We start from the raw sequence: 43,361 nt of genomic DNA on the forward strand, positions 1-43,361 counted from the left end.
GCTAGCTTAGTCTTTTGCTTACACAAAAGACTAATAACTATCAGCTAAAGAATATAATTATTAGTGGAGTTGTGTATGGCAATTAAAGGACTTAGTTTAAAGGAAAGCATGAATAAGTTTGTCCAAGCAATCATGCCGTTGGATGATGAAAAGTTACGTTTTGAAAAATACTTAACTGAGTATTTGAATCATCTTAAAAATAATAAAACCGAAAGCGAAGAGTATCAGAAAAACTTGCTTAAACATTTTTTGGAGCAAGTTTTACCTTATAATTTTATAAATACTTCTAGTCGTATTGATTTGGCTATTTACAATGGGAAGACATCAGATTCAACATTGGGTGTTATTTTTGAGTGTAAAAGTTTAACTAATAAATCAGAAATGATGACTAAGGAAAGATTAAATACTAAGGCTTTTCAAGAGATTGTAGCTTACTATTTGTCTGAACGTTTATTTTCAAAAAATCTTGAAATAAAAAAATGTATTATAACTAATGGCTTATCTTGGTTTGTGATAGAAGCTAAAGAGTTTGAAAAATATTTTTTTAAGAATAAGTGTTTGATTGAGCTTGTGACAAAATTTAGTAAAAATCAGCTTTCAAGTAATAGAACAGATTTTCTGTACTCTGAAGTAATTGCGCCTGAAATTGATAAAGCGATTGAAAAAGGTATTGTTGTTGCCCACTTTGATTTGAGTCAAGCTTTAGTTAAATCAAGTAAGTCTATTGAAATAAAGAAAAGTAACTTAACACAACTTTACCGATTTTTCACAGCAGAAAACTTATTAAATAAAGAAATCTTTACAGATTCCAATAAGCTTAATAAGAATTTTTATGATGAACTGTTGTATTTGATGGGGTTAGAAGAAACTAAACAGGGAACAAGTAAAATAATTTCTCGTCTTAAACCTGCCAAGCGACAACGTTATTCGTTTGTTGAAAATATTATTGATAAGCTTGAGATGAAAGATGTCCCTAGGGAGAAGCAAGAAGAAATTGCCATTCAGCTAACAGTAGTTTGGATGAATCGTATTTTATTCTTGAAACTCCTTGAATCCCAGTTGATTCAATTTAATCAAAGTGAGGATTTCAGATTTTTAACATTTGAAAAATTAGATAGTTTTGAAGAAATTTACAGTCTTTTCTTTGCGGTGCTTGCTAAAAAAGAAGAGGATAGGAATCAGCGTGTACAAGAAAAATTTGGCTATGTTCCTTATCTCAACTCATCACTATTTGAAGAGACTGAACTAGAAACCTCAAGAGATGGTATAGGGATTGACCGCTTGCCTGAAGGTAACATTGATATTTTTTCAAAAACGGCACTTAAAGGGGCTGATAAAAAACGTAAATCAGGTAAAATAAACTTCATTGCTTATCTTTTTGACTTTTTAGATTCTTATGATTTTTCTACTACTATTTCACATCATAAAAAATCTAAAAATGACCTTATTAATGCTTCTGTGCTAGGATTAATTTTTGAAAAAATCAATGGTTATAAAGATGGTTCGTTCTTTACTCCAGGTCACATTACAATGTATATGTCTAGGAAAGCAATTCGAACAGCAGTTGTAGATAAGGTAAATGAATTTCTGAATTGGCAATGTGAGACAATCGAAGAGGTTAAATTTCTTATTCAAAATATCAAAATTGCAAAAAAAGTAAATTCGGCTATTAATGACCTTAAAATTTGTGACCCTGCGGTTGGTTCAGGGCACTTCCTTGTTTCTATTTTAAATGAAATAATTGCTCTAAAGAGTGAACTAAATGTACTATTTGATGATGAAGGAAACCATATCGGCAACCTTATCCAATGTTATGTTATTAATGATGAGCTTGTAATTCAGGATATGGCAGGGAATAACTTCCTTTATCAAGTAAATAATCGCCAGTCTGAGAAAATTCAGAAAGCAATATTTAATCAGAAACGTTATATTCTTGAAAATTGCCTTTTCGCAGTAGATATAAATCCAAGCTCAGTAAATATTTGTCGTTTGCGTCTCTGGATAGAGTTATTAAAATCATCCTATTACTACCAAAATAAAATGGGGCCTAAGACCTTAACAACCTTGCCAAATATTGATATCAATATCAAAGTTGGTGATAGTCTTCTACATAAGTTTGATTTGGACTATGAGTTCGATATGAGACGGACAGATTTTAAAGAGTATTTGTCTTTAGTAAGGGAATATAAAGAAACAAATAATAAGCGAACTAAAGCTAAAATCTGGGATAAAATTTCTAATTTAAAGCGGTCATTTGATGATACAGCTTCAAGTCCTGAACTGAAACGGTTAAAGAAGTTGGAAGTAGAGTTAGGGAAAGCAGGTATTATTGACTTATTTGGAGATGAGACTGCTGAAACTAGAAGATACGAACAAGTTAAAAAACAAGTATCTGAAGCTAAAAAAGTTTTAGAAGCTCGTTTAAAGAATCCGTTATATGCTGGTGGTATGGAATGGCGAATGGAGTTTCCCGAAATTTTGGGAGAAGACGGTCGCTTTGTCGGCTTCGACCTTGTTATTGGTAATCCTCCTTATATTTTTGCTCAAAATAATACCTTTTCAGTTGAAATGAAAAGCTACTATTCAAGGAGTTACCCTTTGAATAACTATCAAGCAAATACATTTGGTTTATTTTTAGAATTGGCTTTTTCTCTAATTCGAGATGGTGGCGGAATTTCATATATTATTCCCAACTCTTTTTTAACAATTAATCAATATAAGACACTACGCCATCATATTCTTAAAAGCTATGATGAAGTAACTTTTATAAATTCTAAAGATAAAATTTTTGATGAAGCTTCAATCGATGTTTGTATAGTAGAGATGTTTACAAAACGCCCCTCAAAAGTTACTTTAGGTGTGATTTCAGGCGGTGAGATAAAAATAGTAGCTGACACCAAGGCTGAAAGTTTACTTAATCAGGATGTAATTACAATTTCGTCTATTAGTGGGAGAGTTTCATCATTGCTATTGAAAATTGAGAAGAATTCTAAAGTAATAGAAAAAAATTACGGTACAGTCAAAGATGGATTGAAAGCGTATGAACGAGGTAAAGGAAGTCCTAAACAACCTGAGGATAAGGATGAATTTAAAGAGTTCAAAGCCAGTAAACCGTTCTTTTCTAATCAAAAAAAAGATGATTCCTATCGGATGTTTCTATCGGGTAGTGATTTACAAAGATACCATTTAAAATGGTCAGGAAAGTTTTTATCTTATGGGAATCACCTAGCTGCACCTAGAGACAGTAAACTTTTTGAAGGAGAGAGACTTTTAATTGCTAGAATTCCAGTGAAATCTATCTATACTTTTAGAGCAACTTATACAAAAGAAAATTTTGTACATGAACAGAGTATTGAAAGTATTACCAATCTGAAAGTTTCCCCTTTATATTTAATTGGTGTATTGAATTCAAAAATACTTTCTTTTTATGCTATTGAAAAGTTTGACTTTTTACAAAGAAATACATTTCCACAGATGAGGCTGACACAAATCAAGCAGTTCCCTATTCCTAATTCAAATGATGACCAACAGAATGAAATTGCTGACTTAGTTGTGCAAATAATGGAAGAAATGACAAAAGAAAAAGTTAATCAAGACTTGGTTGATTCTTTAAATACTGAGATTGATGAACTCGTCATGGATTTGTTCGGATTGACTGAAGAAGAAAAGCAAATTATACGAGATTTTGAAGTCTAGAAAGTAGGGATATAAATGGCAAAAAGTTTACAAAGTCAAATTAAAGGTATTGAGAGAGATATGGTCAGAGAAATGAACAAAATGGTAAAGAGGGCAAACAAGAAAATCAATCCTGTAATACTTCCAACACAACTGGATTCCACTAGTTCAGCACTAAATTTTAACGAATATCATCAAGATAATAGCACACATGTTTCAGTCGGTGGGGATATGATGAACTCACAGATTGGTGGTCGAAATAATTCGATAACGGTTATCTATACTGATACCGATATTGAGAAAATATTAGAGAATATCAAAGAGTATTCACGAACATTGAAGGATGAAGAACAGACAGAGCTAGTGACAATGTTACATGAGATACAAATGAGCGGAAAGGTTGAAAATCATATGATTTTCTTTGATAAACATCCGATATTAGCAATGGCTTTTAGTGCTATTGTAACATGGGGAATTGACAATGGGATGGATAGTTTAGTTAACATTATTTCAAGAGTATTTGAGTAAGTGAAAAGGTTTCGTTGTGAATAAAACGAAACCTTTTTTATATTAATCAAAAAGTATACCTCTATCAGTTTCGTCAAACCAGAAAGTAAATTTCTGTTCCTCGGGGGCATCCTTTATCGCTTCTTGGTATGTTGTAATAAGCTCATCGATAGTGGTTACTCCAGTTTGGTATTTTTCTAGATTTTGAATTACCAAATCAACACTATCAATATAAGTTACTAAACAGTCAGGTATTTTTTCTAATGATGAGTCTTTATGATGTTGGATTTTGATTAGTGTCTTACAGTAACTTGTTGTAGCACTAAGAAGTTCCTCATCTATTTCTGATATGTCATCACCTAATAATTTAGAATGTAAATATTGTATATCATCCTTATAGATAGTGTATATCCGATAGCCAAGTGAATTTTCTTGTGCTTTATGTTCAACAAGAAAATCCAATAAATAGTTTTTTAAGAAGTCAACCAATCGAGTCTGCATATTATTGAAAGTAAGACTATGACCATTAACAGAAATAAAATCAAAAAATTTTTGACTTAGGCTAAGTTTATCTTTTACATGCAATACATAAAAACGATAAATAGCCTGAGATATAATTTTCTTTCTGTCATCCAAATTCGGACTTTCGGAGTAAATATCATAAATAGAAACTGTGTTTTCTCTAGTTATTTCTAGATTCTCATATGCTTGATAAAGCGCATACTCAGGAGAGTCAATCAAAATAGTATTTACTAAGTCACAATAACTGTCAGAATTTAACAAATCCTTCATTAATACATAAAAGAAAATCCCTTCGTTTAGAGCAAGTTCCTCAGGCGTTCCCCAGTAGACTTCATTAATATCCTCATATACCATTTCAGTTGTGTCTATATCCCTATGTTCTAGAAAATCAACGAATTCATCAGTTGGACGACAATAGTCAAGGATTTCTTTAGCAAGTGAATAAGGAAGATAACTTGGATTTCTTTTGGTAATGTTTTTCTTCCTAACTTGGGTAAGTTGTTTTCTATTATCAATTGCGATTTGATTATTTGAAATCATTCTCAGCTTTGTTGGATACTGGCTTTGAAATTCATCAATTGCACTATTGATTTTAGAAATTTTATTTTCAAGACGTTCTGAAGCTTGATAGTAAAAATAATTTGCGGTGTGTAAGAATTTAAGCATATAACTTCTTCTTTCTAAATACTCTTATAGTTATATTATACCGAACTTTTTCTATTAGTTATGGGTTAAAAATCAGAAATAAAAAGTTCAAAAGCACCCCGTACTAAAGTTCGAAGTTCGTAATAAAATAGTTATATGCTAAGGCACAGCTATAACAGATTTGTTCGGTATTATTAAATGACATGTTCTCAATTGGAGAATATTAAAGGTTGTAGGGGTTAAAAATAAAAGTTAGAGATATCTAAAAAGCCCCTTAGCAGGAATTTCTAGTCATTATATAATGAGATTGTGCTTGGGCATAGAGTGTTAACACGAGAGTATTGCCAGTTGTCGGCTAGGTTAAGACAACAAGAAAATTTAGGTGACTAAAATGGAAAAAATTAGTTTAAATAGTACAAAATTGGGAGAACTCCGCTTCTCAGTTAGTGAAGTTGATGCCCCTCAGGTTGCAATTATTACACAAGCAAGACAAGTTGCAAAACGAAACGACAATGGCGATGTTATTGAAAATTCGGTTGCAAAATTGAATTTATCAGGAATTGATATTAAATTATACCAATTAATGAAACAACAAGGTCTTGATATTTCAAGTGTTGTTCCAATTACAATTGAAGTCGTAACAGACGAAGCGACTTTAAAACGTTATAAAGTCGATGAGTTAATTGGAGAAATCGTTGATTTGCGTAGTGCAAAAGTCGCTCTAAAATGGGTGTCACGAGGAAATTCTGGTGGTTGGGGTGGCTTAAAGCTCATTCTTGAAAATATTCAGATTGTCCAACCCAAGGCAACAAACTAAATAATTAAGTGATATACGGGATAGGGGATGTAGCAATTGCTACGTGGGTATTAATAAAAAATAAAGGTGGTCAAATATGACTCCAATACGAACAATAAAAGAATGGGTTAGCCCCCTTAGTATAAATGAACGAAAGGTTACTTATATTAAAGTAACCAAGACTAAAACTCAACGCAGAAAACAGATGTTATTGATTTTAGCTATTTTGTTCATTAGTCAAATAACATTGGCTTTTGTAATATCAATGCTGAGATATTTTTCTCAAGAAAATGCTGATTTCGTACCAGTTTCAATAGCGGTATGTCTTATTAGCATAGAAGTTCTAACAATCCTGACGTGGATTATTTTGCACTCACTATATTCACCGATTGAAAAATGGAGAGTATCAACCTTACTAAAGGGATTTGCAGAAGAAAACGATATACTTCGTAAACATAAATCTGATATTGACAGTACTCAGTCCATTCGTTGGGAGTATTACCTAGATTCGGGAATGATATTTATAAAACTATTTCAAGGTGGTCACGTTTCAAAAGCTAGTTCTGAGGAAATTCCAAATGCACTCTTGTCATACTTTATTAAAGAAACAAGGGAATCGTGGTTTTTGGAGCAATATCTTATCGGAGATGGTTTCGTTAAAATGGTCTTCTCTCACAAGCCAGATAAGTCACTATATATAAAAGGTTATGAAGATTTTATTGAATCTAAAGATTTAAATATCAAATTGACTAAGCGATTAAGTTGGACACTGAAGCAACCGATGGGGCTAATAGTAGGCCCCACCTCATCAGGAAAAACGAGTTTACTAAAATATTTGATATTGGCTTATCTAATCAATAATCCGAAAAATACAGTATATACGATTGATGGTAAAGGAGCATACTTGAGTCAATCTATGCAAATTATTGGTGATGTTGCCACAAATGGTGAAGATTCATTCAAGATGATTTCCTATCTTGAGGATTTGATGGAAGCTAGGTATGCTGAATTAAATGCGGATATTTCTGCTGATGAGGATATTACACATAATGAAAAATTTAGACATGGACAAGTCCTACTTGTGATTGATGAATATCTCGCATTAGCTACCACAATGCAAGCTGAAGATAAACTTCGGAAACCAGCCGACCGACTATTTCCACAGTTTTATGCAAAGTTGATGAAATTGATTGTCAAAGGACGTCAAGCCTCAATCTTTGTTATTATTTCAGGACAGATGATTCCAACCTCTATTTTACCGAGTGAAGCTAGAGATTCTCTTGGATTGAGGATAGCTTTGGGGAGGATTAGTCAATCACAGGCAACTGAAATTTTTAATATGAGCAAGTTAGCTCTTCCAAGTGCAGATAGCTCACTCTATGAAGGAGTAATATATCTTGATGGAATCGGGCTTGAAAATCCTATAGTTTTTAGAACCCCTTATTATGATGATAAGAAACTGCCATTCAAAGGCGCACTACGTGTTTTAAAATCTGAGCGGAGCTTGCTCCGCTCAGACAACTAAAACATATAAAGAGGGGATGATTAGCTGTCTACTTGACAGACAGCTAAGATAAGCTGACGGAGTAAGAAATAGTAAGAAAGGCGGGTCAGAATGACTTGTCAGATGAATATAATGCAAAAATAGTCGGTTTTCCTGACCATATAGAGGTTATAAAGTATGGTAAGACGAGAAGGAAACCGGGACGACAAATAATACGGGCAACAGAGCCTAAAATACGTGATGAAGATGAGCAAGAGTTGTATGACTATCAACAGGCTCAGAAAATTAGACGAAAAATAAAATACTACTGTCAATCAAATGATTTTGATTTATTCTGGACGTTGACATTTGATGATAATAAAGTTGATGCTAGGGATTATCCTTATGCCAAAAAGAGGCTTAGAGCTTGGTTAAAATATCAACGAGAAAAATACGGAAAATTTCAATATATTTTTGTAGCAGAATTACATAAAAGCGGACGAATACATTTTCACGGTTTGACGGCTGGATTTTCCCCACCATTGACCGAAGCGAGAAGTCCAAAAACAAATCGACTCATTAAGAAAAAAGGGCTTCAAATCTATAATGCTGAAACATGGAAAAATGGATTTAGCACAGTATCAAAGATACAAGATAGAGAAAAAACCGCAAACTATATTTCTAAATATATTACTAAAGAGTTGATGGCTATACCATCTGGATACCATCAACCACGCTATTTCGTGAGCCGTGGGTTAAACCAACCAGATATTGAATATAAAACCATCGCGGACAAGGAATTAGCGAACTTTATTCCTACATTTGTTGCTGGTGAGCTAGATATGAACACACTCGAATTTGAAAAAACTGTATCAATATATAATTTAAAAGAGAATGACAAGAAAGAGTTGATACAGGATAGCACACCAGATACAGTTATAAAAAGTAGAATGAAAACTAAGAGAGATAAGAATGATAGCAATGAAAAAGAAACAGACAGTTAACCATAAAGATTTGATGGAACTAGGATTTCCAGAACATACAGCAAGGGATATTATTAAGCAAGCAAAAACTATTGCAGTACAGTTATTTGAAGAAAGTAGAGAATCTTCAGGTAATGTGATAAAATTAAGTCGTTCGCCCTTTGAAAATTCAAGATTAAACCTTGCTCCTACATACATTGTAGAGGAATTACTCGGCTTTGAGTTGCTTTCTGAACAGAAAGGGGCTTAAAGATGGCTACTAAAAAATATCGTGGTGTTTCAAGAGATAAAAATGGAAAAATTTTCTATCAAACTGAATTTGGAGTAGACCCTGAAACGGGTAAACGTCGTCGGAAAAAAAGTTATAAAGATAAGGACGGTAATCCGTTCAAATCTGAAAAACAAGCATTTGATGAGCTTTGTCGCATAAGAGTAGAATTTGCTCAGCAGAATAATTCAAAAGTTTGTACTCTAACATTTTCTGAATATATGGATGATATATTTTTACCATATTATGTAAAAACTGTTCAAAGTTCTACATATAGAACGGCTCAGCCACATTTCGATTTGTTCAAATCAGAATTTGGAAAAATGAAGCTAATTGATATCACCGTGAAAGATTGTGAGTTGTTCCGATTAAAATTAATGGATGGTGAAAATTATTCTGCTAATTATGCCAAAAATTTGTGGATTCGATTCAAAAAAACTTTCACTTATGCTGAACGTCTAGAATTAATTGAAGTGAATCCATGTGATAAACTAGACAATATTGCTGGTGAACGCACGACAACAAAGTTTTGGACGTTTGAAGACTTCCAGAAAGTTGTCTCATCATTTGATGTATCAAGCTATGATGGTCGTTATAAATACACCATGATTTGGCTCTATTTTATGACAGGGATTAGGGTGTCTGAAGGTCTTAGCTTAATTTGGTCTGATATTAATTTTAAGAAGAACTTACTTCATGTTCAATCTACACTAGAAGATTTAGGACACGGAGAATATGCCAGAAAAAATAGCACTAAGACCAACGCTGGTAATCGATATGTAGAATTGGATGAATTAACCGTTCAAGTATTAAAGGAGTGGAAATTGGTTCAAATTAACAATTCTGAAACTGATTATATTCTTGCTAGAGAAGATGTTCCACTGCATAAAACAACATTAACACGAATTTTACAAAGGCAAGCTCGGAAGGTTGGAGTCCCAGAAATCACTGGTAAAGGGCTAAGACATTCGCATGATTCATTTATGATAAATGAGCTTGGCAAAGATGTATTATTTGTATCTGCTCGCTCAGGACGAGTCGATAAGGCAACAACCTTGAATACTTACTCACATTTGTATGACAGTAAAAAAGCAGATGGTGGAGCAGAAATTACTAAACGCTTGATAAGTGCAGGGTTCACACCCCACCAAAACCCCACCAAGAAAGAAACAACTGCTTGAAAAGGTTGATAATAAAGGACTTATGATAAAGTGCAACTGTTACTCTTAAATAAGAAGCACATAGCAATTTGAGAGTGAAATCCCGATTTACCAGTCTTTGATTGCGATAATCAAATGAAAAAACAAGTGAAATCATTTGATTCCCTGCCAAAAATCCCTGTCAAACAAATTTTGCCAGGGATTTTTGTTTTTTAAAGAATTATTTATCTCAAGCGAGAACTGTTTTCATAATTCTCGCTTTTTTGCGTTTAAGGAGGAAGCATGCAGAAGGAAATACAATCGTCATGTTACATCGTGATTTCCTATCTAGTCCGACAAATGGGGATACCAAGTTTATAAGGAACTCAAAGAACATTACGAGGAAGTGACTGGGGGACTCTTCTCGAAGAGAGAAATCACTAGTCAACTAGAAATTGCCCTCCAAGAGCAACATGGAGTGGACTTTGAATACCCTGAAAAAGAAGATTATCTGGAATTGGTTCAAAAATTAGAAGAGTTTGATTCCAAGGACGCAGTCTTTTATCGTAGCATGGTAGAGTAGTAGGAGGGTTATGACAGATTTTCTGATTCTTCCTCTTATCCTCATGGTGGTGGGCATGATTGCCTTGATTCTCTGGAAGCTCTTAATCCTAGACAGTGGTGTGTTTTTTATAGGACTGGCTTGTGCTATTCTTTTTACAGAGGTTTATGGATTCTATCTTCTCTTTACAGAACCTGAACTTTATACAGCAGACCTGACACAAAATGGATTTCTGAGTTTTACTTGAATCATTATTTTAATAGATGTATAATGTATTTAGAGAAAAACAAAGAACTTCCTAAGAGATCGGAAACTATAACCAATCAATGCAATATTTGCAGTTAATAGATTAGAAATGATAATATGGAGAGGAGTGCTAGCCTCTCTATTTTTCCAGGAGGACATTATGAATAAAATTTTTCACTATCTGGATAAGAAAACGAAATTTTATACTGTCATCGGGGCACTGGCAAATGGAGGATTGGCTCTTGCTCAACCTTTAGTAGTATCTCGAGCTTTGTCCTTAAACCAAGGAGAACTAACCTATTTTAAGATAGTGCAATTTGCTCTTTTTGGTTTTACAGTCTACTTTGTCTTGTATAGCTTGATGCTCTTTTGCAATCACACGCATAACGTATTTCGACGTGAGATTCAGATGAATATGAGAGCAGATTTATTTGGTAAGTTAATGACAAATAAGGATTATAGTGAAGATGAAAAAATCACCATGCTCACACAGGATATGGAGTATTTGGGGGATAATTATTTAGAAAAGTACATTAACATAATTTGCTGGGGATTTGTTGCTTTACTAACAGCAATTTATATTATTACGCAAAATCTGTTACTGGGGAGTATTTTTGTCTTCTTTACTATCTTACGCCCTATTCCTCAATATTTAATGAACAAAAGGCTCAAACATACTGGTGACGATATGGCTCAAGGCAGAGTGGAGGTTCATAATCAGGTATCTGACAGCATCCGAGGGGCGCAGACTCTGCTCATGAATCAAGCGATTCTGGAAAATAGACAAAAATTATGGAATGTGAATTGGAAATATCAACGAGCTATCCAAAACTTTTGCTTCACCCATAATATCGTCTTCTTTTGTAATGGCTTTATGGTATTTCTGAGTCAGGTTTTACCGCTTGTGTTAGGTTTCTTCTTTGCCATGAATGGTCATAGGGTATCTGTCGCTAGTCTTGTCGCCATGTATATCGCAGCTGGTCAGTTGGTGAGTCCTATCCAGACAATCATGTATGATACAGTAGATATCCAAGGGGCAAAAACGACTGCGGACAAGATTTATGGAGTATTAGACAGTAAAGATGATAAACAACTGGCGAAAGATGATATGCAAGAACTTCGTGCCCTGCACATCCAAAATTTAAGTAAATCTTATGGTAGCAGACAGCTTTTTACCCATCTGAATTTGGACATCCAAACTGGTCAGAAAGTTTTAATCAAGGGACCGAGTGGCTGTGGGAAATCGACCTTGTTTCGGATAATTATTGGTGAGGAGCAGGCTGATGAAGGTCAGATTACTGGTGTGACAACAACTAATAACTATACATCTCATTTTGTATCTAGTGTTGGTATTATTAGCCAGCATCCATTCCTTTTTAATGACACAGTTCGATATAATTTGACTTTGGGACAAGTCTTTTCTGATGAAGATTTGTGGTTTGTTTTAAAACAAGTCAAGCTCGACAATGAATTAACAGAAGGGTTGGACTTTATTGTCAGTAACAATGGTGACAATATTTCGGGTGGTCAGAGGGTTCGGATAGAACTGGCAAGATTTCTCCTGCGTAAAAAGGATGTTTTACTAGTAGATGAGGTAACCGCTGCTTTGGACGAGGAAAACAGCCAGATGGTGCGTGAGCTACTGTTTTCTCTACCTGTTATGATGCTAGAAATTGCTCACCATATTGAGGATGAAAGTAGATATAATCAAATTTTAGACTTAGGAAAATATTGAGCTATTTTTGATAGCTCTTTTTCTTGTGATAGAAGCTCCAAGCTATATTTGATATGCTTGAACTAGTTTATAGAAAGTATAGGAAAACTCCCCTTATAGTTTTAGTGAATTTTTGTTTTTTCGTTGTCCGCTATAAGGGGAGTATATCACATCACGGCGTGGGTGGGGTTTTTGTTTTCTTGAGAATTCCTTTTATTCATGATAGAATAAATATGATAATGCTAGTATTTGGAGAGAAAATGAACTATTATAATGTTGGAAAAATTGTAAATACGCAAGGTTTGCAAGGCGAAATGCGTGTTATGTCCGTAACGGATTTTGCAGAGGAGCGTTTTAAAAAAGGAAGTATTTTAGCTCTTTTTGATAAAAAGGAACATTTTGTCATGAATGTGGAAATTGCCAGTCATCGTAAGATGAAAAATTTTGATATTGTCAAGTTCAAAGGAATGTACCATATCAATGACATTGAAAAATATCGTGATTTTACCTTGAAAGTGGCTGAGCAAGACTTATCGGATTTGGATGAGGGCGAATTTTATTATCATGAAATTATTGGCTTGAATGTTTATGAACAGGACATTTTGATTGGAACAATTAAAGAAATTTTGCAGCCCGGTGCCAATGATGTCTGGGTGGTAAAGCGCAAAGGCAAGCGTGATTTACTGTTGCCTTATATTCCACCTGTTGTATTGAATATTGATTTTGAAAATAGTCGAGTAGACGTGGAAATTCCGGAAGGACTGGACGATGAAGATTGATATTTTGACCCTATTTCCGGAGATGTTTGCCCCTTTAGAGCATTCAATAGTTGGCAAGGCGCGCGAAAAAGGATTACTAGAGATTCACTATCATAATTTTCGAGAAAATGCAGAGAAATCGAGACACGTTGATGACGAGCCTTATGGGGGCGGTCAGGGAATGCTGCTCAGAGCACAACCAATTTTTGATGCTTATGATGCGATTGAAAAAAATCAGCCACGAGTCGTTTTGTTGGATCCTGCTGGTCGAACATTTAATCAAGCTTATGCGGAAGAACTTTCTCAAGAAGAAGAATTAATCTTTATCTGCGGGCATTATGAAGGTTATGATGAGCGGATTAAGAGTTTGGTGACAGACGAGGTCTCTCTTGGAGATTATGTTTTGACCGGTGGAGAGTTGGCTGCTATGACAATGATTGATGCGACGGTACGACTGATTCCTGAAGTTCTTGGTAAGGAAGTTAGTCATACTGATGACAGTTTTTCATCAGGCCTTTTAGAATATCCTCAATATACGCGCCCGTATGATTTTCGTGGAATGGTTGTGCCAGATATTTTGATGAGCGGTCATCATGAAAATATTCGAAAATGGCGTCTGTATGAGAGTCTGAAAAAGACTTATGAACGTCGTCCAGATTTGCTAGAAAAATATGAGTTCACAGCAGAAGAAGCTGAAATGCTGGAAGAGATTCGTAAAGAAAAAAGCGATTGGTAAGAGTAAAAGTTTTCTAATGCTATTTAGAAAGCTTTTTTATTATTGTTAAAAAAACAGATAAAAAATTCTTGACAGCTAATTTCTATCATGGTATCATATTAACCAGTTAATAAACTGGTTAAACACTAGTTAAGGAGTGATATATGAAATTAAGGAAATATTTATTTTCTATTTTTGTGGCAGGACTGGTTTTGATTTTGACGGCGTGCGGTGCAGGTAGCAAAAAGCAGAGCAAGGGAATGAAAATTGTAACAAGTTTTTACCCGATTTATGCCATGGTTAAAGAAGTGTCTGGGGATTTGAATGATGTTCGGATGATTCAGTCAAGCACGGGAATTCATTCTTTTGAGCCATCGGCGAATGATGTAGCTGCTATCTATGATGCGGATGTCTTTGTTTACCATTCTCATACACTAGAGTCATGGGCAGGGAAATTGGATCCAAACCTGAAAAAATCCAAAGTAAAAGTTCTTGAAGCATCAGAAGGGATGAAGCTGGAGCGTGTACCGGGATTAGAAGATGTTGCTGCTGGTGAGGGAGTGGATGAAAAAACTCTATACGATCCGCATACTTGGTTAGATCCAGAAAAAGTGGCAGAAGAAGCGCAAATCATCGCGGATAAACTTTCGAAGATTGATAGTAAAAATAAAGAAACCTATCAAAAAAATGTGAAAGAGCTGGTAGCTAAGGCAAAAGAGTTGACTAAAAAATATCAACCGATTTTCAAAGCGGCGAAACAAAAAACATTTGTGACGCAGCATACGGCCTTTTCTTACTTAGCGAAACGATTTGGTTTAACTCAGTTGGGAATTGCTGGGATTTCACCAGAGCAAGAGCCTAGTCCACGTCAGCTGACGGAAATTGAAGAGTTTGTGAAACAATACAAGGTCAAGACAATTTTTGTGGAAAGCAATGCTTCTTCAAAAGTTGCTAAAACCTTGGTCAAATCTACAGGAGTGAAATTAAAAGAATTGAATCCTTTGGAGGCTGACCCACAAAATAATAAAACTTATCTTGAAAATCTAGACGCCAATCTAGCGGTATTGGCAAAAGAATTAAAAAAATGAGGAGAAATATGAAGAAAAAATATATCATTGGTTCTATTGCAGTTCTTGCATTGAGTATTTGTGCGTATGAGCTAGGGCGTTATCAGAGTGTTTCTAGCAAAGCAGACAATCGTGTGGCTTATGTTGATAGTAAGTCCAAAGAAAAAGGGAAAAAGGCTGAGAATTTAACTCCAGATGAAATAAGTGCCAAAGAAGGAATCAATGCAGAGCAGATTGTCGTTAAGATTACAGACCAAGGCTATGTAACTTCTCACGGGGATCATTATCACTATTACAATGGGAAAGTTCCTTACGATGCCATTATCAGTGAAGAACTGATCATGCGCGATCCAAACTACACTTTGCAGCAGTCTGATATTGTCAACGAAGTAAAAGACGGCTACATTATCAAGGTGAATGGCAAGTATTATCTTTATCTGAAAGATCCAAATCATACCAGCAATGTTCGGACAAAAGAAGAAATTGCTCGTCAAAGGGAAGAATACAGTGGGAAAGGTCATAAGGGCGCAAAAGGAACTGTAACAACAGCTGTCAAAGAAGCTCGTGCGCAAGGTCGTTATACGACAGACGATGGCTATGTCTTCAATCCAACTGATGTCATTGAGGATACAGGTGATGCTTTTATCGTTCCGCATGGCAATCATTTCCACTACATTCCAAAGAGCGATTTGTCTCCTAGCGAGTTAGCAGCGGCTCAAAACTATTGGGACAATAAAACAGGCAAAAGTCGTCCACAATATCCGTCCAATTCAGGTCAAATTCCTCAGTCAAACAGAGGAATGAACCATCCATCGTTGGACTATCGTCCTGCTAATCCGGGAACGTCTAATCATACAGGAAATCAGCAAACTCAGCCTTCTCAACCAGCTCCAAAACAAACTGAACCGAAGCGCGGAAATAAAGCTGAAATCATTAAATTGCTGCGGCAATTATATGCGACTCCTTTGAGTCAACGGCATGTAGAATCAGACGGTCTGGTATTTGACCCAGCACAGATTACAAGTCAAACTCCTAATGGAGTTGCCGTTCCGCATGGCAATCATTATCATTTTATTTACTACAATAAAATGTCTGACTTGGAACGAAAGATTGCGCAGATGATAACGCCAGGTGAGGATTATTCTGAAGCTAAGCAGTCGAATCAAGCGCAACAAGATCATCAAGCAACACCAGATAAAAATCAGCAAGATACTGGCAAAACTTCTGATAAAAACGAGAAGAAAAAAGAATCTGCTGAAACGGAAATTAGCGATGAGCAAATCAAAACTTTCCTTGCTAAAGCAGAAGCTTTGTTAGAGAAGGTTTCAGATGCACGTCAAAAAGCAAACTTTGAAGAGCAAATAAATGGTCTCAACTCAAATCTGTTATTAGGTATAGAAGAGAAAGAGAGCCTGCTTGCGAAAGCAAAAGCTTTGTTAGCTGAAATGGTGAAAGCAACTGGTTCAGATAATGATTCTGCTGGTCAAAACACAGAATTTGCAAAGAAAGCGAAAGTTGTGTTGATGTCTATCCGAAAGCACTGGAAGAAAAAGGAAATGCAAGTGATAAACTGGCTCAAGTGAATGATTTGCTCCAAAAAGTGGCAGACAAGAATGCGGATAAATTGGCTTTGCTAGACCAAGTCTTGAAACTCTCCGCCGAAGTGCACCATGACCGCGCAGGCAAAGCAAATTCGCAAATTGCTTATACGGCTGATGAAGTTGCGCTAGCTAAAGCTGCAGGTCGTTATGCGACATCAGACGGTTATATCTTTGATCCGCATGATGTGACAGAGGAGCAGGGAGATGGCTACACTGCGCCACACATGACACATAGCCATTATATTCCTAAGAAAGATTTGTCAGAATCTGAGCGTAAGGCGACAGAAGAATATCTGAAAACCAAAGCGCCGAATGAAAAGAAAGAAGACAAGCCTAAAACTGATCCAAAGCAACCTCAAAAAGAAAGTGCACAATTAATCTATGAACGCGTGACACCAGCTAAAAAAGTGCCGGTTGAGGCAATGCCATATCATACAGCTTATGTTGTGGATTACAAGAATGGGCAATTGATTATTCCGCACCATGATCACTATCACAATATTTCTCTCTCTTGGTTTGACGAAGGCCTTTACAACGCGCCAGAGGGTTATAGCTTGGAAGATTTCCTTGCTACGGTGAAATATTATGTGCAAAATCCAAACGATCGTCCTCACTCTGATGATGGCTTTGGTAATGACAGCAATCATGGTAAGCAAAACCAATCAGATGATGGCAAGAATTATGCACCAAATGAAGAGCCAGAGGATAAGAAAGACGACTCTGCAAGTAAAGAGGTAGATGATGAAAAGGAAAATTCAGAAGGGACTGAAAAACCAACAGTTAATGCTGAAGAAAAAGCTGAAAAGGCACGCGCAGCAAGCTATGGATTGTCTCTGCAAGATTTCCGAGCAAAAATGATTAAAATTGCTTTTAAATATGGTTTGAGCTTAGAAAAGTTTACCTATCATCCTGCAAACAAGACGGTCAGCTATACTGATTCGACAGGAACTGTCAAGTCTATCAATGTACTCACAGGAGAATTGGTTTCTTAACAACGCCCCCCTCAAGAGTTGGAAATTTATTTTCCAGCTCTTTTATATTTTTGGACTTAAAGATAAAGTAGGTTGAAGCGTTCGAATGAATCGACAGTCTCAACTGAAACTGATTTACCTCGCTAGAATGATAGGCGTTTTTTACAAACGGGGAAACTCTATCATTTTTGAGGAATTACTTTGCTAGTGGTATAATAGGCTATAGCAAAAGAGAAAAGGAAAATAAGCAATGCAGGATAGACCAGATTTTACAATGATAAAGACCTATCAAGAGTTTTCACAATACTATTGGTATCGTGCAGAATTAGCAGAGATTTGTAAACAGTTGGGATTGGAGTATTCAGGTATCAAAAAAGAGCTAGAAGAGGAAATCAAACAGTATTTTGCAGGGAATGTTGTTCAGAAGAAAGTTCCTTTAAAAACCAAGAAAAAGCAAGGCATAGAGCTTACTTTAGACACGCCCTTGTTATTCTGTGGTTTTGCCTTTAATGCGCACTTTCGGAAGTTTTTTGCTCAGCAAACAGGCATTCAACCTTTTAAATTTACAGCGGACATGGCGGCAGCTTGGCGAAAGGTAAAAGCAGAAAAAGATGTCGAATTCACACTGCGAGATATGTTAGCGATTTATCAAGGACAATCAAGCTATGCTCAATATGATACTTCTAGCTGTCAGTGGAATCAATTTGTCAAAGATTTCTGCGCTGACACAAGCAATGCTTCTTTTCAGCCTAAACTAAAAGTTGCCGCTATTCTTTGGAAGAAAGTAAAAGAAAGCAAGGAGCCAAAAGTGTATTCATCGCAATTGGTTAAGCGATATGAGTCGGAAATTAGTGATTATCGAAGGGAGAAAGTATGAATGCTGTTATCATTAGCGTTGCTATTTTGTTCTTCTTGCTTTTTTTATATTTACTCAAACAATCCAAGCAACCGACAGGTCTAGTGGGCATTTGGATGATGAAAATCTGGAATCAGGTTTATTTCCCTATGGTTGAGTGGGCGATTAGCCAACTAGAGCAGCAAAATATCAAAAATATTTTAGATGTTGGAATAGGAAATGGTCAATCCACTCTCTATCTCAAACAGTATTTTCCAAATAGCAAGGTTATCGGAATTGATATTTCGAAAACAGCTATTACCCAAGCTAAAAAATGGAACATTGCAGATTTGAATTTTGAACTCAAAGATGTGGGTCAAACAACTTATTCAGCAGAGTCATTTGACTTGATAACTGCTTTTCAGACACATTTTCATTGGCCAGATTTATCCAGAGCTTTTTCTGAGTTGAGGCGAATTCTAAGGCGAGACGGGCTTATCTTGCTGGCTTGTGAATGGAGCAAATTAACCTACTTCCAGCCAGAGCTCAAGAAAGAGGAAGAATTTGCAGCTTTTTTAAATAACAAGGGTCTTAAGCTGGTTAGCAGTCAGAGAAAAAATCAATGGATTTTGTATAAAATTATTAAAAAGCCAGAAGGTGTTATATAAAATAAAGTGTGTTATTTATAACAATAGTTGGAGATACTATGTGTGGTTTATAGATTCTTTAATTTGCTTCCCCTTACAAAACTGGATAGAAGCAAAAATATAAAGTTTTTAGCACAGTCTGCTGTCTTTTTTGATATAATAGAAAGTATGAATCAATCAGAAAAAATTTCAAATTATCAATTACTTTTAGCGCAGCTTGAAGCATTACTAGAGGGCGAAAGCAATGCGTTGGCGAATCTCTCAAACAGCTCTGCTCTGCTAAACCAAGCCTTGCCTCATTCTGTCTTTACTGGCTTTTATCTTTATGACGGAAACGAGTTGATTTTAGGACCTTTTCAAGGTGGTGTCTCCTGTGTACATATTGCGCTAGGAAAAGGAGTCTGCGGTGAAGCAGCAGCCAAACGGCAGACGATGATTGTAGAAGATGTGACCCAACATGGCAATTACATTTCCTGTGATAGCAGAGCTCGCAGCGAGATTGTAGTACCAATGGTCAAAAACGACCGCTTAGTAGGGGTGTTGGATTTGGATTCTCATCTGGTGGCAGATTATGATGAGATTGACCGAGAATATCTGGAATTTTTTGTGGCTCTCTTACTAGAGAAAACAAGTTGGAATTTTGAAATGTTTGGAGACAAAGCCTAATGTATCAAGCTTTATATCGAAAATACAGAAGCCAAACCTTCGGTCAGCTAGTTGGGCAGGAGGTTGTGGCGACAACCTTGCGGCAGGCAGTTGAACAGGATAAAATTAGTCATGCCTATCTCTTTTCAGGTCCCAGAGGAACTGGGAAGACCAGCGTAGCCAAGATTTTTGCTAAGGCAATGAATTGCCCCAACCAAAAGGATGGAGAGCCTTGCAATGACTGTTATATTTGCCAAGCCATTACCGAAGGAAGCCTAGAAGATGTCATTGAGATTGACGCGGCTTCTAATAATGGTGTGGATGAAATCCGAGATATTCGTGACAAATCAACTTACGCTCCCAGTCTAGCGAAGCATAAGGTTTATATCATTGATGAGGTTCACATGCTCTCAACGGGCGCTTTTAATGCGCTTCTTAAGACTTTGGAAGAGCCGACAGAAAATGTCGTCTTTATTTTAGCAACGACAGAACTGCATAAAATACCAGCAACCATTCTTTCGCGTGTTCAGCGCTTTGAGTTCAAGTCGATTAAAACCAAAGATATTGTAGAGCACATTGAGTGGATTTTGCAGCAAGAAAATATTGACTTTGAAAATGAAGCGGTGCAGATTATTGCAAGACGAGCAGAAGGCGGTGTGCGAGATGCCCTATCTATCTTGGACCAAGCCCTCAGCTTGACTCAAGACAATCAGCTGACAACGGCTATTTCTGAAGAAATCACGGGTTCTATCAGTTTAGGAGCATTAGACGCGTATGTAGCAGCTGTATTAGCGCATGATACGTCAGTGGCATTAAAAAATCTTGATGTCATATTCGACAGCGGCAAAAATATGGCTCGCTTTGTCACAGATTTGCTGCAATATCTTAGAGATTTGCTCATTGTTAAAACGGGTGGAGAAAATACGCATACGAGTGAAAGCTTTTTAGAAAACCTCAAGACTCCGCAGGAAAGATTGTTTGAGTTGATTGAGATTGCAACGAAGAGCCTTGTGGAAATCAAGAACAGCTTGCAACCCAAGATTTATACAGAAATGATGACCATTCGACTGGCTGAAGGGCAAGATAAAGCAGAATTACCCTCCAATATAGCAGGCCAGATAGAAACGCTCAAAGAAGAAATCAACCAGCTTAAGAATCAATTGGCAAGTTTGCAGTCAAGTTCTGCACCTAGTAAGCCAGTACAGCCAACACGCTCAGCCAAAACAAGCAAGGGTTATCGAGTAGACCGCCATAAAGTGAATGCCATTCTGCAAGAAGCAGTTGAAAATCCTAGCCTGGCTCGCAGTAATTTAACCAAGTTGCAGAATGCTTGGGGAGAAATTATTGAAAGTTTAGCCGGAGCAGATAAGGCACTTTTAGTCGGCTCACAACCCGTCGCAGCTAACGAAAACCACGCCATTCTGGCATTTGAGTCGAGCTTTAATGCAGAACAAACCATGAAACGGGAAAATCTCAACACCATGTTTGGGAATTTATTAAGCAATGCGGCTGGATTTTCACCAGACATCTTGGCGGTTTCTATGACGGATTGGACAGAGATTCGAGCTGAATTTTCGGCTAAAGCGCGTGGAGAAAACGCACCACAAGCTGAAGAAAAAGAGAATACAGTCATTCCAGAAGGATTTGATTTCTTAGCGGAAAAAATTACCGTTCAGGAGGACTGAATTTAGATTTTTCTGCTGTTTCATGCTATAATAGAATCATGACAAGACAACAATTTCTTACAACAGCTTTCTTCACAGCAATTGAAACGTATTTTTTTAACGAAGCAATGATGTCAGGACACTATTTATTCGCTGTTTTCTGGGCACTTTTAGTGATTCGCAATTTACAGGTGAGCTATGTCATGGGTAAAATAGTGGACGAAATTGACAAACATATCAAACGTAAAAAATAACAAGAAAAGGTTGGGACAAAAATCCTCAACCTTTTCTTTTCAATTTGAAAAAATATTCTACTTGCGATAGAATAAAAGTGCAAAGATAAAAACACAGTTTCGGTTGGTAGTCCGAACATATTCGTGACAGGCTAGATTTGTTTTTCTAATGACAATTGAAGTAGGTCACGACTATCAGTAACCCTCCTCCTTGGTTGTCCCTTCTTTGTAATGTATTTAAGGAGGATGCTGTATGGAACATGTTTCATTAGAATTGACCATATACTTTGAAAATGGCTTTTATTATGGCCTATTTGAGCAAGAAAATGCTCAAGGTTTGTCCGTTTGTCGGGTGACATTTGGAGTTGAGCCCCAAATGAACGAGGTTTTAGAATTTGTCAATCGGAGGTTTTCGCAATTACAATTTAGCTCGGCTGTTGCAGTAAAGAAAAAAAGACATTGTGCAAATCCTAAACGGTTGCAGCGATTAGCAAAAAAAGAAATGAAGCGTGAAAAACGTTCAACGAAATCACAAGATGCACTAAAACTGCAACAAGAGTTAGATAAACAAGCTAAACGTTCCAGATTGAAAGCTCAAAAAGAATATATGCAAAATAGAAAATTCCAATTAAAACAGCAAAAACGCAAAGAAAAGCACAAAGGTCATTGATTTTGTGCCGAAAAAAGAAGGAGACAAGTTGATGTTTATTCAATTTATCTCCTTCTTTTATTTACCAACTTGTTAAAGAAACTTCACCGCTGTTTAGCCACATTTCTTGTCCGGTATCTAATTGGATCAATAGCTGCCCGGTATCTGATATTTCCTTGGCAACTCCTTTGTAGTCTTTGTCATTTTGGCAAAAAGTGACCGTCCGACCTAAGACAAGGGAGTGTTGTTTGTAAAGGTAAATCAGCTCGTCTGGCTCACATTCATAGAAATTTTTCCAAATTTCAGCAATAAGTTCATTGCGTGTGATAGGTTGCTTTTCGTGGAAGAGAGAGGCAGCCTTATTTTTTAACTCTTTCGGAAAATCAGAGATTGCGAAATTGATGCCCACTCCAATAATCACATCAGTGACTAAGCCCGTCTCGACAGAAGTAATAGCTTCGGTTAAAATGCCGGCTATTTTCTTGCCCTTGTAGTAAATGTCATTGACCCATTTAATGTCCATTTCCATTAAAGTGAGGTCTTTAATAGCCTTGTAAATGGCTCCAGCAGTCAAGATAGTATAGGCGGGAATTTGTGGGAAAGGCAGATTGGGCTTCAAGTGAAGCGTCATATAAATCCCGCCTTGATCTGGGGCAAAATAATTTCTGCTAAAGCGTCCACGACCAGCTGATTGAGAAGAAGCCAAATAGAGGGTGTTGGCAGGATTGCCAGCTTCAATACCAGCTTTGGCATCTAACTGAGTGGATTGGCAGTTTGGATTGAAGGAAACTTGAATAGGAGCAGTTTCTTCGATTTTTTTAGCAATCAATAAATCACCTGAAAGGAGCTTATAGCCTTTATTTTTTATCGATTCAACATGAACGCCTTCTTTTTCCAAATGTTGAATAGCTTTCCAGATAGAAGTGCGTGAAATTCCTAAGTCTTGTGCCAATTTTTCACCGCTGATATAGTCAGATTCTCGACTTAAAATGTCAAATAAAATTTCGTATGTTTTCATTTCTATAAGCTGCTCTTTCTAAGGGTCAGTTTGGTGGCAAGTGTTACCATACGTGGAATGGTCGAGCCAGGATGTTGAAATTCCTCGTGCAGCAGTTGCAAACCTTGTCTGCCCATTTCCTCTGTAAAGACAGTAACCGTGCTGAGTGGTGGATAGACGTACTTAGCAATAGATGTATCGTTAAAAGCAATCAAACTAACACGATCTGGTACAGGGATGTCCGCTTCTTGAAGTGCTCGAAGGGCGCCAACAGCTAAGGCGTCACTTGCCATGAAAAATGCAGTTGGAAGTTGGTCACCTAAATTTGCAATCAATTCTTTCATCATAGAATAACCTGATTCAGATGAAAAGTTTCCTATTTTGACGTATGTTTCTTGATAAAGTTGTTTTTCAGTTAGATAATTTTTAAAGGTTACCAAGCGTGGATCAGATAGGATAGTAGTTTTGTCAGAAGTTTGTTCTTGCCCAACTAGCAGCCCAATTTGTCGGTGTCCCCTTTCTAAAAAGTGGTTCAGAACAGTTGTAACGGAATTTTCAAAATCTGTCGTGACGCAGCTATGTCCATAGGCAAGCGTATTGCTATCAATAAAAACAAGTTGTTCTGTGTAGAGTTCCAGCTCCTTTATCTTTTGAGGGCTGAATTTTCCAATCGCAATAATACCGTCAATTTGCTCAAGCTGATTTAATGTTTCATTATTGAAAAAGCGCATAACATCATAGCCCAATTCTTGGGCTTTTTTCTCTACCCCAAGACGAATGGCATAGTAGTAGAGGTCGTCTAGTTCCTCCTCTTCTGTGTACCATTCTACGATCGCAATTCTGCGGTTTTGGGAATATCGTTTGTCTCTTCGCTTTGTCTTTTTATATTCTAATTCTTCTGCAATATCAAATATCTTTTGGCGTGTCTCATCACTCACAGACATGGATTGGTCGTGATTTAAAACGCGTGATACAGTTGCTGGAGAGACACCAGCACTTTTTGCAATATCTTTAATCGTTGCCATGATTGTTTCCTAATTTCTTTAAAGAATATGTCTATTATATCTTAAAAATTAGTAAAATACAAAAATATTTAGTAAATTTCCTAAAGTTTAGTATGAAAGATTGACGAGTATTATTTCTTACAACTTGGTTAATAAAATTTTGGTAAAAATTTACTAAAATACTTGAAAATTTACTAATGATGTTTTATAATAAAGATGATAAAACGGTTACAAGACCTAACAAAACAAAAGGAGACTTTTTATGTCAACAACTCTTTCTATTCAACAATTGCGTTCAAACTTTGCAACAATTTTTGGGGCAGAAGCAGATCACACATTTTTTTCACCGGGACGCATTAACCTGATTGGTGAGCATACAGACTACAATGGTGGTCACGTTTTTCCTGCGGCTATTTCGCTGGGAACTTACGGAGCGGCGCGCAAGCGTGACGATAATTTACTTCGTTTTTATTCAGCGAACTTTGAAGACAAAGAGATTATTGAGGTGCCTTTAGAAAATCTTCGTTTTGAAAAAGAGCATAATTGGACCAATTATCCAAAAGGGGTACTTCATTTCTTGCAAAAAGCGGGGTATGTCATTGACAAAGGAATGGACGTCTATATCTTTGGGAATATTCCAAATGGTTCAGGTCTCTCTTCATCTGCCTCTTTAGAGCTATTGACAGGAATTATTGCAGAGAAATTGTTTGATTTAAAATTGGGACGTTTAGATTTAGTAAAAATTGGTAAACAAACAGAGAATGAATTTATCGGTGTTAATTCTGGTATCATGGATCAGTTTGCCATTGGTATGGGAGCGGATCAACGGGCAATTTACTTAGATACGAACACGCTCGAATACGACTTGGTACCGCTTGATCTCAAAGACAATGTGGTTGTTATCATGAATACAAACAAGCGTCGTGAACTAGCAGACTCCAAATACAATGAACGTCGTGCAGAGTGTGAAAAAGCAGTCGAGGAATTAAAACAAAAACTCTCTATTGCAACCTTGGGTGAATTAAATGAGTGGGATTTTGATGAATACAGCTACTTAATTCAAGATGAAAATCGACTTAAACGTGCTCGTCACGCTGTGTTGGAAAATCAACGGACACTTCAAGCTCAAGCTACTTTGCAAGCTGGCAATCTGGAAAAATTCGGTCGCTTAATGAATGCATCTCATGTCTCACTTGAACATGATTATGAAGTCACAGGATTAGAGTTGGATACCTTGGCTCATACTGCATGGGAGCAAGAAGGAGTGCTGGGCGCTCGCATGACAGGAGCAGGATTTGGCGGTTGTGCCATTGCTTTGGTTCGTAAAGACGCAGTGGAAGCTTTTCAAAAAAATGTTGGTCAAAAATATGAAGAAGTCGTAGGTTATGCATCGAGCTTCTATATTGCTGAAATTGCTGGTGGCAGTCGCGTATTGGATTAAGCAAGCGTTTTACATAATAGTAATGAGGGCTGACGAGAATTTCAGCCCTTTCTATAAAAGAAAGGAAAATCAATGGCACGAAATTTACTGAATGCCTTTGTAACGGAGGTCATAGCAAATAGCTCTTTTACAGAAATCGACCGGATTTATCTAGCAAATCGCGTCATGAGTCTGGTTGGAGAAGAAGCTGCAAAGCAAGAGACAGCAGCAACCAGCTTAATTGATCTCAAAGATGATTTACTAGAAGTTGCTTTAGCAGTTGGAAAAATCGGCTCAACTCTCGCAGAACAGGATATTCTTGGGGCAGAGTTGATGAATTTAGTCACGCCAGCACCCAGTCAGCTCAATCAGCAATTTTGGAAGACTTATGAACAAGATCCCAAGCGGGCTATTGCTGATTTTTATGAGCTTAGTAAGCGTAATGATTATATCAAGGTCAAAGCCATTTCTAAAAACATTGCCTATCAAACACCGACTGAATATGGTGATTTGGAGATTACAATCAATCTTTCTAAGCCAGAAAAAGATCCCAAGGAAATTGCAGCAGTTAAGAAAGCCAAGACGAGCCACTATCCAGCCTGCCAGCTTTGTTTTGAAAATGAAGGGTATCAAGGGCGACTAGATCATCCAGCGCGAGTGAATCATCGAATTATCCGCTTTGATTTAGCCGGGCGAGAATGGGGCTTTCAGTATTCGCCCTATGCATATTTTAATGAGCATTGTATCTTTTTAGATAGCAAACATACTCCTATGGCTATCAGTCGTGCTACTTTTGCGCGTCTTTTGGATATTGTAGAGACTTTTCCGGGTTATTTTGCGGGCTCCAATGCTGACCTTCCTATCGTAGGAGGCTCCATTCTCACTCATGACCATTATCAAGGTGGACGACATACTTTTCCTATGGAAAAGGCAGAGCTGGACAACACTTTCACTTTTGCAGGTTTTGAAAATGTAGAAGCTGGTATTGTCAACTGGCCCATGTCGGTTTTAAGGTTGCAATCAACTGATAAATTCGCATTGGTAGATTTGGCGGATAAAATTTTACAGAAATGGCGCAGTTACTCCGATCCGACTGTTCAGATTGTAGCTGAGTCAAATGGTGAACTACATCATACGGTTACTCCAATAGCACGTCAAAAAAATGGTAAGTTTGAGTTAGATTTGGTTCTTCGGGACAATCAAACGTCAAAAGAATATCCAGATGGTATTTATCATCCGCATAAAGATGTTCAACACATCAAGAAAGAAAATATCGGTTTGATTGAGGTCATGGGCTTGGCAATTCTCCCACCTCGTTTGAAAAATGAGATAAAAGAAGTTGAAGAATTTCTTTTGGGACAAAGAAAAGAAGTGGCTCCTTATCATCAAGCGTGGGCTGAGCAGTTAAAAACTAGCCATTCAGATATAACAGCAGAATCAGTTCAGACAATCGTGCGTGCTTCGGTTGGTCAGATTTTCAAACGTGTCTTGGAAGATGCAGGTGTTTACAAGTACACAAAAGAAGGTCAAATCGCCTTTATGCGTTTTATTGAATCGATTGGTCTAGTGAAATAACCTATTAAAAAATTGCTATTTTCGGAGATGATTATCGAGACAGCTTGGAAATGGCATTCGACACATCCAAACGGTTACGCTGATTGACATTGAAATCCAGCAGGAAGCCTGTTGGATTTTTACTTTGTGGGGATTTTCAGTTGTAATCTTTTTATTTCAGCTATCATTTGAAAAACTATCTTCTTCATGTTACAATTAAGAGAACAAATTAAATACATAGAGGTAATATTGTGGCTTTTGGTGATAATGGACAACGTAAAAAAACAGGATTTGAAAAATTGACTTTGATTGTCGTTGTTATCATGTTATTGGTAACAGTCGGAGCAATTTTTGCAAGTGCACTTGGTGCTTTGAGTAATTTCTAATCCTCAAACGCTTGAAAGAGCGTTTTTTTAGAGTGAAAAACGAGAGAAGAGAAAAATATGAGTATGTTTTTAGATACAGCCAAGATTAAAGTCAAGGCTGGTAATGGCGGTGATGGCATGGTGGCTTTCCGCCGTGAAAAGTATGTCCCAAATGGCGGTCCTTGGGGTGGCGACGGCGGTCGTGGTGGCAACGTCATTTTTGTCGTAGATGAAGGACTTCGTACCCTGATGGATTTTCGTTACAATCGTCATTTTAAGGCTCAATCTGGTGAGAAGGGAATGACTAAGGGAATGCACGGTCGTGGAGCAGAAGACCTCATAGTTCATGTACCACAAGGAACAACTGTTCGTGATGCTGAAACAGGGAAAATCCTGACAGACTTGATTGAAAATGGGCAAAGGTTCGTCGTAGCTCACGGCGGTCGTGGAGGTCGTGGCAATATTCGCTTTGCAACGCCTAAAAATCCAGCTCCAGAAATTTCTGAAAATGGTGAACCGGGTCAAGAACGTGAACTCCAGTTGGAGCTGAAAATTTTGGCAGATGTTGGTTTGGTCGGATTTCCGTCTGTTGGAAAATCCACTCTTTTGAGTGTTATCACTTCTGCTAAACCGAAAATTGGCGCTTATCATTTCACGACCATTGTACCTAATCTTGGAATGGTTCGGACACAGTCCGGTGAATCCTTTGCTGTGGCAGACCTGCCTGGCTTGATTGAAGGAGCTAGCCAAGGTGTAGGACTTGGGACACAATTTCTTCGCCATATTGAGCGAACTCGTGTCATCTTGCATGTCATTGATATGTCAGCTAGCGAAGGTCGTGATCCTTACGAAGATTATCTTGCTATCAATAAGGAATTGGAATCCTACAATCTTCGCTTAATGGAACGTCCACAGATTATTGTTGCTAATAAAATGGACATGCCTGAAAGTGCAGAGAATCTAAAAGTCTTTAAAGAAAAATTAGTAGCAAATTATGATGAATTTGATGAACTGCCACAGATTTTTCCAATTTCAAGTTTGACGAAACAAGGCTTGTCAACGCTTTTGGATGCAACTGCAGAATTGCTTGATAAAACACCTGAATTTCTGCTTTATGATGAGTCTGAAATGGAAGAGGAAGCCTATTATGGCTTTGATGAAGATGCTCCAGCCTTTGAAATTTCACGCGATGATGACGCTGCCTGGGTTTTATCTGGTGATAAGTTGGAAAAACTCTTTACCATGACAAACTTTGACCGTGAGGAAGCTGTCATGAAATTTGCACGGCAACTACGTGGTATGGGGGTAGACGAAGCATTGCGGGCGCGTGGTGCTAAGGATGGTGACTTAGTTCGCATCGGCAAGTTTGAATTTGAATTTGTAGACTAAAAAGGAGTGATATCATGGGTGATAAACCAATATCCTTTCGCGATGAAAATGGCAATTTCGTTTCTGCAGCTGACGTTTGGAATGAAAAAAAGCTTGAAAAACTTTTTAACAAACTCAATCCGAACCGAAAGCTTCGCTTGGAACGTGAAAAATTAGCACAAAAGAAAAAAGAATAGGACTTGCTCATTTTTGAGCTAAGTCCTATTTTTCAGTTTGTGGTAATTTCGTTTAATAAGTCTTGGGCAGTTGTGGTTGGATTGACACGGACACGGTTGAGGGTTAGAAGTCCGTCATTAAGAGAAGCTAGTCCATTGTTGGTTGTTAACCCCATTTTATAGCCGAGGCTTTCAGCAATCTGTGTCGTTGTTTCACTATAACGTCCAGAAGGATAAGCAACCGTCGTTGTGTTTTGTGACAGGTTGCTGTCTAGATATTGCTTAGAAGCTTGCAATTCTGTCGTTTGTGTTTCTGCACTTGAAAGGGATAAATCCGGATGATTAACGGTATGATCTTCAAAAGACATTCCCTTTTGCTTCATTTCCTTGATTTGCGCAAGCGTCAGTATATCCTCGCGTCCATTTTCGACAAAACCAGTAATGACATTATTGGTTGCCCGCATTTGGTATTTTTGAAGAAGTGGGAAAGCATTGGTGTAAAAATCTCTCAAACTATCATCAAAGGTCAACCAAACGACTTTTTTATTTTTCGGAAGGACATTTTCAGTCAAAACTTTATAGGCTTCCTTTGGCGTGAGAGTATAATAGCCAGCGTCTTTTAGAGCTTTCAAATGACTTTCAAACGTTTCAGGCGAGACAATCAAACCAGCATTTGCTGCTTCAGAAGGATCCATATTGTGAATCGCATGGTACATCAAAATAGGGAATTTAACAGGCTGATCTTGCTTTATCCATTTCACTTTGCTTACTTTTTCACTAGATCCAGATGTTTCTTCAGTAGTTGCTTGAGAAGTAGAAGATTTGCTCACTTTTGAAGTGGCAGTTCTGGTATGGTTATTAGCCAGATTTGTTCCAGAGCGTTTCCACATAAATGTTCCTGCAATAACCAGAACAACCAATAAGATGAAGCTTATAATAGCACGTCGTTGTCTCCTCTTACGAATACGATTTCGTACAGAACGATTACCAGAATGTTTTCCCATTATGTGGAACTCCTTTTACTTTTAAATCACTATGTATATTTTACCATATTTCTGACTAACCGTTCACAATTTTTTAAAATAGATTTCTATTATTTTATAAAAATCCTAAAGTCTGCTTACTAGAAAAAAACAAGTTTATTTGCTATAATAAAAAGCATAAAATCTCAAGGAGTAGTCATGTCTATTAAAATTGCTTTACTTGGTTTTGGGACAGTTGCTAGTGGTGTTCCATTTTTATTGAAAGAAAATAGTGAAAAGATTGTGCAAGCAGCTCATTCAGAAATTGAAATTGCGAAAGTATTGGTAAAAGATGATGCTGAAAAAGAATGCTTGTTAGCAGCAGGAAATCATTTTAATTTTGTCACGACGATTGATGAAATTTTAAATGATAATGAAGTAACGATTGTCGTTGAATTGATGGGGCGTATTGAACCTGCAAAAACTTTCATCACTCAAGCGCTAGAGGCAGGTAAGCATGTTATCACTGCAAATAAAGACTTGCTGGCAGTTCATGGCGCTGAGTTGCTTGAGATTGCTGCAAAACACAAGGTAGCTCTTTACTATGAAGCGGCAGTAGCGGGAGGAATTCCGATTTTACGCACGCTTGTTAATTCCCTAGCTTCTGATAAAATTACACGTATTCTTGGTGTGGTCAATGGGACATCCAACTTCATGATGACCAAAATGGTAGAAGAGGGCTGGTCTTATGAGGCGGCACTTGCTGAAGCACAACGACTTGGATTTGCAGAAAGTGACCCAACCAATGATGTGGATGGGATTGATGCTGCATATAAAATGGTTATTTTGAGTCAATTTGCCTTTGGAATGACGGTTAAATTTGAAGATGTCGCCCACCAAGGCATTCGCAATATTACACCAGAAGATGTAGCGGTTGCGCAGCAATTAGGCTATGTTGTCAAATTAGTTGGTTCTATTGAAGAAACAAAATCAGGTCTCGCTGCAGAAGTCACACCGACCTTTTTACCAAAAACTCATCCTCTTGCTAGTGTGAATGGCGTGATGAATGCAATCTTTGTAGACTCTATCGGTATTGGTGAGTCGATGTATTACGGTCCAGGTGCGGGACAAAAACCCACTGCAACAAGTGTTGTCGCAGATATTATTCGGATTGTTCGACGGATTAACGAAGGAACTGTTGGAAAAGCCTTTAATGAGTTTCAGCGTGAATTAGTTCTGGCTAAACCAGAAGATCGTAAGAGCCCGTATTACTTTTCGATATTAGCACCTGATGCGAAAGGACAAGTTTTACGCTTAGCAGAAATTTTTAATGCTGAAAATGTCTCCTTTAAGCAAATTCTGCAACAAGGAACAGACGGAAATACTGCACGTGTTGTGATTATTACCCATGCTGTCAACAAAACGCAGCTAGAAAATGTCACTCGAAAATTGCAGGCAACTTCTGATTTTAAATTATTGAACACCTTCAAAGTATTAGGAGAATAAAATGAAAATTATTGTACCTGCAACGAGCGCGAATATTGGTCCGGGATTTGACTCGGTTGGTGTAGCTGTCAGTAAATATCTAACCATTGAAGTTTTGGGAGAAAGCGACCATTGGCTGATTGAGCATGATTTGGAGCGGCGTATTCCTTCTAACGAACGGAATTTATTGATTAAAGTGGCGCGCAGAATTGCTCCAGCTATTCAACCTCATCATTTAAAAATGACAAGTGATATTCCTTTAGCGCGTGGTCTGGGTTCTTCTAGTTCCGTTATTGTTGCAGGGATTGAACTTGCAAATCAATTGGCAAATTTGCAGTTGTCAAATGCTGAAAAATTGAATTTTGCGACGAAAATTGAGGGACATCCAGATAATGTAGCACCTGCTATTTATGGTAATTTGACGATTTCTAGTTATTTAAACGAGAAAGTTTCAACTGTAGTGACGGAATTTCCAGAAGTAAGCTTTATTGCCTATGTTCCAAATTATGAATTGCGTACTAAAGACAGCCGTGGCGTTCTTCCAAAAGGTTTATCTTATCGTGAAGCTGTCACTGCAAGCTCTGTAGCGAATGTGGCTATTGCCGCTTTAATGAAGGGCGATATGGTAACAGCAGGGCGTGCTATTGAGTCCGACCGTTTTCATGAGCATTTTCGCCAAGGTTTGATTAAGGAATTTCCAAAAATCAAGATGCTAGCAAAGAAAAACGGTGCGTATGCGACTTATCTATCAGGAGCAGGACCTACTGTGATGGTTCTAGCACCAAAAGACCAGTCGAATATGATAAAAGAGAAAATAGAAGATCAACAATTTAAAGGACAAGTTTTTGAGCTTCAGGTTGATTGCCGAGGCGTTCGAGTAGAAAAATGAGAAGAGAGTGAAGAGGGTGGAACAGAACTAATGAAACGAAAATTTAGTTCGTAATCCTACCTTCGTAAGGTTGCTCAATAGTCTGAGCAACTATTGAGATGGCAGATAAGGAAAACGAAGTTTTCGCCAAAAGTGGCTCTTCCGAGCTTGAAAAGTGAACCCGCTTGGAAAGCTCTATCTGCCACCTCAAGGCAGTACTTTGAGCAATCAGTCGCTGCGTCGTTGATTTATTACATAGTGTACTTTTTAGGTTGGGAATTTTTGTCCTAACCTCTTTTAATATTTTTACAAAAAATCTCCTCTTGTCTATTTATTCAAATGTATGCTATAATAAATAAAGAATATATAAAGGAGCACGGTTATGAATAAACTTGATTTGCAGGCGCTTGCGGATGAGTTAGGGTTGCAATTTGATGAGACTTCATCTGTTATTTTTGGTCAAAAAGATGGTTATACTTTCTATATTGAACAAACGAATCAAAAAAATCAATACTGTATTTGTTGTTCGGTAAAAAATGGTGAAGCATTACCATCTTTGGAAGAATTCAAAGAATTGACGAAATCTTCTAAGGCTTTGAAAACTTATCAGGTTAATTTATATAAAGCAACTTTTTATATTAAAACTGGTATGACTAAAGGAAAAACACGTGAACATATTCGTCAGGGATTACAAGACATTATCGCGTTCTTGAAAGAAAGAAATCTGACGAATGTTTGCGAGCAGACCGGAAAAGCAGGGCAAGTGGATGTTTATCAGGTAGGAGGAAATTTGTTGCTTCTTTCACCAGAAGCCTTTCAGGAATTAAGTTCGGATTTGTCTATCGCCAATCAAGCTTATGATCATCAAAAAGAAAGTATCTTAGCAGGTACAGTAGGGGCATTTCTGGGAAGCTTGATAGGGGGAATTGTTACCTTAGTGATTGCTCAACTTGGTTATGTAGCTGTTGTCTCAGGAATTGTCATGGGAGTTTGTACAGTAAAAGGGTACGAATTGTTAGGTAAAAAGTTGTCTAAAGTTGGTATCGCGATTAGTGTTGTTTTTATGCTTATCATGATGTTGGTTGCGCACCAATTTGACTATGCAATTCAGCTTGCAAAAGCAGAAAGAGCAGATGTTTTTACCGCTTTTACTTATCTGACAAATTATATCTTAAATGGCAATGAAGTACATATTTCTTATTGGACAAATCTTGGTTTGCTATTATTGTTCACAGGTGCTGGGGCTGTGGGAACGATTATCAGTGCTCTTTCCGCACAATCACAGAAATATCTTACAAGAAAATTAGGGTAAGTTTAAATATTTTAAGGCTTGGATTTTCATCTGAGCTTTTTTAGATTTAACTTACAAACTATTGAATATTTGCTATGGTTATTCATCAAAATATTTAGCATGTTATTTTTACTTAGTCTAATTGAATTGTCGTCTCAACTATGCTACAATCAAGATATGATGTTCAATAAATTAACCAGAAAAAGTCGTATAGATCAATACTTAATAAAAAAAATGATTGCCTTTCGGCAAATGAGTTTCATTAAAATTACACAAGAAACATTGGTATCGCTCTTTCCTTTTTTCTTGCTAACAACGACAACAATGGTTTTGTCAGAGTCGGTTTTTTCAGTAAATGGTTATATTAACAACCTATTCAGCGTTCGCTCTTGGTTTCCGTATTTTTCGACAATTGGATTGGTTTTGACAAACTGTACTGCTTTGATAGGTGGGATGGCGGGCCCTTTAGCGACTTATTTTAGCGCAAAATACACAGCTGGTTATTATGGTCGTAGTACGGGGACAGCTGGGATTACAGCCTTTATTTTTAGCTTATTAGTTAATTCGCGCGAATTATTTTCGGTGGTTTTAAATGACGGCGCTTTGACGAAAATCAATCTTCCTGTCAATATCAATCTAATTGTTGCGATATTGATTGGTTATGTGGTGGGACAAATTTTTCGATTTTCAAGTCCGAATGATGATCACATTGTAGATGAGCATTTTATTTATTACCCTAAAACGTTGTGTCCTATCTTTTGCTCGTTTGCTCTGGCTGCCTTGGTTAGTTTTCTCATTAATCTAGGCAATCGATACAATGTTTTTTCAACAATTATAACTTTTTTGTCAGGCTTAATTGTCAATCGAAATAATATCTTTGTCATTGAAATGAATACCGCCTTACGGACTTTTAGCGCTTGGATTGGAAATAGTAATCCATTTAATGACCTGCCATTTATCAATGACTCCTTTGCCTTGGATAATCTTAATTATGCTTTGAAACATCATACTACAACAGGGGTACCTTATCTCTTTTCAACGACCAATCTGTATGATGCTTATGGAACATTTGCGGGACTGGGCGGAGTTTTAGCTCTTCTCGTAGCTATTCTCTGGAAATCTCGGAGTGACAAAGACCGAGATGTGAGTTTGAAAAGTATTTTTCCTTCACTTTTTAACCATGGTGTAGCCTTTATGGTTGGGATTCCTATATTTTTCAACTTTCTATTTTTAATCCCTTTTATCCTCGTACCAATGCTGAATGTCTTTGTAGCTAGTATTTTTCTATATTTTAGAATAATGCCTCCGGCTGTTTATCCAGTTCCTAGCGGAGCGCCAAGTGTTTTATTGGGACAGGCGGAAGTTTGCGAGCATTAGCAGTAGGAATTTTCATTTTTATTATCGATGTTCTTATTTATATCCCCTTTGTGAGATTTAATGACCGGATTCATGAGGAACTCAGACAAATGGATCAGAAAGGAGGCGAACATGACTAAAAAGATAAAAATAGTGCTGCTGACTGTTCTAATTTTTTTGATAGGACTAGCAGTTCCCTCTTATAGTTGGACGAGAAAAAACATTGATCAAATTGCTAAATTTTATAATGCTCGGATGTCGCCAATCATTATGATACCAGGTAGTTCTGCTACGGAGAACCGATTTGACGGCTTGGTTCAAAAGCTCAATCAAAGACGTCGTGGCGTGAAGCATAGCTTGCTCAAAGTTAAAGTCTGGAATGACGGACGAATTACATATAGCGGATCTATCGCAGCGAATGATAATGAGCCAATTATTGTGATTGGTTTTGAAAATAATAAAGATGGCTATAGTAACATCAAAAAACAAGCCAAAATGGTTGACGCTGCCTTTGAAAATCTCCAAGGAAAATACAATTTCAATAATTTTAAGGGTTTGGGTCACTCAAACGGTGGTTTAATTTACACAGCTTTTATTGAAAATTACCTCGGCAGCTATGATGTGGAATTGAAGAAATTGATGACAATCGGAACGCCTTATAACTTTACTGAAACCAATATCAACAACAAAACTGAGATGTTAGCTGATTTCATTAAAAATCGCGAAAATATTCCGACTACTTTAGCTATGTATTCTGTTGCAGGAACCATTACTTATGATTCAGACGAATTGGTACCAGATACGAGCGTGAGTGCAGGGAAATATATTTATCAAGGACAAGCGGCGCACTATACTGAAACCACAGTCACAGGTGCGGATGCCCAGCACTCGGACTTGCCAACCAATGATGAGGTTGTCTCCTTAGTTCAAGAGCGCCTTGTAGATAGACAAAACCAGCGAAATCAAAGAAATTGAGAAAGAGTAGGACAGACGCCTAGGGCTGCTGACACAATCATGGTCATCTATCCTATCTCCTCTTTTTGTTGTTATAAATTATGAATCGGACGATAATTTGCTATTCATTTTTTGCATACTGCTCTGCAATTTTGCTATTGTACTTTTTCTGAAAAGAGCGTTATACTTATAATAAAAATTGTGAAAAGAGGAAATTACATGCAAAATATAACCTTAAACAACGGTGTAGAAATTCCAATTTTAGGTTTTGGAGTGTACCAAATTGCTCCCAAAGATACCAAAAGAGCTGTACTAAATGCTATCAAGGCAGGTTATCGTCATTTTGATACTGCTCAAGCCTATGCCAATGAACAGGAAGTAGGTGAGGCGATTCGAGAGTCTGGGATTGACCGCAAAGAGTTTTTCATCACTAGTAAAGTCTGGCTATCCAACTATGGATACGACAAGGCTTATGCCTCGGTTTTAGAATCTCTTGACAGAATGGAGTTAGATTATCTGGATCTTATGTTGCTCCACCAACCTTTTGGTGACTATTATGGTGCCTACCGTGCTTTGGAAAAACTTTACAAAGAAGGAAAACTTCGAGCGATTGGTGTGTCTAATTTCTATCCAGATCGTCTCAGCGACATTGTAGCTTTCAATGAGATTACACCACAAGTCAATCAAGTGGAAACTCACCCACTGAATCAACAGATATTCGCACAAGAAAATATGATAAAAAATAAGGTGCAAATTGAATCTTGGGCTACTTTTGCAGAAGGTCGTGGTGACATTTTCAACAATCCAATTCTCAAAAGTATTGCTGATAAACATGGTAAATCCACTGCACAAGTCATGGTTCGCTGGCAAGTTCAACGGGGAATTGTTTGCTTGACTAAGTCTTCACGTTTTGAGCGAATGAAGGAAAATATTGATGTTTTTGACTTTGAACTCAGTGCAGAAGATATGGCAAAGATTGCAAGTATGGATACCCAAACCAGCCTTTTCTTTAATCATCAAGAAGCCAGCACAGTAGATCTCTTTTTAGGATTTCTGGGGAGAAAATGAAAACAGGATTTTCGTTTGATTTCAGAAAATAACTATGCTGGTTTTCATTCAGATAACATTTTAATAACAATTGGGTATAATTGCTTGATTTTCGCTTGAGGAAGATTATTATATATGTAAGTAATCTGATGTAAAGAATGCTTTATTATAATTTTTGAAAGGTTATCTAATGTTAACTCCAAAATTTAGTCTATTTGTTCTTGCTAGCTATTTTATCTTACCAATTATTGCATTGTTATTTCCAAACAAATATGTTAAATTAATCATATTTGATATTTCTATTAGAAAATATTTTGGTGATAGGTCTGTATATAAAGGGCAAGTATTTTAACTGATAGCCTTATCTTACAATACAATAGTAACAATAGTACCAAGAAAAAAGCCTAACTTTTTATTTTGATTGAGTTGGGCTTTTTCATCTTATTCAGTTTTAATATTAGAACGATATTGAGTTGATTAATAATCTTATTTTATAGTGAATATATCTTGTTTTTTTCATGAGCATGGACTATTTAGTTTTCACCAACTCCTGTAAAATAGCTTTATTCTTCTTCAAAACGGAAATGTAGAAAGTCGCAGAAGCATTTACCAACTCAACAAAGGCTGCCCAATCTTTTTGAACAATAAACTTTGTTTGCGTCAGTTGATTGACTAATGGCTGCCAAATACCTAGATCCGAGCGCAGCAGCATAGTCAAATTAGCCAATTCTGCAAGCTTTATCTCTTTTCGTGTGGCATACGGGTGAGTCAAGGGAACGGATAAGTAAAGTTGCTCCATGAAAAGACCCGTGGAAAGAATATGCTCTTTTTTGATAGGATAGTCTGTTACAATGAAGTGAACGTTTTCGTCATCCAGAGATTTTTCTAATTCCTCATTCGTCTTTTGTTCAATTTGAATGTGTTGCTCCAAGCCTTTTTCTTTCATACGACTTTCCGGTTCAAAGATGGCTCCCGGTGCATTAACACCACCAAAAATAGTACTTTCTTTTAATGCAAAATGTTGTACATCATCGAGAAATTTTTGTTTTTGTTTCAGAAATTTTTTGGCTAGTTTAACAGTTTGATGACCGGTTTCCATGAAACTTAATTTATTTTTTTCTTCGCTCAAAAAGAGTAACTCCCAATTCATCTTCCAGCATTTGCATATTTCGAGTTAAGGATGGCTGAGAGATGAGTAGGACTTCAGCTGCCTTAGACAAGGTTCCCTCCTGTGAGAAAACAATGAGTTGCTCCAAGTGTTGTAAATTCAGCATGATGTCTCCTTTTTGATCAATGAGTTGGACAGTTTTAACTATAGGTAAAATGAATACTAGTATCATCCATCGTTATTGTACAATTTTTTATTTGTCTTGTAAAATGAGAGCATAGAGCAGCACAAGTCGTTCAAACCTATTCAAGTTCTATGCAAACCTTTTCAATTCGTAAAAAATCTGATATAATAAGAATGAAAAAAATTATTAGAGGAGAGTAGCATGTCTAAAAAAATTATTGGAATTGATTTAGGTGGTACATCTGTGAAGTTTGCGATTCTGACCCAAGAGGGAGAAGTTCAAGAAAAATGGTCTATTAAGACAAACATTTTAGATGAAGGTAGTCATATTGTTGATGATATGATTGAATCTATCAATCATCGCTTGCGACTATTGGGACTTGGGGCAGAAGATTTCATCGGAATCGGCATGGGCTCACCTGGTGTTGTGGATCGTGAAAAAGGAACGGTTGTCGGAGCTTACAATCTCAACTGGAAAACTCTGCAACCTGTAAAGGAAAAAATTGAGAAAGCGACTGGCATTCCTTTCTTTATTGATAATGACGCAAATGTAGCTGCTCTTGGTGAACGTTGGAAAGGTGCTGGTGAAAACCAACCAGATGTTGTCTTTATGACACTTGGAACAGGTGTCGGTGGTGGTATTGTTGCGGAAGGAAAATTACTGCATGGGGTAGCTGGAGCAGCCGGAGAATTGGGGCATATCACAGTTGATTTTGATCAGCCGATTCTCTGTACTTGTGGTAAAAAAGGTTGCTTAGAAACCGTAGCTTCTGCAACAGGTATTGTTAATTTAACGCGTCGCTACGCTGATGAATATGCTGGTGATGCAGAGCTGAAAAAACTGATTGATAATGGCGAAGACGTTAATGCAAAAATTGTCTTTGATTTGGCTAAAGCTGGTGATGAATTAGCTCTCATTGTTTATCGCAATTTTGCACGTTATCTTGGTATTGCTTGTGCCAACATTGGATCTATCTTAAATCCGTCAACGATTGTCATCGGTGGTGGCGTCTCTGCTGCAGGAGAATTTTTACTAGACGGTGTTCGTAAGGTTTATGAAGAAAATTCTTTCCCACAAGTGCGTACTTCGACAAAACTGGCACTTGCAACGCTTGGAAATGATGCAGGAGTCATTGGAGCAGCTTCATTGGTTCTTCAATAATTCTACTAAAATGGAAAAAATAATCCAAATAAGGCATTTACAATTATTACAAAATTTGTTATGATATTAGTTAGTGCGCAATGGAAGCACTAGAAAACGACTAATCCGCTGTGGTCTTGAATCGTAAGATTAGTAAGATAGGAGAAGAAAAATGAATCCATTAATCCAAAGTTTGACTGAAGGTCAACTTCGTACTGATATTCCTGCATTCCGTCCTGGTGACACTGTTCGTGTTCACGCGAAAGTTGTCGAAGGAAATCGCGAACGTATCCAAATCTTCGAAGGTGTGGTTATCGCTCGTAAAGGTGCTGGTATTTCAGAAAACTATACTGTTCGTAAAATTTCTAACGGTGTAGGTGTTGAACGTATCTTCCCACTTCACACACCACGTGTTGAAAAGATTGAAGTTGTTCGTTACGGTAAAGTACGTCGTGCGAAATTGTATTACCTTCGTGCATTGCAAGGTAAAGCAGCGCGTATCAAAGAAATTCGCCGTTAATGTGGAATTAACTCTGTCACTTGGCAGAGTTTTTCTCTAGTCCCCTTAGTTCAATGGATATAACAACTCCCTCCTAAGGAGTAGTTGCTGGTTCGATTCCGGCAGGGGACATAATGTGCCCTCAAAAGTCCTTATTGTTGAAGGGCTTTTGTGTTTTTTGAGTTCAATATTTGCTTGTTATTCTCAATAAAATATAAAAGTAAAGTTTGTTTTGGAAACATCTGACTGAAAGGATAAGAATATGAAGGCTTATTTTATTGGAGGACTAGGCTGCAATTGCTATTATCCCCAGGACTTTTTTAATGCACTGTCTTTTCCAGTTACTTATCTAGATATTTATGATTCTAGGTTGGAAGAGCAACTGATTTCATTACAGGCGTTGAAAGATTGGTTTATGGCACAAGTTGATATGGATGACGATATTCTGTTAATAGCCCATTCTTTGGGAGCAGATTTAGCAGTTTATCTAACAAGTGTCTATGATAAAATTACGCATCTCGTCTTATTAGATGGTGGATACATTAATATGGATAAAATTTGCCCTTTGAATGTAGAAATTGAAGATTCTCTGAATTATCTTCAAACGAATGTTTATGAGAGCCTAAAGAAAGCTGCTATAACTGAAAAACAAAGCTCTGCTGTATGGTCAGAAAATTTGGAGAGGGCGGCAAAAGAAAGTTTTGTTTTTGATAAAGTTCAAAAACATTGGTATTTAAGCTTATCTGAAAAGTTAATGACTCATTTATTGACAATAAGACGGCAAGCTTTTAGAAATTTGTCCTTTTTGAAAAATAAAAATGTAATTTTGTTCATTCCAGAAATAAACAAGGAAACACCAATTTGGAAAAAGAGGGCTATACAGACCATCCCGAACTTTCTAAACCTCATAGAAATGACTAGCTGTAGTCATTCATTGTATATGGAAAAACCGAAAGAAATAGCAGCATTGCTTGAAGACAAAATGAAAATTAGGTCACTCTTTTGAGAAAAGAAACTTTTTCTAGGACAAATTTTATGAGATAATCTTCTAAACTAAATTGGAACAATCTGATTTAGTTTTTTTATATTTTGTGTGTCATTTTACTATTTTCTGTCTTTATTTTTAGTTTCTTTTAAGAAAAAATTCAGTCACTTTTAAGAAAATGTAGATATGATAGTTCCATTCAAAAGAAAGGACGTGATGAGATGAGAAAGTCAAAGTTAAATTTGTTTGTCTGATAAATCTTGGCATCAAGGGAGGTATTGTGGCAATACTCTTTGGAATGCAATCTCTGATCGCTTAAAAATAGAAAGAAGGAATTTGACAAAAATGAAACAAGAGAACACAAGTAAGAAAGAGAAGATGATCATGGTTGAAAAAAGTACGAAATGGTGGATGACTGTTGTAGCAAGCGGGTCACTTGCTGTTGGTCTTCTCGGTGGGCTAGGTATTGCTTCTTTGGCGACAAATGCACTCAATCAGCAAGCAAAAGTACAGACAAGTACGACAACTCAGGCACAGAATAACCAGCAACAGGGAAACCAAAATCAAGGTGGTCCGGGAATGCCTCCAGGTGGACAAAACGGAAATAACCAAGGTGGTCCAAATGGCATGCCACCCCAACAAAATGGCGACCAAAGTGACAATAATAATAGTCAAAATGGCTCAGGAAACAGTAATAACTCAAAGAAAAAAGCTCCATCAAATGCTGACGGTTCAACCAAATCAGATAAGAATAGTAGCACGACAGAAAATAATGATTCAAATACAACAAATTCTTAATATTTCAGAGGAAGTCATGATATAATAGAATCAGAATAATAGAAAGTCAGTAGATTGATTTTTGGCAAGACAATGCGAAAGCATTACTTAGTTCACGATGAAGGGAGCGGGCAGAACTGAACATTCAAAATATTTTTGAGTTCGTGGCCTTATCCCCTTAAGCCTCAAAGTACTGTTTTGAGCAATCAGCTACTGCATCGTTAGTTTAGTGCATAACGAATTTTGAAACTGGAGACTTTTGTCCCAAACTCGTATTTTAGAAGGAAAAGCATATGATTAAGATTCTATTAGTGGAAGACGACCTCGGTCTATCTAATTCGGTATTTGATTTTTTGGATGATTTTGCAGATGTCATGCAAGTTTTTGACGGTGAGGAAGGATTGTACGAGGCTGAGAGTGGCGTGTACGACCTTATCTTGCTTGATTTGATGTTGCCAGAAAAAGACGGTTTCCAAGTATTGAAAGAATTGCGTGAAAAAGGCGTTACCACACCTGTTTTGATTATGACAGCCAAAGAAAGTTTGAATGATAAAGGACATGGTTTTGAACTGGGAGCTGACGATTATTTGACCAAACCATTTTATCTGGAAGAATTAAAAATGCGGATTCAAGCTCTCTTGAAGCGTTCTGGCAAGTTCAATGAAAACACCCTTTCTTATGGCGATGTCACTGTTAATTTATCAACAAACACTACACTTGTAGACGGAAATGAAGTAGAATTGCTCGGAAAAGAATTTGACTTGCTGGTGTATTTCTTGCAAAATCAAAATGTTATTTTGCCTAAGACACAGATTTTCGATCGCTTGTGGGGATTTGATAGTGATACAACGATTTCAGTTGTAGAAGTTTATGTCTCAAAAATCCGGAAAAAATTGAAAGGGACGACCTTTGCGAACAATCTTCAAACGCTTCGTAGTGTCGGATATATTTTAAAAGATGCTGAATAAACTTAAAAAAACATGGTATGCGGATGATTTTTCTTATTTCATTCGCAATTTTGGTATTTTTACTCTCATTTTCTCAGCCATGACTTTGATTATCATTCAGGTGATGCGCTCAAGCCTTTATACAACGGTCGATAATAACTTGAAAAGTCTCAGTCAGGATTCCGCTTCTGTCATCAATTTGGCGCTCGCTCGGAGAGTGGGGATGGAACAGAAGTCAGACAACGGAGAGCCTAAAACCGACACGGGTGACAAAGAGCTTACTGATAAACCAAATGTCAGTGCCAATACGGAAGTTATTTTATTTGATAAGAATTATAAGCCAATCATTACAAGCAATAATTTTCTGGGACTTAATAAACTTTCCTTTAATAGCAAGCAATTGGATCGCATTCGGCAAGTCCAGGTTAAAAGCAATTATGGTCGACAAGAAACCTATCGGATGATTTTATTTGAAGTGAAAATCCCAAATTTGGAAACCAATGTCAAATATGCAGCGGTCTTTATCAATATCAGTCAGTTGGAACAAAC

At 37.1% G+C, this 43,361-nt stretch carries 41 protein-coding genes, 1 tRNA gene and 3 pseudogenes; 39 read left to right on the forward strand and 6 right to left on the reverse strand.

Going from position 1 to position 43,361, the window contains the following annotated elements; genetic code table 11:
- Positions 1 to 75: 75 nt before the first annotated feature.
- Complete coding sequence (locus tag HMPREF2887_RS07685; protein ID WP_021001777.1) at positions 76 to 3,696, forward strand: type IIG restriction enzyme/methyltransferase; 3,621 nt, start codon at positions 76 to 78, stop codon at positions 3,694 to 3,696.
- Positions 3,697 to 3,711: 15 nt separating this feature from the next.
- A complete protein-coding gene (locus tag HMPREF2887_RS07690) occupies positions 3,712 to 4,203 on the forward strand; it encodes a hypothetical protein (RefSeq protein ID WP_021001776.1) in 492 nt (163 codons plus the stop codon).
- Positions 4,204 to 4,245: 42 nt separating this feature from the next.
- On the opposite strand, the gene HMPREF2887_RS07695 is transcribed toward HMPREF2887_RS07690, so the two are convergent.
- Positions 4,246 to 5,370, reverse strand: coding sequence for a hypothetical protein (locus tag HMPREF2887_RS07695; RefSeq protein ID WP_021001775.1), 1,125 nt, complete (start codon positions 5,368 to 5,370; stop codon positions 4,246 to 4,248).
- A gap of 370 nt (positions 5,371 to 5,740) precedes the next feature.
- Between HMPREF2887_RS07695 and HMPREF2887_RS07700 the strand changes: the two genes are divergently transcribed.
- From HMPREF2887_RS07700 to HMPREF2887_RS07780, 19 genes and pseudogenes are all read left to right on the forward strand, one after another.
- Entirely contained in the window at positions 5,741 to 6,166 is a 426-nt protein-coding gene (locus tag HMPREF2887_RS07700; RefSeq protein ID WP_021001774.1) for a hypothetical protein, read from the forward strand.
- A 76-nt stretch (positions 6,167 to 6,242) separates the two neighbouring features.
- Complete coding sequence (locus tag HMPREF2887_RS07705; RefSeq protein WP_021001773.1) at positions 6,243 to 7,670, forward strand: FtsK/SpoIIIE domain-containing protein; 1,428 nt, start codon at positions 6,243 to 6,245, stop codon at positions 7,668 to 7,670.
- A 95-nt stretch (positions 7,671 to 7,765) separates the two neighbouring features.
- Positions 7,766 to 8,632, forward strand: coding sequence for a rolling circle replication-associated protein (locus HMPREF2887_RS07710; RefSeq protein ID WP_021001772.1), 867 nt, complete (start codon positions 7,766 to 7,768; stop codon positions 8,630 to 8,632).
- A complete protein-coding gene (locus tag HMPREF2887_RS07715) occupies positions 8,610 to 8,861 on the forward strand; it encodes a DUF3173 family protein (RefSeq protein WP_041784117.1) in 252 nt (83 codons plus the stop codon). The genes HMPREF2887_RS07710 and HMPREF2887_RS07715 overlap by 23 nt, the downstream gene beginning before the upstream one ends.
- Positions 8,862 to 8,863: 2 nt before the next feature.
- On the forward strand, positions 8,864 to 10,060 hold the full coding sequence (locus tag HMPREF2887_RS07720; protein WP_021001770.1) for a tyrosine-type recombinase/integrase: 1,197 nt from the start codon (positions 8,864 to 8,866) through the stop codon (positions 10,058 to 10,060).
- 325 nt (positions 10,061 to 10,385) lie between these two features.
- A pseudogene (locus HMPREF2887_RS10280) lies at positions 10,386 to 10,601 on the forward strand (DUF5962 family protein); the annotation flags it as partial.
- Positions 10,602 to 10,611: 10 nt separating this feature from the next.
- Positions 10,612 to 10,827, forward strand: coding sequence for a DUF5966 family protein (locus HMPREF2887_RS07725; protein WP_003024228.1), 216 nt, complete (start codon positions 10,612 to 10,614; stop codon positions 10,825 to 10,827).
- Between the two features lie 159 nt (positions 10,828 to 10,986).
- The gene (locus HMPREF2887_RS07730; RefSeq protein ID WP_003076454.1) at positions 10,987 to 12,561 is read left to right on the forward strand and encodes an ATP-binding cassette domain-containing protein; all 1,575 of its coding nucleotides are present in this window, start codon (positions 10,987 to 10,989) and stop codon (positions 12,559 to 12,561) included.
- 239 nt (positions 12,562 to 12,800) lie between these two features.
- Positions 12,801 to 13,319, forward strand: coding sequence for a ribosome maturation factor RimM (gene rimM / locus HMPREF2887_RS07735; RefSeq protein ID WP_021001769.1), 519 nt, complete (start codon positions 12,801 to 12,803; stop codon positions 13,317 to 13,319).
- Positions 13,309 to 14,034, forward strand: a complete 726-nt coding sequence (gene trmD / locus HMPREF2887_RS07740) for a tRNA (guanosine(37)-N1)-methyltransferase TrmD (RefSeq protein ID WP_021001768.1) — start codon at positions 13,309 to 13,311, stop codon at positions 14,032 to 14,034. Before rimM ends, trmD begins: the two co-directional genes overlap by 11 nt.
- A 143-nt stretch (positions 14,035 to 14,177) precedes the next feature.
- Positions 14,178 to 15,101, forward strand: coding sequence for a metal ABC transporter solute-binding protein, Zn/Mn family (locus HMPREF2887_RS07745; RefSeq protein WP_021001767.1), 924 nt, complete (start codon positions 14,178 to 14,180; stop codon positions 15,099 to 15,101).
- A gap of 8 nt (positions 15,102 to 15,109) precedes the next feature.
- Complete coding sequence (locus HMPREF2887_RS10580; protein ID WP_315940898.1) at positions 15,110 to 16,663, forward strand: pneumococcal-type histidine triad protein; 1,554 nt, start codon at positions 15,110 to 15,112, stop codon at positions 16,661 to 16,663.
- A 5-nt stretch (positions 16,664 to 16,668) separates the two neighbouring features.
- Positions 16,669 to 17,673 (forward strand): pneumococcal-type histidine triad protein, encoded by a 1,005-nt coding sequence (locus tag HMPREF2887_RS10585; protein WP_261673880.1) that lies wholly within the window; start codon positions 16,669 to 16,671, stop codon positions 17,671 to 17,673.
- A 229-nt stretch (positions 17,674 to 17,902) separates the two neighbouring features.
- Positions 17,903 to 18,529 carry an SAP domain-containing protein gene (locus HMPREF2887_RS07755; RefSeq protein ID WP_021001765.1) on the forward strand — a complete coding sequence of 209 codons (627 nt, stop codon included), beginning with the start codon at positions 17,903 to 17,905 and terminating at the stop codon, positions 18,527 to 18,529.
- Complete coding sequence (locus tag HMPREF2887_RS07760; RefSeq protein WP_021001764.1) at positions 18,526 to 19,155, forward strand: class I SAM-dependent methyltransferase; 630 nt, start codon at positions 18,526 to 18,528, stop codon at positions 19,153 to 19,155. Before HMPREF2887_RS07755 ends, HMPREF2887_RS07760 begins: the two co-directional genes overlap by 4 nt.
- A 147-nt stretch (positions 19,156 to 19,302) precedes the next feature.
- Positions 19,303 to 19,800 carry a GAF domain-containing protein gene (locus HMPREF2887_RS07765; RefSeq protein ID WP_084741070.1) on the forward strand — a complete coding sequence of 166 codons (498 nt, stop codon included), beginning with the start codon at positions 19,303 to 19,305 and terminating at the stop codon, positions 19,798 to 19,800.
- A complete protein-coding gene (gene dnaX, locus HMPREF2887_RS07770; RefSeq protein WP_084741011.1) occupies positions 19,800 to 21,464 on the forward strand; it encodes a DNA polymerase III subunit gamma/tau in 1,665 nt (554 codons plus the stop codon). Before HMPREF2887_RS07765 ends, dnaX begins: the two co-directional genes overlap by 1 nt.
- A gap of 38 nt (positions 21,465 to 21,502) precedes the next feature.
- Positions 21,503 to 21,697, forward strand: coding sequence for a DUF3272 family protein (locus HMPREF2887_RS07775; protein ID WP_003024260.1), 195 nt, complete (start codon positions 21,503 to 21,505; stop codon positions 21,695 to 21,697).
- Between the two features lie 232 nt (positions 21,698 to 21,929).
- The gene (locus tag HMPREF2887_RS07780) at positions 21,930 to 22,346 is read left to right on the forward strand and encodes a YjdF family protein (protein ID WP_021001762.1); all 417 of its coding nucleotides are present in this window, start codon (positions 21,930 to 21,932) and stop codon (positions 22,344 to 22,346) included.
- A gap of 61 nt (positions 22,347 to 22,407) precedes the next feature.
- Here HMPREF2887_RS07780 and birA read toward each other — a convergent pair whose 3' ends face one another.
- Complete coding sequence (gene birA / locus HMPREF2887_RS07785) at positions 22,408 to 23,343, reverse strand: bifunctional biotin--[acetyl-CoA-carboxylase] ligase/biotin operon repressor BirA (RefSeq protein WP_021001761.1); 936 nt, start codon at positions 23,341 to 23,343, stop codon at positions 22,408 to 22,410.
- Between the two features lie 2 nt (positions 23,344 to 23,345).
- The gene (locus HMPREF2887_RS07790; protein ID WP_021001760.1) at positions 23,346 to 24,347 is read right to left on the reverse strand and encodes a LacI family DNA-binding transcriptional regulator; all 1,002 of its coding nucleotides are present in this window, start codon (positions 24,345 to 24,347) and stop codon (positions 23,346 to 23,348) included.
- A gap of 241 nt (positions 24,348 to 24,588) precedes the next feature.
- Here HMPREF2887_RS07790 and HMPREF2887_RS07795 point away from each other — a divergent pair, with 241 nt between their 5' ends.
- From HMPREF2887_RS07795 to HMPREF2887_RS10170, 5 genes are all read left to right on the forward strand, one after another.
- The gene (locus HMPREF2887_RS07795; protein WP_057489686.1) at positions 24,589 to 25,767 is read left to right on the forward strand and encodes a galactokinase; all 1,179 of its coding nucleotides are present in this window, start codon (positions 24,589 to 24,591) and stop codon (positions 25,765 to 25,767) included.
- A 72-nt stretch (positions 25,768 to 25,839) separates the two neighbouring features.
- Positions 25,840 to 27,321, forward strand: coding sequence for a UDP-glucose--hexose-1-phosphate uridylyltransferase (gene galT / locus HMPREF2887_RS07800; RefSeq protein ID WP_057489685.1), 1,482 nt, complete (start codon positions 25,840 to 25,842; stop codon positions 27,319 to 27,321).
- Between the two features lie 230 nt (positions 27,322 to 27,551).
- On the forward strand, positions 27,552 to 27,686 hold the full coding sequence (locus HMPREF2887_RS07805; RefSeq protein ID WP_003024272.1) for a DUF4044 domain-containing protein: 135 nt from the start codon (positions 27,552 to 27,554) through the stop codon (positions 27,684 to 27,686).
- A gap of 57 nt (positions 27,687 to 27,743) precedes the next feature.
- Complete coding sequence (gene obgE / locus HMPREF2887_RS07810; RefSeq protein WP_057489684.1) at positions 27,744 to 29,054, forward strand: GTPase ObgE; 1,311 nt, start codon at positions 27,744 to 27,746, stop codon at positions 29,052 to 29,054.
- A gap of 14 nt (positions 29,055 to 29,068) precedes the next feature.
- Positions 29,069 to 29,230 carry a hypothetical protein gene (locus HMPREF2887_RS10170; RefSeq protein ID WP_003024275.1) on the forward strand — a complete coding sequence of 54 codons (162 nt, stop codon included), beginning with the start codon at positions 29,069 to 29,071 and terminating at the stop codon, positions 29,228 to 29,230.
- Between the two features lie 32 nt (positions 29,231 to 29,262).
- Here the strand turns inward: HMPREF2887_RS10170 and HMPREF2887_RS07815 are convergent, their stop codons facing one another.
- Positions 29,263 to 30,213, reverse strand: a complete 951-nt coding sequence (locus HMPREF2887_RS07815; RefSeq protein ID WP_003024277.1) for a polysaccharide deacetylase family protein — start codon at positions 30,211 to 30,213, stop codon at positions 29,263 to 29,265.
- Between the two features lie 177 nt (positions 30,214 to 30,390).
- Between HMPREF2887_RS07815 and HMPREF2887_RS07820 the strand changes: the two genes are divergently transcribed.
- The 6 genes and pseudogenes from HMPREF2887_RS07820 to HMPREF2887_RS07845 all read left to right on the forward strand — a co-directional run bounded on the left by HMPREF2887_RS07820 (position 30,391) and on the right by HMPREF2887_RS07845 (position 37,193).
- The gene (locus tag HMPREF2887_RS07820) at positions 30,391 to 31,677 is read left to right on the forward strand and encodes a homoserine dehydrogenase (RefSeq protein ID WP_003024279.1); all 1,287 of its coding nucleotides are present in this window, start codon (positions 30,391 to 30,393) and stop codon (positions 31,675 to 31,677) included.
- 1 nt (position 31,678) lies between these two features.
- Complete coding sequence (gene thrB, locus HMPREF2887_RS07825; protein WP_057489683.1) at positions 31,679 to 32,545, forward strand: homoserine kinase; 867 nt, start codon at positions 31,679 to 31,681, stop codon at positions 32,543 to 32,545.
- A 361-nt stretch (positions 32,546 to 32,906) separates the two neighbouring features.
- The gene (locus HMPREF2887_RS07830) at positions 32,907 to 33,836 is read left to right on the forward strand and encodes a hypothetical protein (RefSeq protein WP_021001753.1); all 930 of its coding nucleotides are present in this window, start codon (positions 32,907 to 32,909) and stop codon (positions 33,834 to 33,836) included.
- 156 nt (positions 33,837 to 33,992) lie between these two features.
- A pseudogene (locus HMPREF2887_RS07835) lies at positions 33,993 to 35,311 on the forward strand (PTS sugar transporter subunit IIC).
- Positions 35,304 to 36,146 carry an alpha/beta hydrolase gene (locus tag HMPREF2887_RS07840; protein WP_021001751.1) on the forward strand — a complete coding sequence of 281 codons (843 nt, stop codon included), beginning with the start codon at positions 35,304 to 35,306 and terminating at the stop codon, positions 36,144 to 36,146. The pseudogene HMPREF2887_RS07835 and the gene HMPREF2887_RS07840 overlap by 8 nt, the downstream one beginning before the upstream one ends.
- A 198-nt stretch (positions 36,147 to 36,344) precedes the next feature.
- Positions 36,345 to 37,193 (forward strand): aldo/keto reductase, encoded by an 849-nt coding sequence (locus HMPREF2887_RS07845; RefSeq protein WP_021001750.1) that lies wholly within the window; start codon positions 36,345 to 36,347, stop codon positions 37,191 to 37,193.
- A gap of 508 nt (positions 37,194 to 37,701) precedes the next feature.
- On the opposite strand, the gene HMPREF2887_RS10285 is transcribed toward HMPREF2887_RS07845, so the two are convergent.
- Positions 37,702 to 38,301: a LysR family transcriptional regulator substrate-binding protein gene (locus tag HMPREF2887_RS10285; RefSeq protein ID WP_235044309.1), complete on the reverse strand. Its 600-nt coding sequence runs from the start codon at positions 38,299 to 38,301 to the stop codon at positions 37,702 to 37,704.
- Positions 38,282 to 38,446 carry a helix-turn-helix domain-containing protein gene (locus HMPREF2887_RS10590; RefSeq protein ID WP_235044308.1) on the reverse strand — a complete coding sequence of 55 codons (165 nt, stop codon included), beginning with the start codon at positions 38,444 to 38,446 and terminating at the stop codon, positions 38,282 to 38,284. Before HMPREF2887_RS10590 ends, HMPREF2887_RS10285 begins: the two co-directional genes overlap by 20 nt.
- A 219-nt stretch (positions 38,447 to 38,665) precedes the next feature.
- On the opposite strand from HMPREF2887_RS10590, the gene HMPREF2887_RS07860 reads away from it, so the two are divergent.
- The 7 genes and pseudogenes from HMPREF2887_RS07860 to HMPREF2887_RS07890 all read left to right on the forward strand — a co-directional run.
- Positions 38,666 to 39,625, forward strand: coding sequence for an ROK family glucokinase (locus tag HMPREF2887_RS07860; protein ID WP_021001748.1), 960 nt, complete (start codon positions 38,666 to 38,668; stop codon positions 39,623 to 39,625).
- 151 nt (positions 39,626 to 39,776) lie between these two features.
- The gene (rplS, locus tag HMPREF2887_RS07865) at positions 39,777 to 40,124 is read left to right on the forward strand and encodes a 50S ribosomal protein L19 (RefSeq protein ID WP_003024326.1); all 348 of its coding nucleotides are present in this window, start codon (positions 39,777 to 39,779) and stop codon (positions 40,122 to 40,124) included.
- Between the two features lie 39 nt (positions 40,125 to 40,163).
- Positions 40,164 to 40,235: transfer RNA gene (locus tag HMPREF2887_RS07870), tRNA-Arg, on the forward strand.
- Positions 40,236 to 40,365: 130 nt separating this feature from the next.
- Complete coding sequence (locus tag HMPREF2887_RS07875; RefSeq protein ID WP_003024349.1) at positions 40,366 to 41,109, forward strand: alpha/beta fold hydrolase; 744 nt, start codon at positions 40,366 to 40,368, stop codon at positions 41,107 to 41,109.
- Positions 41,110 to 41,433: 324 nt separating this feature from the next.
- Positions 41,434 to 41,886 carry a hypothetical protein gene (locus HMPREF2887_RS07880; protein WP_021001738.1) on the forward strand — a complete coding sequence of 151 codons (453 nt, stop codon included), beginning with the start codon at positions 41,434 to 41,436 and terminating at the stop codon, positions 41,884 to 41,886.
- Positions 41,887 to 42,158: 272 nt separating this feature from the next.
- On the forward strand, positions 42,159 to 42,833 hold the full coding sequence (locus HMPREF2887_RS07885) for a response regulator transcription factor (protein WP_003024352.1): 675 nt from the start codon (positions 42,159 to 42,161) through the stop codon (positions 42,831 to 42,833).
- Positions 42,823 to 43,361: pseudogene (locus HMPREF2887_RS07890) on the forward strand (sensor histidine kinase); the annotation flags it as partial. The gene HMPREF2887_RS07885 and the pseudogene HMPREF2887_RS07890, both read left to right, overlap by 11 nt.

It is taken from the genome of Streptococcus sp. HMSC071H03, from assembly GCF_001813035.1.
GTDB lineage: Bacteria > Bacillota > Bacilli > Lactobacillales > Streptococcaceae > Streptococcus > Streptococcus anginosus.

Excerpts from the sequence above, each read along its gene's own strand:
- HMPREF2887_RS07685 (WP_021001777.1), top strand. The coding sequence starts at position 76 with ATGGCAATTAAAGGACTTAGTTTAAAGGAAAGCATGAATAAGTTTGTC.
- HMPREF2887_RS07690 (WP_021001776.1), top strand. The coding sequence starts at position 3,712 with ATGGCAAAAAGTTTACAAAGTCAAATTAAAGGTATTGAGAGAGATATG.
- HMPREF2887_RS07695 (WP_021001775.1), bottom strand. The coding sequence starts at position 5,370 with ATGCTTAAATTCTTACACACCGCAAATTATTTTTACTATCAAGCTTCA.
- HMPREF2887_RS07700 (WP_021001774.1), top strand. The coding sequence starts at position 5,741 with ATGGAAAAAATTAGTTTAAATAGTACAAAATTGGGAGAACTCCGCTTC.
- HMPREF2887_RS07705 (WP_021001773.1), top strand. The coding sequence starts at position 6,243 with ATGACTCCAATACGAACAATAAAAGAATGGGTTAGCCCCCTTAGTATA.
- HMPREF2887_RS07715 (WP_041784117.1), top strand. The coding sequence starts at position 8,610 with ATGAAAAAGAAACAGACAGTTAACCATAAAGATTTGATGGAACTAGGA.
- HMPREF2887_RS07720 (WP_021001770.1), top strand. The coding sequence starts at position 8,864 with ATGGCTACTAAAAAATATCGTGGTGTTTCAAGAGATAAAAATGGAAAA.
- HMPREF2887_RS07725 (WP_003024228.1), top strand. The coding sequence starts at position 10,612 with ATGACAGATTTTCTGATTCTTCCTCTTATCCTCATGGTGGTGGGCATG.
- HMPREF2887_RS07730 (WP_003076454.1), top strand. The coding sequence starts at position 10,987 with ATGAATAAAATTTTTCACTATCTGGATAAGAAAACGAAATTTTATACT.
- rimM (WP_021001769.1), top strand. The coding sequence starts at position 12,801 with ATGAACTATTATAATGTTGGAAAAATTGTAAATACGCAAGGTTTGCAA.
- trmD (WP_021001768.1), top strand. The coding sequence starts at position 13,309 with ATGAAGATTGATATTTTGACCCTATTTCCGGAGATGTTTGCCCCTTTA.
- HMPREF2887_RS07745 (WP_021001767.1), top strand. The coding sequence starts at position 14,178 with ATGAAATTAAGGAAATATTTATTTTCTATTTTTGTGGCAGGACTGGTT.
- HMPREF2887_RS10580 (WP_315940898.1), top strand. The coding sequence starts at position 15,110 with ATGAAGAAAAAATATATCATTGGTTCTATTGCAGTTCTTGCATTGAGT.
- HMPREF2887_RS07755 (WP_021001765.1), top strand. The coding sequence starts at position 17,903 with ATGCAGGATAGACCAGATTTTACAATGATAAAGACCTATCAAGAGTTT.
- HMPREF2887_RS07760 (WP_021001764.1), top strand. The coding sequence starts at position 18,526 with ATGAATGCTGTTATCATTAGCGTTGCTATTTTGTTCTTCTTGCTTTTT.
- HMPREF2887_RS07765 (WP_084741070.1), top strand. The coding sequence starts at position 19,303 with ATGAATCAATCAGAAAAAATTTCAAATTATCAATTACTTTTAGCGCAG.
- dnaX (WP_084741011.1), top strand. The coding sequence starts at position 19,800 with ATGTATCAAGCTTTATATCGAAAATACAGAAGCCAAACCTTCGGTCAG.
- HMPREF2887_RS07775 (WP_003024260.1), top strand. The coding sequence starts at position 21,503 with ATGACAAGACAACAATTTCTTACAACAGCTTTCTTCACAGCAATTGAA.
- HMPREF2887_RS07780 (WP_021001762.1), top strand. The coding sequence starts at position 21,930 with ATGGAACATGTTTCATTAGAATTGACCATATACTTTGAAAATGGCTTT.
- birA (WP_021001761.1), bottom strand. The coding sequence starts at position 23,343 with ATGAAAACATACGAAATTTTATTTGACATTTTAAGTCGAGAATCTGAC.
- HMPREF2887_RS07790 (WP_021001760.1), bottom strand. The coding sequence starts at position 24,347 with ATGGCAACGATTAAAGATATTGCAAAAAGTGCTGGTGTCTCTCCAGCA.
- HMPREF2887_RS07795 (WP_057489686.1), top strand. The coding sequence starts at position 24,589 with ATGTCAACAACTCTTTCTATTCAACAATTGCGTTCAAACTTTGCAACA.
- galT (WP_057489685.1), top strand. The coding sequence starts at position 25,840 with ATGGCACGAAATTTACTGAATGCCTTTGTAACGGAGGTCATAGCAAAT.
- obgE (WP_057489684.1), top strand. The coding sequence starts at position 27,744 with ATGAGTATGTTTTTAGATACAGCCAAGATTAAAGTCAAGGCTGGTAAT.
- HMPREF2887_RS10170 (WP_003024275.1), top strand. The coding sequence starts at position 29,069 with ATGGGTGATAAACCAATATCCTTTCGCGATGAAAATGGCAATTTCGTT.
- HMPREF2887_RS07815 (WP_003024277.1), bottom strand. The coding sequence starts at position 30,213 with ATGGGAAAACATTCTGGTAATCGTTCTGTACGAAATCGTATTCGTAAG.
- HMPREF2887_RS07820 (WP_003024279.1), top strand. The coding sequence starts at position 30,391 with ATGTCTATTAAAATTGCTTTACTTGGTTTTGGGACAGTTGCTAGTGGT.
- thrB (WP_057489683.1), top strand. The coding sequence starts at position 31,679 with ATGAAAATTATTGTACCTGCAACGAGCGCGAATATTGGTCCGGGATTT.
- HMPREF2887_RS07830 (WP_021001753.1), top strand. The coding sequence starts at position 32,907 with ATGAATAAACTTGATTTGCAGGCGCTTGCGGATGAGTTAGGGTTGCAA.
- HMPREF2887_RS07840 (WP_021001751.1), top strand. The coding sequence starts at position 35,304 with ATGACTAAAAAGATAAAAATAGTGCTGCTGACTGTTCTAATTTTTTTG.
- HMPREF2887_RS07845 (WP_021001750.1), top strand. The coding sequence starts at position 36,345 with ATGCAAAATATAACCTTAAACAACGGTGTAGAAATTCCAATTTTAGGT.
- HMPREF2887_RS10590 (WP_235044308.1), bottom strand. The coding sequence starts at position 38,446 with ATGCTGAATTTACAACACTTGGAGCAACTCATTGTTTTCTCACAGGAG.
- HMPREF2887_RS07860 (WP_021001748.1), top strand. The coding sequence starts at position 38,666 with ATGTCTAAAAAAATTATTGGAATTGATTTAGGTGGTACATCTGTGAAG.
- rplS (WP_003024326.1), top strand. The coding sequence starts at position 39,777 with ATGAATCCATTAATCCAAAGTTTGACTGAAGGTCAACTTCGTACTGAT.
- HMPREF2887_RS07875 (WP_003024349.1), top strand. The coding sequence starts at position 40,366 with ATGAAGGCTTATTTTATTGGAGGACTAGGCTGCAATTGCTATTATCCC.
- HMPREF2887_RS07880 (WP_021001738.1), top strand. The coding sequence starts at position 41,434 with ATGAAACAAGAGAACACAAGTAAGAAAGAGAAGATGATCATGGTTGAA.
- HMPREF2887_RS07885 (WP_003024352.1), top strand. The coding sequence starts at position 42,159 with ATGATTAAGATTCTATTAGTGGAAGACGACCTCGGTCTATCTAATTCG.